53 protein-coding genes and 1 pseudogene (1 of these 54 only partly in view) are annotated in these 57,132 nt (G+C 68.2%); 23 read left to right on the top strand and 31 right to left on the bottom strand.

The features are described from left to right. Positions 1–447, top strand: partial view of a 3-hydroxy-9,10-secoandrosta-1,3,5(10)-triene-9,17-dione monooxygenase oxygenase subunit gene (gene hsaA, locus ON21_RS25010; protein WP_039801498.1) — the 3' portion only. It extends 717 nt beyond the left edge of the window; 447 of the gene's 1,164 nt are visible here — the last part of the coding sequence; the start codon falls outside the window, past its left edge; the stop codon is at positions 445–447. A gap of 19 nt (positions 448–466) precedes the next feature. On the opposite strand, the gene ON21_RS40645 is transcribed toward hsaA, so the two are convergent. The 4 genes from ON21_RS40645 to ON21_RS24990 form a co-directional block, all read right to left on the bottom strand. Then, on the bottom strand, positions 467–2,746 hold the full coding sequence (locus ON21_RS40645; RefSeq protein ID WP_039801497.1) for a LuxR C-terminal-related transcriptional regulator: 2,280 nt from the start codon (positions 2,744–2,746) through the stop codon (positions 467–469). Positions 2,747–2,887: 141 nt separating this feature from the next. Continuing rightward, positions 2,888–4,117 carry a bifunctional 3,4-dihydroxy-2-butanone-4-phosphate synthase/GTP cyclohydrolase II gene (locus ON21_RS25000; protein ID WP_039801496.1) on the bottom strand — a complete coding sequence of 410 codons (1,230 nt, stop codon included), beginning with the start codon at positions 4,115–4,117 and terminating at the stop codon, positions 2,888–2,890. Positions 4,118–4,178: 61 nt separating this feature from the next. Continuing rightward, a complete protein-coding gene (locus ON21_RS24995) occupies positions 4,179–4,754 on the bottom strand; it encodes a PadR family transcriptional regulator (RefSeq protein ID WP_039801495.1) in 576 nt (191 codons plus the stop codon). A gap of 37 nt (positions 4,755–4,791) precedes the next feature. Next, a complete protein-coding gene (locus tag ON21_RS24990) occupies positions 4,792–5,625 on the bottom strand; it encodes an IclR family transcriptional regulator (RefSeq protein WP_039801494.1) in 834 nt (277 codons plus the stop codon). Between the two features lie 224 nt (positions 5,626–5,849). On the opposite strand from ON21_RS24990, the gene ON21_RS24985 reads away from it, so the two are divergent. The 6 genes from ON21_RS24985 to ON21_RS36565 all read left to right on the top strand — a co-directional run bounded on the left by ON21_RS24985 (position 5,850) and on the right by ON21_RS36565 (position 10,244). Continuing rightward, positions 5,850–6,356 carry a flavin reductase family protein gene (locus ON21_RS24985; protein ID WP_245562716.1) on the top strand — a complete coding sequence of 169 codons (507 nt, stop codon included), beginning with the start codon at positions 5,850–5,852 and terminating at the stop codon, positions 6,354–6,356. 93 nt (positions 6,357–6,449) lie between these two features. Beyond that, on the top strand, positions 6,450–7,592 hold the full coding sequence (locus ON21_RS24980) for a 3-ketosteroid-9-alpha-monooxygenase, oxygenase component (protein ID WP_039801590.1): 1,143 nt from the start codon (positions 6,450–6,452) through the stop codon (positions 7,590–7,592). Between the two features lie 11 nt (positions 7,593–7,603). Further along, entirely contained in the window at positions 7,604–7,831 is a 228-nt protein-coding gene (locus ON21_RS24975) for a hypothetical protein (RefSeq protein WP_039801492.1), read from the top strand. Between the two features lie 131 nt (positions 7,832–7,962). After that, positions 7,963–8,970, top strand: coding sequence for a ferredoxin--NADP reductase (locus ON21_RS24970; protein WP_039801588.1), 1,008 nt, complete (start codon positions 7,963–7,965; stop codon positions 8,968–8,970). A gap of 16 nt (positions 8,971–8,986) precedes the next feature. Continuing rightward, a complete protein-coding gene (locus ON21_RS24965) occupies positions 8,987–9,874 on the top strand; it encodes a VOC family protein (RefSeq protein ID WP_039801490.1) in 888 nt (295 codons plus the stop codon). Between the two features lie 223 nt (positions 9,875–10,097). Next, the gene (locus tag ON21_RS36565; RefSeq protein WP_063821120.1) at positions 10,098–10,244 is read left to right on the top strand and encodes a DUF1059 domain-containing protein; all 147 of its coding nucleotides are present in this window, start codon (positions 10,098–10,100) and stop codon (positions 10,242–10,244) included. A 49-nt stretch (positions 10,245–10,293) separates the two neighbouring features. On the opposite strand, the gene ON21_RS24960 is transcribed toward ON21_RS36565, so the two are convergent. Beyond that, positions 10,294–10,893, bottom strand: coding sequence for a TetR/AcrR family transcriptional regulator (locus ON21_RS24960; protein ID WP_039801488.1), 600 nt, complete (start codon positions 10,891–10,893; stop codon positions 10,294–10,296). A 65-nt stretch (positions 10,894–10,958) separates the two neighbouring features. Between ON21_RS24960 and ON21_RS24955 the strand changes: the two genes are divergently transcribed. Next, complete coding sequence (locus ON21_RS24955) at positions 10,959–12,254, top strand: YhgE/Pip domain-containing protein (RefSeq protein ID WP_051021313.1); 1,296 nt, start codon at positions 10,959–10,961, stop codon at positions 12,252–12,254. Positions 12,255–12,527: 273 nt separating this feature from the next. Here the strand turns inward: ON21_RS24955 and ON21_RS24950 are convergent. After that, positions 12,528–14,756, bottom strand: a pseudogene (locus tag ON21_RS24950) (glycoside hydrolase family 3 C-terminal domain-containing protein). Positions 14,757–14,839: 83 nt separating this feature from the next. On the opposite strand from ON21_RS24950, the gene ON21_RS24945 reads away from it, so the two are divergent. Both ON21_RS24945 and ON21_RS24940 read left to right on the top strand, forming a co-directional pair. Then, positions 14,840–15,436: a TetR/AcrR family transcriptional regulator gene (locus ON21_RS24945; RefSeq protein WP_174372204.1), complete on the top strand. Its 597-nt coding sequence runs from the start codon at positions 14,840–14,842 to the stop codon at positions 15,434–15,436. A 108-nt stretch (positions 15,437–15,544) separates the two neighbouring features. Further along, positions 15,545–18,448, top strand: coding sequence for a UPF0182 family protein (locus tag ON21_RS24940; protein WP_039801483.1), 2,904 nt, complete (start codon positions 15,545–15,547; stop codon positions 18,446–18,448). 25 nt (positions 18,449–18,473) lie between these two features. Here the strand turns inward: ON21_RS24940 and ON21_RS24935 are convergent, their stop codons facing one another. From ON21_RS24935 to ON21_RS24915, 5 genes are all read right to left on the bottom strand, one after another. Then, a complete protein-coding gene (locus tag ON21_RS24935) occupies positions 18,474–19,055 on the bottom strand; it encodes a DUF2165 domain-containing protein (RefSeq protein WP_051021312.1) in 582 nt (193 codons plus the stop codon). A gap of 303 nt (positions 19,056–19,358) precedes the next feature. Next, positions 19,359–19,874, bottom strand: coding sequence for a peptide-methionine (S)-S-oxide reductase MsrA (gene msrA / locus ON21_RS24930; RefSeq protein ID WP_039801481.1), 516 nt, complete (start codon positions 19,872–19,874; stop codon positions 19,359–19,361). After that, entirely contained in the window at positions 19,871–20,326 is a 456-nt protein-coding gene (msrB, locus tag ON21_RS24925; protein WP_039801478.1) for a peptide-methionine (R)-S-oxide reductase MsrB, read from the bottom strand. Before msrB ends, msrA begins: the two co-directional genes overlap by 4 nt. Positions 20,327–20,463: 137 nt before the next feature. Beyond that, the gene (locus tag ON21_RS24920) at positions 20,464–21,624 is read right to left on the bottom strand and encodes a hypothetical protein (protein WP_039801476.1); all 1,161 of its coding nucleotides are present in this window, start codon (positions 21,622–21,624) and stop codon (positions 20,464–20,466) included. 11 nt (positions 21,625–21,635) lie between these two features. Continuing rightward, positions 21,636–22,562, bottom strand: coding sequence for a metal-dependent hydrolase (locus ON21_RS24915; protein WP_039801474.1), 927 nt, complete (start codon positions 22,560–22,562; stop codon positions 21,636–21,638). Between the two features lie 230 nt (positions 22,563–22,792). On the opposite strand from ON21_RS24915, the gene ON21_RS24910 reads away from it, so the two are divergent. Further along, positions 22,793–23,413 carry a TetR/AcrR family transcriptional regulator gene (locus ON21_RS24910; protein WP_039801472.1) on the top strand — a complete coding sequence of 207 codons (621 nt, stop codon included), beginning with the start codon at positions 22,793–22,795 and terminating at the stop codon, positions 23,411–23,413. Positions 23,414–23,480: 67 nt separating this feature from the next. Here the strand turns inward: ON21_RS24910 and ON21_RS24905 are convergent, their stop codons facing one another. Beyond that, positions 23,481–23,831, bottom strand: a complete 351-nt coding sequence (locus ON21_RS24905; protein WP_039801582.1) for a nitroreductase/quinone reductase family protein — start codon at positions 23,829–23,831, stop codon at positions 23,481–23,483. A 244-nt stretch (positions 23,832–24,075) separates the two neighbouring features. On the opposite strand from ON21_RS24905, the gene ON21_RS24900 reads away from it, so the two are divergent. The 4 genes from ON21_RS24900 (at position 24,076) to ON21_RS24885 (ending at position 29,636) form a co-directional block, all read left to right on the top strand. Next, complete coding sequence (locus ON21_RS24900; RefSeq protein WP_051021311.1) at positions 24,076–25,299, top strand: cytochrome P450 family protein; 1,224 nt, start codon at positions 24,076–24,078, stop codon at positions 25,297–25,299. 277 nt (positions 25,300–25,576) lie between these two features. Beyond that, positions 25,577–27,376 (top strand): alpha/beta fold hydrolase, encoded by a 1,800-nt coding sequence (locus ON21_RS24895; RefSeq protein WP_218004140.1) that lies wholly within the window; start codon positions 25,577–25,579, stop codon positions 27,374–27,376. Positions 27,377–27,486: 110 nt separating this feature from the next. After that, positions 27,487–28,170, top strand: coding sequence for a TetR/AcrR family transcriptional regulator (locus ON21_RS24890; RefSeq protein WP_039801467.1), 684 nt, complete (start codon positions 27,487–27,489; stop codon positions 28,168–28,170). Positions 28,171–28,340: 170 nt separating this feature from the next. Next, positions 28,341–29,636, top strand: a complete 1,296-nt coding sequence (locus tag ON21_RS24885; RefSeq protein ID WP_039801465.1) for an FAD-binding domain-containing protein — start codon at positions 28,341–28,343, stop codon at positions 29,634–29,636. 183 nt (positions 29,637–29,819) lie between these two features. On the opposite strand, the gene ON21_RS24880 is transcribed toward ON21_RS24885, so the two are convergent. The 4 genes from ON21_RS24880 to ON21_RS24865 form a co-directional block, all read right to left on the bottom strand. Further along, positions 29,820–30,710, bottom strand: coding sequence for a manganese catalase family protein (locus ON21_RS24880; protein WP_039801463.1), 891 nt, complete (start codon positions 30,708–30,710; stop codon positions 29,820–29,822). A gap of 178 nt (positions 30,711–30,888) precedes the next feature. After that, complete coding sequence (locus tag ON21_RS24875; RefSeq protein WP_039801460.1) at positions 30,889–31,959, bottom strand: NAD-dependent epimerase/dehydratase family protein; 1,071 nt, start codon at positions 31,957–31,959, stop codon at positions 30,889–30,891. Further along, the gene (locus tag ON21_RS24870) at positions 31,956–32,588 is read right to left on the bottom strand and encodes a hypothetical protein (protein ID WP_039801458.1); all 633 of its coding nucleotides are present in this window, start codon (positions 32,586–32,588) and stop codon (positions 31,956–31,958) included. The genes ON21_RS24875 and ON21_RS24870 overlap by 4 nt, the downstream gene beginning before the upstream one ends. Positions 32,589–32,651: 63 nt before the next feature. Further along, on the bottom strand, positions 32,652–34,283 hold the full coding sequence (locus ON21_RS24865) for a glycoside hydrolase family 13 protein (RefSeq protein WP_039801457.1): 1,632 nt from the start codon (positions 34,281–34,283) through the stop codon (positions 32,652–32,654). 138 nt (positions 34,284–34,421) lie between these two features. Here ON21_RS24865 and ON21_RS24860 point away from each other — a divergent pair, with 138 nt between their 5' ends. After that, positions 34,422–35,249: an SDR family oxidoreductase gene (locus ON21_RS24860; RefSeq protein ID WP_051021310.1), complete on the top strand. Its 828-nt coding sequence runs from the start codon at positions 34,422–34,424 to the stop codon at positions 35,247–35,249. A 16-nt stretch (positions 35,250–35,265) separates the two neighbouring features. On the opposite strand, the gene ON21_RS24855 is transcribed toward ON21_RS24860, so the two are convergent. From ON21_RS24855 to ON21_RS24835, 5 genes are all read right to left on the bottom strand, one after another. Further along, the gene (locus ON21_RS24855; protein ID WP_039801452.1) at positions 35,266–36,615 is read right to left on the bottom strand and encodes a family 1 glycosylhydrolase; all 1,350 of its coding nucleotides are present in this window, start codon (positions 36,613–36,615) and stop codon (positions 35,266–35,268) included. Positions 36,616–36,732: 117 nt separating this feature from the next. After that, positions 36,733–37,314: a TerD family protein gene (locus ON21_RS24850; protein WP_039801450.1), complete on the bottom strand. Its 582-nt coding sequence runs from the start codon at positions 37,312–37,314 to the stop codon at positions 36,733–36,735. Between the two features lie 121 nt (positions 37,315–37,435). Beyond that, complete coding sequence (locus tag ON21_RS24845; protein WP_039801447.1) at positions 37,436–38,359, bottom strand: phytoene/squalene synthase family protein; 924 nt, start codon at positions 38,357–38,359, stop codon at positions 37,436–37,438. 10 nt (positions 38,360–38,369) lie between these two features. Beyond that, positions 38,370–39,902 carry a phytoene desaturase family protein gene (crtI, locus tag ON21_RS24840; protein WP_039801444.1) on the bottom strand — a complete coding sequence of 511 codons (1,533 nt, stop codon included), beginning with the start codon at positions 39,900–39,902 and terminating at the stop codon, positions 38,370–38,372. A gap of 16 nt (positions 39,903–39,918) precedes the next feature. Further along, complete coding sequence (locus ON21_RS24835; RefSeq protein WP_083880863.1) at positions 39,919–41,034, bottom strand: polyprenyl synthetase family protein; 1,116 nt, start codon at positions 41,032–41,034, stop codon at positions 39,919–39,921. A gap of 272 nt (positions 41,035–41,306) precedes the next feature. Between ON21_RS24835 and ON21_RS24830 the strand changes: the two genes are divergently transcribed. Then, entirely contained in the window at positions 41,307–42,164 is an 858-nt protein-coding gene (locus ON21_RS24830) for a MerR family transcriptional regulator (protein WP_039801441.1), read from the top strand. A gap of 138 nt (positions 42,165–42,302) precedes the next feature. Here the strand turns inward: ON21_RS24830 and ON21_RS24825 are convergent, their stop codons facing one another. The 3 genes from ON21_RS24825 to ON21_RS24815 form a co-directional block, all read right to left on the bottom strand. Further along, positions 42,303–43,667 carry an NtaA/DmoA family FMN-dependent monooxygenase gene (locus ON21_RS24825; protein WP_039801439.1) on the bottom strand — a complete coding sequence of 455 codons (1,365 nt, stop codon included), beginning with the start codon at positions 43,665–43,667 and terminating at the stop codon, positions 42,303–42,305. A gap of 11 nt (positions 43,668–43,678) precedes the next feature. After that, positions 43,679–44,893 (bottom strand): LLM class flavin-dependent oxidoreductase, encoded by a 1,215-nt coding sequence (locus ON21_RS24820; protein WP_039801576.1) that lies wholly within the window; start codon positions 44,891–44,893, stop codon positions 43,679–43,681. Between the two features lie 306 nt (positions 44,894–45,199). Beyond that, entirely contained in the window at positions 45,200–45,784 is a 585-nt protein-coding gene (locus ON21_RS24815; RefSeq protein ID WP_039801437.1) for a TetR/AcrR family transcriptional regulator, read from the bottom strand. A 157-nt stretch (positions 45,785–45,941) separates the two neighbouring features. Between ON21_RS24815 and ON21_RS24810 the strand changes: the two genes are divergently transcribed. Both ON21_RS24810 and ON21_RS24805 read left to right on the top strand, forming a co-directional pair. Continuing rightward, positions 45,942–46,403, top strand: a complete 462-nt coding sequence (locus tag ON21_RS24810) for a DUF6463 family protein (RefSeq protein ID WP_051021309.1) — start codon at positions 45,942–45,944, stop codon at positions 46,401–46,403. A gap of 141 nt (positions 46,404–46,544) precedes the next feature. Further along, positions 46,545–47,576, top strand: a complete 1,032-nt coding sequence (locus ON21_RS24805) for an aldo/keto reductase (protein ID WP_039801435.1) — start codon at positions 46,545–46,547, stop codon at positions 47,574–47,576. Between the two features lie 45 nt (positions 47,577–47,621). Here the strand turns inward: ON21_RS24805 and ON21_RS24800 are convergent, their stop codons facing one another. From ON21_RS24800 to ON21_RS24780, 5 genes are all read right to left on the bottom strand, one after another. Then, complete coding sequence (locus tag ON21_RS24800; protein WP_039801573.1) at positions 47,622–48,686, bottom strand: LLM class flavin-dependent oxidoreductase; 1,065 nt, start codon at positions 48,684–48,686, stop codon at positions 47,622–47,624. A 281-nt stretch (positions 48,687–48,967) separates the two neighbouring features. Continuing rightward, positions 48,968–49,309 (bottom strand): hypothetical protein, encoded by a 342-nt coding sequence (locus ON21_RS24795; protein ID WP_157170958.1) that lies wholly within the window; start codon positions 49,307–49,309, stop codon positions 48,968–48,970. Continuing rightward, positions 49,300–49,935, bottom strand: coding sequence for an MspA family porin (locus tag ON21_RS24790; protein WP_245562715.1), 636 nt, complete (start codon positions 49,933–49,935; stop codon positions 49,300–49,302). The genes ON21_RS24795 and ON21_RS24790 overlap by 10 nt, the downstream gene beginning before the upstream one ends. Positions 49,936–50,050: 115 nt before the next feature. Continuing rightward, positions 50,051–51,994 (bottom strand): glycoside hydrolase family 15 protein, encoded by a 1,944-nt coding sequence (locus ON21_RS24785; protein ID WP_083880875.1) that lies wholly within the window; start codon positions 51,992–51,994, stop codon positions 50,051–50,053. A 170-nt stretch (positions 51,995–52,164) separates the two neighbouring features. Then, positions 52,165–52,746 carry a TetR family transcriptional regulator gene (locus tag ON21_RS24780; RefSeq protein WP_039801431.1) on the bottom strand — a complete coding sequence of 194 codons (582 nt, stop codon included), beginning with the start codon at positions 52,744–52,746 and terminating at the stop codon, positions 52,165–52,167. 93 nt (positions 52,747–52,839) lie between these two features. Here ON21_RS24780 and ON21_RS24775 point away from each other — a divergent pair, with 93 nt between their 5' ends. From ON21_RS24775 to ON21_RS38670, 3 genes are all read left to right on the top strand, one after another. Further along, positions 52,840–53,310, top strand: a complete 471-nt coding sequence (locus ON21_RS24775) for a DUF4334 domain-containing protein (protein WP_039801429.1) — start codon at positions 52,840–52,842, stop codon at positions 53,308–53,310. A 6-nt stretch (positions 53,311–53,316) separates the two neighbouring features. Further along, positions 53,317–54,405 carry an NAD(P)-dependent alcohol dehydrogenase gene (locus tag ON21_RS24770; protein WP_174372205.1) on the top strand — a complete coding sequence of 363 codons (1,089 nt, stop codon included), beginning with the start codon at positions 53,317–53,319 and terminating at the stop codon, positions 54,403–54,405. Positions 54,406–54,631: 226 nt separating this feature from the next. Beyond that, the gene (locus ON21_RS38670; protein WP_157170957.1) at positions 54,632–54,772 is read left to right on the top strand and encodes a hypothetical protein; all 141 of its coding nucleotides are present in this window, start codon (positions 54,632–54,634) and stop codon (positions 54,770–54,772) included. Positions 54,773–54,934: 162 nt separating this feature from the next. On the opposite strand, the gene ON21_RS24765 is transcribed toward ON21_RS38670, so the two are convergent. After that, on the bottom strand, positions 54,935–55,192 hold the full coding sequence (locus ON21_RS24765) for a hypothetical protein (protein WP_039801424.1): 258 nt from the start codon (positions 55,190–55,192) through the stop codon (positions 54,935–54,937). A gap of 490 nt (positions 55,193–55,682) precedes the next feature. Here ON21_RS24765 and ON21_RS24760 point away from each other — a divergent pair, with 490 nt between their 5' ends. Beyond that, positions 55,683–56,426, top strand: a complete 744-nt coding sequence (locus ON21_RS24760) for an IclR family transcriptional regulator (RefSeq protein ID WP_039801421.1) — start codon at positions 55,683–55,685, stop codon at positions 56,424–56,426. Here the strand turns inward: ON21_RS24760 and ON21_RS24755 are convergent. Continuing rightward, a partial coding sequence (locus ON21_RS24755) for a hypothetical protein (RefSeq protein WP_039801419.1) occupies positions 56,389–57,132 on the bottom strand: 744 nt, incomplete at its 5' end. The genes ON21_RS24760 and ON21_RS24755 overlap by 38 nt on opposite strands.

Here is a 57,132-nt window from a genome sequence, read left to right as displayed (position 1 = left end):
GGCGCCGCCCAAGGCGCCTACGAAGCGCACATCGAGCGCATGCGCGAGCGAGTGCGGATCTCCTACGGCGGGCAGAAGGCGGCCGAGGATCCGTTCGCGCACGTCCGGGTCGCTCGCGCCGCCTCCGAGATCGACGCCGCCGTCCTGCAGATGGAGCGCAACATCGGCGAACAGCTGCGCTATGCCGAGGCGGGGGAGGAGATCCCCCTCGAACTGCGGGTACGCAGCCGCCGCGATCAGGTGCGCGGCACCGAACGCGCCATCGAGGCCATCGATCTGCTGTTCGAGAACTCCGGCGGGCATTCGATCCGCCGACCCAATCCGATCGAACGGCACTGGCGCGACGCGCACGCCGGAAGCGTGCACGTCATCAACGACGTCGAGCGCGCGCTCGTCCTGTACGGCCGCGACGCGTTCGGCCTGCCGGTCACGGATCGGATGATCTGAGCACCGCCGCCCACGTCGATCACAGCTCGTGATCGCGGACCCACCCCGCGATCTGGGTTCGGGAAGTGAAACCGAGCTTGGTGAGAATGTGCTCGACGTGGGTTTCGGCGGTGCGCACGGAGATCACCAGATCGGCGGCGATGCGTTTGTTGCTGTGGCCCGCCGCCACCAGCCGGGCGACGTCCTTCTCCCTGCGCGTGAGGACGTCCGCCGCCTGTGACTCGACCGAGGCGGCCTGCGGCGGTCGCGCCGTGGCTGGCGTGCGTCCCAGCGCGTAGTCGATCGCCTCGCTCAGCGAGAGCGTCGCGCCGCTGTCGAATATCTCCTCGAACTTCTTCTGGCCCAGCGCTTCTCGCACGCGACCGCGCATCTTGTCACCGAGTACGCCGGTGATGGCGTGGGCGAGGCGCACCGTGCTGCGCGCCAGGATCTCCGCGGCGCCGAGCAGGCGGGCGGCTCGCTCGAAGTCGGCGCGGGCGACCGCCGACCACGCCAGCCCTTCGAATCCGGAGGCGAGCCAGACGCATCGGTCGAACAGACTGAACATCTCGATGGAGCGGGCGAGGTACCGCGTCGCGGCACGCTGATCGCCGCGCCGCCAATGATCCAGGCCCATCGACCACTGCGCCAGCCCACCGAGCAGGTGCGGTCCCCGCTCGGTGGTGATCGCCAGCAGCCGCTCGGCGAAAGCGGTCGAGCGTTCGTCGGCGAGCACCAGCGCGCACACGAAGGCGAAGGCGAGGCTGTCCATCTCCATCGCGTGATGGCCGCACTCGGCTGCCAGATGCGTCGCGGTCTCGGCCAATTCGAGCGCGCGGGCGGTATCGCCGTCGTTGAAGGCCAGCAGCGCCGAATCGAGCATCGCCTCCGCGAGGATGTCGGGGGCGTTGACCCTGCGCGCCAGGGCGACGCATTCGTCGACCAGCTGGCGCGCGGACCCGCGGTCGGACAGCAACGCCGCGAGCGAGGCCGCCGCGGAGAGCCCGCGTGCGCGCAGCTCGGTCGGTTCGCTCGCCTTCGTCAGCGCGTCGGTCAGCCAGCGGTAGCCTTCGGTGAGGAAGCGATTGTGCTCCCAGAACGGCCGCAGCACCGCCGCCATCTCGAGCGCCGATTCGGGTGCGTCGGTGAGGCCGAACTGCAGCGCCGCGCGCAGATTCGCGTGCTCGCGGTTCAATTCGCGGAACCACGCGACGTCGTCGGAACTCCAATACGCGGTGCGGCCGCGCAGCACCAGCCGCCGGTAGTGATCGCGGTGACGCGCACGCACCTCGGACTCGTCGCCGCGCTCGGCCAGCCGGTCGCGGGCGAACTGCCGGATCGGCTCCAGCATCGAGTACCGTCCGACCTCGCCGTCGTAGCGCAGGCTCAGCACCGACTTGTCGACCAGGCCGGTCAGCGCGTCGATCCCCGCCGGTCCCGTGGGGGCGGGCAGGCACACGGCTTCGGCGGCGTCGATGTCGAAGCCGCCGGAGAACACCGACAGTTGCTCCCACAAGCGCTGTTCGGCCGGGGTGCACAGGTCGTAGCTCCAGCGGATCGCGCCCTCGATGGTCTGTTGCCGTTCCGGCGCGAGCCGCGGTCCCGCGCTCAGCAGGCCCATGGTGTCGTCGAGCCGGGCGAGGATCTGTTCCGGAGTGAACACGCGCAACCGCAACGCGGCCAGTTCCAACGCGAGCGGAATGCCGTCCAGCCTGCGGCAGATCGCGGCCAGCGCGTCGCGATTGACGGGGGTGGCCGCGAAGCCGGGGTTGGCGGCGCTCGCCCGTTCGGCGAGCAGGCGCATCGCATCGCTGTCGGTGGTCGCTCCGTCCGGTAGCGGCAGGGGCGCGACGGGCATGACCTGTTCTCCCTGCACGCCGAGCACCTCCCGGCTGGTCGCCAGCACCCGGACCTCCGTGGTGGTGGCCACGATCCTGCCGACCAGCCGGGCGCAGGCGTCGATCAGGTGCTCGCAGTTGTCCAAGATCAACAGCAGCCGTTTGTCCGCGAGGAACTCGGTGAGCCGCCGCAGGGGCGCCGCCGTGTCGTCGCGCAACGCCAATGCCTCCGCGACGGTCACCGTCACCAGGTCCGGGTCGTGGACGTCGGCCAGCTCGACCAGCCATACCCCGTCCGGGAACGCGCGCGCGACCGCGACGCCGACCTGGCGGGACAGCCGGGTCTTGCCGACACCGCCGGGCCCGAGCAGGGTGAGCACCCGCGTCGTGGGCAGCAGCCGCTTCGCGGCGGCGAGTTCCTCCCGGCGCCCGACGAAGCTGGTGACCTCGGCAGGGAGGTTGCCGATGGGACGCCGCGCCATGGGTGTCAACCCTAGGTACCGCGCGCGGCGCGGAAGTGCGTTCTGGACAAATTCAACTCCGAGGAACGTGTCCGCGGGTCCGGCCGGCGCGGCAGCGAGGGCGGCGTTCCGGTGACCGCGGACGGACCGAACCGGCTCCGCTCATCGAGCGGCGACAGCGGCGTCGACGTCGCTGAGTTGATGGCGCATGCGGTCGCGCTTGGCGCGCAGGTAGCGCACGTTGTGCTCGGTCGGACTGGTCTGCAGCGGGATCCGCTGTTGCACGGCGATGCCGTATTCGGTCAAGCCCGCCTGCTTGGCCGGATTGTTGCTGAGCAACCGGACCGACCGCACACCCAGGTCGGCCAGAATCCGCGCCGCGGCGCCGTAGTGACGGGCGTCGACGGGCAGCCCGAGCCGCAGATTCGCGTCGACCGTGTCGGCGCCCCCGTCCTGGAGCGCGTAGGCGCGCAGTTTGTTCAGCAGTCCGACGCCGCGCCCCTCTTGTCCGCGCAGGTACACCACGACGCCGTGGCCCTCGGCGGCCACTGCCCGCAGGGCGGCGTCGAGCTGCTCGCCGCAGTCGCAGCGCAGCGAGCCGAACGCGTCACCGGTGAGACATTCCGAGTGCACCCGGGTCAGCACCTCCCGCTCGCCCGGCGCGCCGAACACGAGCGCGAGATGTTCGGCGTTGTTCGTCGTGTCCCGATAGCCGATGAGCCGGAACTCGCCGAAGGGGGTGGGCAGCCGGGTCTCGACGACGCGCACGACGCCCTGCTCCAGCCTGCGGCGGTGATCGATCAGGTCGGCGATGGAAATGATCGGGATTCCGTGCACCCTGGCCATGGTCAGCAGGTCGGGGAGCCGGGCCATCGACCCGTCGTCGCGCACCACCTCGGCGATGACTCCGGCCGGGCGCAGGCCCGCCATTCGCACCAAGTCGACCGCGGCCTCGGTGTGCCCCGGCCGACCCAGCACGCCACGCGGGTGCGCGCGCAGCGGGAATACATGTCCCGGGCGAGTGAAATCCCGCGGCGTGGCGCCGGGATCGGCGAGCAACCGCATGGTCCGCGCGCGGTCGGCGGCCGATATGCCGGTGCCGACGCCCGCCGCCGCGTCCACGGAGACCGTGTACGCGGTGCCCTTCGGGTCCTGGTTGACCGCTGTCATCGGCGGCAGCTCCAGCCGGTCCAGGTCGCTACCCGCCATGGGCACGCACAGCACGCCGCTGGTGTGCCGCACCAGGAATCCGATGTTCGCCGCGGTCGCCTTCTCCGCGGCGAGCACCAGATCGCCTTCGTTCTCCCGGTCCTCGTCGTCCACGACGAGCGCCATGCCGCCGCTCGCGATCGCCGCCACCGCGGCAGGCACCGAGTCCAGTTCACCGGTCATCGTCCGCCACCTCCATATGCCTAATAGAAATATGGCGAGGCCGGAAGAACCAGGTGTCGTCTCACTCAGTGAGTCGTTCGATATCCGCCAGCAGCTGCAGGGCGAAATCGCGTTCCGCCTCGTAGTGCCGCACGCACCAGCGCAGCACCAGTTCGGGATAGGCCCAGTCGGGATTCGCCTCTGCGCCTTGTGCGTCGGCCTCGGCGCGCCTGCGCATCTTCTCGGCGTATTCGATGTGCTCGGTCAGTATGCCGCGCATCCGGTCCGGCTCGGCGAGGTTGCCGAGCCATGCCCGCAGCATCACGCTGTGCTTGAGCACCGGCGCCTCCACCGGCGCGTGATTGACCCAGTTCGCCGCGGCCGCACGACCTTCCGGGGTGATGGCGTACATCCGCTTGCCGCGCACGCCGTCCTCCTGCACGACCGTGCGGGAGCTGGCATAGCCGTGCTTCTCGAGCCGTTTGAGTTCGGCGTAGATCTGGCTGAACGACGGGCTCCAATAGAAGAATTGCAGACTCCAGTCGGCCCATTTCTTCAAGTCGTAGCCGGAGAGCTCGTCGGCGTGCGAGAGCATGCCGAGCACGGCCCACGCGGTGGTCGGCAGGTCGGGCACCGCGGGTGTGACGCCATCGGTCATGGTCGGACTGTACCGCCCAGGCATATTCGGATTCGGACTATCGCCAGTGGGCCCGGCGCCCGAACAGCGTCCGTCCGGCCTCATGGGAGATCTCGAGCAGTACTCGCGCCAGCTTGTCGAAGCTCATCGCCTCGGCCCGCCCGGACAGCGACAGCGCCGCGGGGGCGGTGCCGCGGCCCCGCACCGGCGCTGCGACGCAGGCGATTCCGTCCATGGATTCCTCCCGGTCGACCGCCACGCCCTGGCGCAGCCGGATCTGCGCCAGGGCGCGATGCAGCACGTCGGGTTCGGTGATGGTGTGCGGGGTCCGCCGGGGCAGCCGGGAATGGAACGCGGCTTCGGCGATGCTCGGCTCGAGCGTGGCCAGCATGGCCTTGCCGAGTGCGGTGCAGTGCGCGGGCATGCGGCCGCCGAGGCGGGTCGGCAGCATCGCGGCCAAACGGCCGCCCGCCTTGTCCAGGTACACCACCTCGCGTCCGTCGAGCACCGCCAGGTGCCCGACCATGCCGGTGCGCTGGCACAACTCGTGCAGCAGCGGGCTGACCGCGTCGCGGATCTCGTTGTGGTCGGCGGTGAGCCCGCCCAGTTCCAGGGTCCGCATGCCGAGCCGGTACCCACCGGAGGTGTGGGCCAGCCAGCGCAGCCGGATCATCTGATCGAGGATCCGATGGACGGTCGAACGCGGCAGGCCGGTGCGTTCCACCAGGCCCAGCAGCGTCAGCGTCGGGGTGGCGGCGTCGAACGCGTCCAGGATGAGGGTCATCCGCTCGATCATCGACACCGGCACCTCGGCTTCCACCCCCTTCGCGCGGGTCCGGTGCGGGACCCGCGCGGTGCGCGGCTCGGTGTCGGGCAGCAGGGTGACGGTCATTCGAACCTCCGTCGGTCACAGTCGGTCAACGTCGACCAGGCATTACGTGCTCGATCGTTTGTGTCACCCATCACAGTGGCGAGTTCGCGGCCGGGATGAATCGGGAGAACTACGTAGCTTCTACGGATCCGCATCTCGGTGACCGGACTTCGATCTTGACGACCCTCGGGTCGGCACTGCTGTCATAGCTGTCAGGTATATGCCTGATAGAAATAGGAGGCCCGATGGAACCGGTGCTGGCGATGGACGGATCACCCCTGGACATGCGCGATTTCAAAGCCGTGCTGGGTCGCTTCTGTACCGGCGTCACGGTGATCACGGCGCGGACGGAGGACGGGCCGGTCGGCTTCACCTGTCAGTCGTTCTCGGCGCTGTCGCTGCGGCCGCCTGCGGTCTGTTTCTGCCCCGCGCGCAGCTCCACGTCGTGGCCGCGCATCAGAGCGGTCGGCAGGCTCTGCGTCAACATCTTGGCCCACGACCAGCAGGACCTCTGTCGTCGGCTCGCGCGCAGCGGCACCGACAAGTTCGCGGGGGTGGACTGGGAGGTCTCCCCGAACGGCTCGCCGCTGCTGGCCGGAACGATGGCGTGGCTGGATTGCGAGGTCGAGCGGGAAGTGGACGGCGGTGACCACACCATCGTGATCGCGCGGGTCACCGCGCTGTCGGAGCACCGCGAGACCGCGCCGCTGCTGTTCTACCGCTCCGCGTTCGGGCGGCTCGATTCGGCCTGAGTGCCTCCCGGCCAGTGGGACTGCGCATTTCCCGGCCGGCATGCCGAACCGAAATATCGAGGTGACAAACGTGCGCGAATTGTGGAGGAACCGATGACTACCGACACCGAGGTCCGAGTGATCGACGCGGGCGCTCCGCCAGCGCGGTACGCGCGCGGCTGGCACTGCCTGGGGCTCGCGCAGGACTTCCGGGACGGGAAGCCGCACACCGTCGAGATCTTCGGCACCGAACTGGTGATCTTCGCCGGTGCCGGCGGAGAACTCCACGTGTTGGACGCCTATTGCAGGCACATGGGCGGAAATCTGGGGGACGGCCGGATCAAGGGTGACTCGATCGCCTGCCCCTTCCACGACTGGCGGTGGGGCGGCAACGGCCGCTGCACGGGCATCCCCTACGGCCGCCGGGTGCCGCCCCGGGCGCGGACCCGCTCGTGGCCGACGCTGGAGCAGAACAAACAGCTGTTCGTGTGGAACGACCCCGAGGGCAATCCGCCGCCGGAAGAGGTCGCCATTCCGCGCATCGACGGAGCGTTCAGCGACGAGTGGACCGACTGGACCTGGAACACCATGACGATCGACGGCGCGAACTGCCGCGAGGTCATCGACAACGTCGTGGACATGGCGCACTTCTTCTACGTGCACTTCGGGTTCCCGACCTACTTCAAGAACGTCTTCGAAGGTCACATCGCCAGTCAGTACATGACCTCGGTGTCGCGCGAGGACATGATGGGGGAGACCGCGAAGGCGCTGGGCGGCAAGAACGTCCTGCACTCCGACGCCTCTTACTATGGCCCGTCCTACATGATCGATCACCTGCGCAGCGAAAGCGCGGGCCTGACGGTCGAGGGCATCCTCATCAATTGCCACTATCCGGTGTCGCCAACGAAGTTCGTGCTGCAGTACGGCGCGATAGTGAAGAAGCCGCACGGCGTGCCCCCGGAGCAGGCCGAGGACATCGCGGCGAAGTTCGCGGGCGGCCTGGGGCGCGGCTTCGAACAGGACGCCGCGATCTGGCAGCGCAAGACCCGCATCGACAACCCGCTGCTGTGTGAGGAGGACGGACCCGTCTACCAGCTGCGCCGTTGGTACGAGCAGTTCTACACCGATGTGGCCGATATCGACCCGAAGATGACCGACCGCTTCGAATTCGAAGTGGACACCACCCGGGCGGTCACGGCGTGGGAGGCGGAGGTCGCCGAGAATCTCGCCGAGCAGCGCGCCACCGCCGGCGCCTGAGCGGGGACTCGATGGAACGGGTCAGCTGCCGTGCGTGCGCGACGTGCGTGCTCGTCGAGAAGTTCAGTCCGCAGCACACCAGCGTGCAATGGAGCGCGAGCGCGGTGGCGGCGTGCGCCGAGTTCGCCGGGGCGGCCGGTGCGCGGGTGCGGACCTGTGTGGCGCTGCGCGACAGCATCGATGCGGCGGTCGCGGACGGGCTGATCGAGGTCAGCACTCGTGACGGGGACGTGCCGTGAGCGCACACGTGACGGCCGTGGACGACCGAAGAGGAGACGCGACAGTGGATCGGCCCCGAGCGGCCGTGGCACCGGGGACCCGGACCGAAACTTCCGGCGGCACCGAGACCCGCCCCGGTGCATTTCTCACCCTGCGCGTGGCGAAGGTGATCCGGGAGACCCACGATGCGGTATCGCTGGAGTTGAGTCCGGTCGCGGAGCAGTCGAGCCCGATCGACTATCGGCCGGGCCAGTTCCTGACCCTGCGGATTCCGAGCGAGCTGACCGGCTCGGTGAGCCGCTGCTACTCGTTGTCGAGCGCGCCGCACCAAGGGGAGCCGCTGCAGGTCACGGTCAAGCGAACGCCCGACGGCTACGCATCGAATTGGTTGTGCGACAACGCCGTTGCGGGTACAACGCTCGACGCGCTGCCGCCCGCGGGTGTGTTCACCCCGGCCTCGCTGGACGACGACGTGCTGTTGTTCGCGGCGGGCAGCGGGATCACCCCGGTGCTGTCGATCCTGAAATCGGTGCTGGCGGCCGGATCAGGGCACTGCGCGCTGATCTACGCCAACCGCGACGAGCGGTCGGTGATCTTCGCGGCCGAACTGGCGGAACTGTCCACCCGGTATCCCGGCCGCCTGGTCGTGGTGCATCGGCTGGAGAGCGTGCAAGGGCTGCCGTCCCGCGCGCAGCTCGCCGCGCTGGCCGGACCGTGGCGCGAGCGCGAGGCGTTCGTGTGCGGCCCCGGCCCGTTCATGGACGCTGTCTCCGCGGCGCTGATCGAGCTGGGCGCCGACCGTAAGCGCGTGCACGTCGAGAAATTCGTGTCGCTCGGCGGCAATCCGTTCGAGGCGGGCGCACCCGACGTGATCGACTCCGGCGACCGCGCCGAGGTCGAGGTGGAACTCGACGGCGAGACGCGCGCGCTTCCGTGGCCACGCCGGCAGGTCCTGCTCGACGTTCTGCTGGCCAACGGGCTGGAAGCGCCCTATTCCTGCCGCGAGGGCGCGTGCAGCGCCTGCACCTGCCGGGTCGTGTCCGGGCAGGTGGAGATGCGGCACAACGAAGTTCTCGACGAGGCCGATCTGGCCGAGGGATACGTGCTGGCCTGCCAGGCGATCCCGGTCACCGACACGGTGCAAGTCACCTATTCCTGAGGAGTACGACGAATCCATGGCTGACATCGCCTCGCTCGGTTACGTCCGAGTCGCCATCGCCGACGTAGCGGCTTGGCGCGCCTTCGCCTTCGACGTGATGGGCTTCGCCCGGGCCACCGGGCCGAACCCGGACAGCCTGTATCTGCGGATGGACGAGCACGCCTACCGTTTGGAACTCGTTCCGGCGGAACAGGACCGAGTGCTGGCCGTCGGCTGGGAGGTGCGCGACTATCGCGCGTTGGCCCGGGTGCGGCGCGCGCTGGAGCAGGCGGGCGTGGCGGTCACACCGCTGACCCAGGAGCAGGTCGACGCACTGCGCGTGGAAGAAGCGTTCGGCTTCACCGACCCCGCCGGGTTCACCGTCGAGGTCTTCCACGGCCCGGTGCTCGACCACAGCCCAGTAGTCACCGGGCATGGCAACCGCTTCGTCACCGAGGGATTGGGCCTGGGCCACGTCGTGCTACCGGTCCCCGACCTCGAGGAGGCGAACCGTTTCTACTGCGAGGTGCTCGGTTTCCTGCCGCGCGGCTCGTTCCGGGTGCCCACTCCACCCGGCGTGGGACCGGTTCGCGTGCGATTCCTCGGTGTCAACCAGCGCCACCACAGCCTCGCCCTGATCCCCGGCACCCGTCCCGACGGGCCGGGCCTGGTGCACATCATGGTCGAGGTCGACGCCCTCGACGACGTCGGCCGGGCGCTCGACCGCGTCATGCGGGCGGGTCACCCGTTGTCGTCGACCCTCGGCAGGCACACCAACGACAAGATGATCTCCTTCTATGTCCGCACTCCCGGTGGCTGGGATCTCGAATACGGCACCGAAGGTGTGCTGGTCGACGAGTCCACCTACAGCGCGGAGGAGATCACCGCCGACAGCTACTGGGGCCACGAATGGTCACGTGGCTGACCAGGTAGCCCGGCACGTGGTCGGCGCCTCGTCGAGCTGCGCGCCGGTCGGATCGCATGCCCGCTCATGCCGATGACCGCCGGTGCGCCCGACCCCGGCCGGAATGCGACGGATCTCGAGTGCGTTGCGGCACAAGGGAAGGCGCCGACCGGCTGACAATACGGCTCGGCCGGGCTCGATCGCCCGCGTGCGCCTACACTGTCGGATCGAGGAAAGGACGCTGATGAAGCGAAGGCTGAACTGCCCCTGCGGAGAATCGATCGTCGGAACGGACGAAGACGATCTCGTGGCGAAGACGCAAGCCCACCTGGCCGAGAACCACCCGGGCCACGAGTACTCACGCGACGAGATCCTGTTCATCGCGTACTGACGGACGGCCTCGGGTGGTCCACCACTCGCGCCGGGACAACCGCGGCCGGTCACGGTCTGGGGCGTAAGCCCTCGATCATGTGCGTGGTCGTCTCGTCCACCAGTTCGTCGGCGGTCTCGGCGGCGATCACGCCCGAGCCGACGAAGGTGGCCAGCCCCTGTAGCGCGGCGACCGCGGACAGCGCGATGCGCCGCGGATCGCCGTCGATCACTTCCCCCCGCTTCTGCGCTTCGGCGATGAGCGCGACCGGCGTCGCGAACGCCGCGTCCACGGCGCGGGACATCGCATCGCCCGCGGCGGGGCTGTGCCTGCGCGCGAACATCAACGCGACGAGCGCCGAATTCTCGGTCGCGAAATGCAGATAGGTCCGGGCAAGGGCCCGGATGTGCCCATCGGCCGAACTCGCGGCCGCCGTCTGCTCCAAGGCGGTGGCGAGACGCTGGAATCCCGACACCGCGATGGCGTCCAGCAGTGCTTGCTTGTCTTTGAAATGCCGGGTCGGAGCGGCGTGACTGACTCCGACATCGCGGGCCAGCCTACGTAGCGACAAGCCGTCGACGCCCGACTCGCGCAGCGTCGCCTCGGCACGCTGCAGCAGCTCCGCGCGCAGGTCGCCGTGGTGGTAGGACCGGCTTCGAGTGATCGGCATGGTGTATGCAGGATAACAAAATGTAGTCATTGCCTACTTTGTAGGCGGTGACTACATTGACTCGCATGACGGTTCGGACTTTCACCGCCCCGATCGCAGTGCTGACGGTCTTCGCGGCGCTGCTCGCCACCATGTACCTCGGTTACGCCAGCAATACCGAGAAGAACCTGCACGATTTCCCGATCGCCCTGGTCAACCAGGACGTCGGCGACACGATCGGCGACAAGCCCGCGAATATCGGCGCCCAGGTCACCGACGCGCTGGTCGCCGGTATCCCGGCGGACAAGATCGACTTGCGGGTCGTGGGCATCGCCGAGGCGCGCAAACAGTTGCAGCATGGCGAGGTCTACGGCGCCATCGTCATCCCGTCCGACTTCACCAAGCGGCTGGCGATTCTGGGCGCGGGCGCCGTGGTCCCCGGAGCGATCGAGCGCCCGGTGATCACGATCAACACCAACCCGCGGATCGGCCCGTACACCACCGGCATCATGCAGCGCATCGCCGCCCGCGCGCTGGATCAGGTGGACGAGACCGTCGGCAAGAACCTGACCGACCAGGTGAACTCCGCCCTCGCCGCGGGGCCGGGCGCACCGGCCGAGCTCAGTGGCGCCTCCCGCCTGATGCTCGCCGACCCGGTGCAGATCGTCACCGCACCGTATCGGCCCATGGACGACGGGGCCGGACAAGGCCTCGTCGCCTTCTTCTACACCTTGATCCTGCTGCTGGCGGGGTTCACCGGCGCGATGATCATCCACACTCTCGTCGACTCGGTGCTCGGTTTCACGCCTACCGAATACGGCCCGTGGTTCGTCCACCCGCCCGCGACCGGGATTTCCCGGTTCCACACCCTGTTGGTGAAGTGGGCGGTCATCGTCACCGCCGCGCCGCTGCTGTCCGGCATATTCCTCGGTGTGGCCGCGGCATTGGGCGTCCCGCTGGCCGGCCCGCTGCTGCTGTGGCTGTACGGCGCGCTCGCCATCGTCGCCGTCGGCGTCACCGCGCTGGCCGTCCTGGCCACCTTCGGCACCGCCGGACTGCTGGTCAACCTGATCCTTTTCGTCGTCCTCGGCCTGCCGTCGTCGGCCGCCACGGTGCCGCTGGAAGCCACGCCCGCCTACATCGCGAAGCTGGCCGCGTTCGAGCCGATGCATCAGATCTACTTGGCCGTACGCGCGATCCTGTTCTTCGATGCCCGCGCCGAAGCCGGCTTCGGGCAGGGCTTGTGGATGACGGTGCTCGGCCTCGGCATCGGCCTGGTGCTCGGAGCGACCGCGACCTACGCCTACGACCGTCGCGGCCTGCACCGGGCGACGGCTGCGGCCGGGAACGCATCTGTCGCGGGCGTGCCCGCTCTGGGTTGATGCGGGGCGCGGCGGTATGGCGCTCGGCGCGCGACCCGATCCGGCCACCGTGGCGGATCTCGAAGCCGTCTACGCGAACGCAGTCCTCAACGCCGGTATCGGCTTCGCCGCGACGATGCCGGGGTGGGCTCGGTCGAGCAGTTCGTACTCCGGATTCTGGATCGGTGAGCCACGGGCTCGAAACACGGCCCTGCTCTGCGCGCTCGCACGGACGCTTCCGCGCACCGTGGTCGTCAGTCGTCCAGCGGATGCACCGGACGCGCTGCGGCCGGATCAGTCGTCGCCGGGACCCAGCAGCGCGTTCAGCTTCTCCGGGTCGACGCCGAAAGCGGTGAGCCGGTTCAGCGGGATGGAGGCGATCATCCGCATCATGTCCACGCCGAGCGCCGTCGCGTCGCCCATGCTCTCGGACATGCCGCCGAACACCTCGGCCAGCGCGGCCGCCGCCGTCGGATCGGCCAGCGCCTCGCCGAGAGTCGATTCCGCCGTGATCGGAATGCGCAGGTGGTCTCCGGCGAGGTCGACCTGCCCGCTGACGCGCAGATCCCGGCTCGACGCACCCGCCCACACCTGGTAGGTACCGCCCTCCACGATCCAGCGATCGACGCGCGTCTCCCAGTAGGCCAGGTCGTCGCGCCGAAGTAGAAGCGAAACTTCCTCGCTCGCGCCGGGTTCCAGCTGGGCGGTGACCGCGACCCCCTTCAGCTCACGGACGGGCCGCGAGACAGCGGAGCCGGGCAGCGCCGTGTACACCTGCACGACCTCCCGGCCGGCACGGGAACCGGTGTTGGTGACGACGAGGCGCACGGTGATGCCCGCCGCCTCTGCCGCGAGCGCCAGACCGGAGTATTCGAACGTGGTGTAGGACAACCCGTGTCCGAACGGGTAGGTGACGTCCATATCCCGGCTGTCGTACCAGCGGTAGCCCACGTACAGACCCTCGCCGTAGCGCACGTGCGAATTCTCGCCGGGGAAGTTCGCATAGGCCGGGGTGTCCTGCAGCCGGACCGGCACAGTCTCCGCCAGCCGCCCGGACGGATTCACCACACCGAACAGCACGTCGGCGAGGGCGCCGCCTCCGGCTTGGCCGAGCAGTCCACCGTCCAGGATCGCCGGCGCGAGGGCGGCCACCTGGGCCAGCCGCACCACCCCGCCGTGGGCCAGCACCACCACCGTGTCCGGTTGCGCCCGCACCACCGCCTTCAGCAGTTCCAGCTGGTCGGCGGGCAGCTCGAGGTGCTCGCGGTCGAATCCCTCGGATTCCTGCGCGGCGGCCAAGCCCAGGAACACCACGGCCACGTCCGCGTTCCCTGCCGCGGCGACGGCTTCCGCACGCAACGCGTCGCCGTCGGCGTCCGCATCGGTCGTGCTGAAGCCTCGGCTGTAGGAGACAGAGGCGCCCGCGAACGCTCGGATCTGCTCGAGCGGCACACCGATCCGGGTCGGATTGACGTGGGAACTACCCCCGCCCTGGTATCGCGGTTCCGCCGCGAATTCACCGATCACCGCGAGCGAGCGGTCCGGCGCGAGCGGCAGCAGGCCGCGGTCGTTGCGCAACAGGACGACGCATCGTGCGGCCACCTCGCGGGCCAGGCGATGATGCTCGTCGGCGGTGTGCACCGAATGGCCGAGCTCGCGTCCGGCCACGACCTTCGCCGCCAGCGTCGCCACATTCCGCGCGGCGCGGTCGACGTCCGCCGGGTCGAGTGTGCCCGCGGCCATGGCCGCCATCACCTGCGCGTCGGAGATGCCGCTTCCGCCCGGCATCTCCAGATCCAGCCCGGCTGTCACGGAGGCGGGCCGGTCGGCCACCGCGCCCCAGTCGGAGACCACCGCACCGTCGAATCCCCATTCGCCGCGTAGCACGTCGGTGAGCAGCCAGCGATTCTGCGCGGCATGCACACCGTTGATCCGGTTGTAGGAGCACATCACCGTCCACGGCCGAGCGGTGCGCACGATATGGGCGAAGGCGCGCAGGTAGATCTCGCGCAGCGGGCGAGGGTCGACATCGGAACTCGACCGCATCCGGTCGTGCTCGGCATTGTTGGCGGCGAAATGCTTGAGGGAGGCGCCTACGCCGGTGCTCTGCAAACCCGTCACTCATGCCGCGCCGAGCCACCCGGTGAGCAGCGGATCTTCCGAGTAGTACTCGAAATTGCGACCGCCGCGCGGATCCCGCTTGATGTTGACACCGGGACCGAGCAGCACGTCCACGCCCAGCGCGCGGGCCTCCCGGCCCAGCGCTTCGCCCACCCGGCGCACCAGCTCGGTGTCCCAGCTCTGCGCCAGCCCGACCGCGGGCGGGAAGCAGGTGGCGGGCAGGCTCTCGGCCGGCCCGAGGTGATCGGTCGCCCCCGCCTGCCTGCGTACGCCGTGCGGGCCGTCGGTCATGGTCACCGACGCGACGGGACCGATCGCCTTGGTGGTCCAGAAGTCGGCGCCGCTGCCGAGGGCGGCGCGCTGCTCCGGTGCCAGATCGGTGAGGTCGGGCTTGCTCGTCATCGAGGCTCCTCGGGTCGAGACCGTTACCGAAAACAGTATGCCATTCGGTTTTCGTGCCAGGGCCGGTCCAGTACAGTCACGTCGTGGTTCGGCGCGGCGCGTATTCGAAGGGGATCGCCAAACGGGAGGAAATCCTCGCGGCGGCGCTGGAGATCGTGGCGCGCGTGGGGTACAGCCGGACCACCGTGCGGGAACTCGCCGAGGCCGTCGGCTTGAGCCAGACCGGTCTGCTGCACTACTTCGGCAGCAAAGAGCAGCTCTTCGCCGCTATCCTCGCGCGTCGCGACGAGGCCGATCGCGATACCTTCACCACTCCGGCCGTACCGCCAGACCTGCCCGCCGCATTGCTCCGCCTGATCCGGCACAACGCGGAAGTTCCCGGATTGGTCGAGCTCTACGCGCGCTTCTCCGCCGAGGCCACGCGCGGCGAGCATCCCGCCCACGAATACTTCCGCGACCGCTACCGCACCGTCCGGGATGCCCTCACCCGAGCTGTCGACGACCTTCGCGAGTCCGGCCGCCTACCCGCCGACCTCGATCCCGACCGCTTCGCCGTCATCGCCATGGCCCTCCTCGACGGCCTGCAGACGCAGTGGCTGTACGATCCGACCGTGGACATGGCCGATCACGTGGCGTACCTGTGGGCGCTGATCGAGCGCTCCGGGACGCCCGAGCGCTGACCCTGGTGCGGTCGGCCTCGACGCACCGACCGCCCCGGTAGTATCGAGCTTGGTAGTCCGCCCCGGCCGTCCATCGTCGAGTCGGGCGGCAGCCACGGGGAGTGCAAGATGAGCGCACGCGAGGGCCTCCGCCCGCGACGGTTGCATCGCAGCACCCGGGTGCTGGTGATCGCCGCCACGGTGTTCGTCGTGTCGCTGTTGGTGGTGCCTCGGCTGATCCGAGGCTATGTCAGCTGGCTGTGGTTCGGCGAAGTCGGCTTCCGTGGTGTCTGGCTGACCGTGCTGTTCACCCGGCTCTCGCTGTTCATCGCGGTCGCGCTGGTCATCGGTGGCGTCCTTTTCGCGGTGCTATGGCTCGCGTTCAGGTTCCGCCCGCTCTTCGTTCCCGAGTCCGAAGAGGAGAACAGTCTTCGGCCGTATCGGGCGGCGGTGCTCCGGCATCCGGTGCGGTTCGGTCTCGGCATCGCGACCACGCTGGGGCTCGTCTGCGGCCTTGCCGCGGAGTCGAACTGGATGACCGTCCAGCTGTTCGTCCACGGCGGGTCCTTCGGCGTGTCCGACCCGCAATTCGGGCACGATGTCGGGTTCTTCGTCTTCGACCTGCCTTTCTATCGATTCGTACTCAACTGGCTGTTCATCGCCGTGGTCCTCGCCTTTGTCGCGAGCCTCGCCGCGCACTACCTGCTCGGTGGCCTGCGGCTGTCCAGAAAGACGGGCGGCCTGACGCACGCGGCCCGCGTGCAGCTCGCGATACTGGCCGGCTCGTTCATCCTCTTGAAGGCTGCCGCCTATTGGCTCGACCGGTACTCACTGCTGTCCAGCCGCAGCAAGGAACCCACTTTCGCGGGACCTGGCTACACCGACATCAACGCGGTGCTTCCCGCCCGCCTCATTCTCTTCGCGATCGCCGTGATCTGCGCCGTGGCGGTCTTCGCCGCCATCGTCGTGCGGGATCTGCGAATCCCGGCGATGGCCGCGGCGCTTCTGCTGCTGTCGTCGATCCTCGTCGGAGCCGTCTGGCCATTGGCCGTCGAGCAGTTCTCCGTCCGCCCGAACGCCGCCGACATGGAGCGCGTCTACATCCAACGCAACATCGCGGCCACCCGGCAGGCGTACGGGATCGGCAGCGACCGGGTCGAGTACCAGCCCTATCCCGGCGTCGGCACCAGGTCGCCGCCCGAGGTCCCCGCGGACATCACCACGATCGGTGACGTCCGTCTGCTGGACCCGAGCGTGCTCTCCCGGACGTTCACCCAGCAACAACAACTGAAGAATTTCTACAGCTTCCCACCGCATCTGGACCTGGATCGCTATCGGGTCGGTGGGCAATTGCGCGACTACGTGGTCGCGGCGCGCGAGCTGACCCCGACCGCGCTGAGCGGCAACCAGCGCCACTGGGTCAATCGGCACACCGTCTACACGCACGGCAACGGGTTCGTCGCCGCACCGGCCAACCGGGTGAACGCTGCGGTCCGCGAGGCCGCGGGCGATGCCGCGAGCAGCAACAGCGGATATCCGATCTACGCGGTCGGTGACATCGCGTCCCAAGCCTCCGGCCACCAAGTGATCCGAGTGGATCAGCCGCGCGTCTACTTCGGCGAAGTGATCGCCCACGCGAGCCCGGACTACGCCATCGTGGGCGGCGGCACCGAGCCCCGCGAGTACGACACCGACACCACCACCTACACCTACGCGGGCGCGGGCGGCGTCCCGATCGCCAACTGGGTCAACCGCCTCGCCTTCGCGGTGACCTACACCGAGCGCAATATCGTCTTCTCGAAGGCGATCGGTCCCGGTTCGAAGATCATCTTCAACCGCGATCCCCGCCATCGTGTCGAACTCGTCGCACCGTGGTTGACCACCGACAACGACCCCTACCCGGCCGTCGTGAACGGCCGGATAGTCTGGATCGTCGACGCGTACACCTCGATCGACGGCTACCCCTACGCAAAGCGCAGTTCGCTCGAAGCCCTCGAGCCGGGCGACGAAACCCAGCGGGAGTCGCCGCGAGAGATCTCCTACGTGCGCAACTCCATCAAGGCGACCGTCGACGCATACGACGGCACGGTCACCCTCTACCAGGTCGACCGGCAGGATCCGGTGCTGGCGGCCTGGATGAAGGTCTTCCCCGGCACGGTCCGACCGGAGGAGTCGATCAGCCCGGAGCTACGGGCGCACTTCCGGTATCCCGAAGACCTGTTCACGATCCAGCGCGAGATGCTCGCCAAATACCACGTCGACGAACCGCGCGAATTCTTCACCACCAACGCGTTCTGGTCGGTGCCCAGCGACCCCACCGTGGAGTCCAATCCGCATCAGCCCCCGTTCTACGTCCTGGTCGGCGACCAGGCCAGCGCGGAACCGTCGTTCCGGTTGGCCAGCGCGATGGTCGGCTACAACCGGGAATTCCTCTCCGCCTACGTCTCCGCTCGCTCCGACCCGGAGGGCTACGGCAAGATCACCGTCTCGCAGTTGCCCACCGACACCCTCACTCAGGGTCCGCAACAGATCCAGAACTCGATGATCTCCGACACCAGAGTCGCCTCCGAGCGAACCCTGCTCGAGCGCTCGAACCGGATTCAGTACGGCAATCTGCTCACCCTGCCGATCGCCGACGGCGGCGTGCTCTACGCCGAGCCGCTGTTCACCGAACGGATCTCGACGGCACAGAACGCGTCGACGTTCCCGCAATTGGCGCGAGTGCTGGTCAGTTACCGCGATCCCGGCACCGGCGGTGTCCTCGTCGGCTACGCGCCGACCCTCGCGGAGGCGCTGGAGCAAGTGTTCGGTCCGGCCACCGGCAGACTCGCCACGCCGCCCGGCGGCGGACCCGGTGCTCCACTGCCGCCGGGTCAACAGCCCGCCGCGCCACCGGTCGCGCCACCGCAGGCGCAGCCCCCGCCGGTGGATCAGGCGAAGATCGCCGAACTCAACGCGCAGATCGACCAGATCCGGGCCGCACTGGAACGTCTGCAGAAACAGTTGGGCGAACTCGAACGCAACGGTCGCTGACGTTCGCGTCGTCGGCCCCCGGCTACTAGTCGGATCCCGTTGCTGCCGAGTCATTTTCGAGGACCAAGCTGCGTTGCGAGTCCGGCAGGTGAACCAGAATCAGGCCGACGCCCGCGATGAGGAAGTTCTGCAACGCGGCCGACGAGGCGTTCACGTCGTCATTGGCCCACATGCGGAACCATTCGCCGCCGACGGTCAGGAACCCGCCCAAGAACAGCAGCACCGCCATGGTCCAGCCCAGGCTCGACAGTTTCACGGCAGCGTCCAGACCGGCTCGCAGCCTGCGCGGCCTTCCGGTCAGCACCCGGCCCCATACGGCTCCTGCCGCGAGCAGCACGAAGGCGATCAGGAATTCCCAGATCACCACGAGGATGTAGGCGACGAGCGCGACATTGCCATTGGTGATCGCGCGCCAGTCCGTGCCCGGATTGTGGATCGTCGCTTTCATAGACAGCACCGCGGCCACGCCGTTGCGATTGGTGTCGGTGTCGACGCAATTGGTGAACGCGACGAACAGATAGTAGAAGCCGGTGATGGTGGCCAGCGTCGCCACCGCCATCCGGCGACTGCCCACCACATCGAGAACCTTTGTGCCGCTGCGCGTCATGTGCCTACCTCGGGTCGACCGGCCGGGAGCTCCAAGCGTCGACGATCATATCGGTGCCCGATCACGCATTCTCCCCACGGCGGGGAGCCCGGCACGGCGGGGGATGAGTCGAAATGTTCTCTACCGCACGAGGTTTCCGTCCGGTCTCGCCCACAGTGTGCGCGCGAGGCTTCCGGCTGGACGCCCGGCGGCAGCGGGCGGAGGACGTCGTGAAACGCGACGACTGCGCCACCCCGGGTGTGGTGGCGCAGTCGTCAACTGTGCGCTCCGAAGGCTCGGCGGAAGTGCCGAACCCACCGGCTTCTACTGAGCGGTGGCCTGCCGTTTCGGCAGCTTCCATCCCGGCCGGGGGAAGTGGCAGGTGTAACCGTCCGGGTAACGCAGCAGGTAGTCCTGATGCTCCGGCTCGGCCTCCCAGAACTCACTCGCCGGGGTCACCTCGGTGACCACCTTGCCGGGCCACAGACCGGAGGCGTCCACGTCGGCGATGGTGTCCAGGGCGACGCGCCTCTGGTCGTCATCGAGATAGAAGATCGCCGAGCGATAGCTGCTTCCGATGTCGTTGCCCTGGCGGTCCTTCGTCGTCGGATCGTGGATCTGGAAGAAGAACTCCAGCAGTTCCCGGTAGTCCGTCCGGGCCGGGTCGTAGACGATCTCGATCGCCTCCGCATGGCCCGGGTGATTGCGGTAGGTGGGATGGTCGTTGCGTCCACCGGTGTAGCCGACGCGTGTCGACACCACCCCGGGCTGCTTGCGGATCAAGTCCTGCATGCCCCAGAAGCATCCACCGGCCAGAATCGCCTTGCGCGTGTCGGTCACGCCTCCTCCTTCGCGAAGAGAGTCTTGTACTGCCCATAGCCTTCCGCCTCGAGGTCGTCGAGGTGGATGAACCGCAGCGCAGTCGAATTGATGCAGTACCGCAAGCCGCCCGCGGCGCGGGGACCGTCGGTGAACACATGCCCGAGATGGCTGTCGCCATGCGCCGAACGCACCTCCGTGCGGACCATCAGATGACTGAAGTCACGCTTCTGCACCACGTTCCCGGCTTCGATCGGCTTGGTGAAACTCGGCCATCCCGTTCCACTGTCGAACTTGTCGACCGAGGCGAACAACGGCTCACCGGACACCACATCCACATAGATGCCCGGCTCGTGGTTGTCCCAGTACTCGCCCGTGAACGCCCGCTCGGTGCCGTTCTCCTGAGTGACGTGGTACTGCTCAGGCGACAGCGCGGCGACCGCCGCGGGATTCCGGTTGTACTCCCGTGCCACATGACCTCCTCATATCGGCCCCTGGTACAACCCGGGCACCGGCAAGGAAAGTCCCGAGCGAGCCGGGCGTCACACTCCGGTTCCGCCGACCGTGCCCACGGCGGCCGCCCGTCGTCACCGACTGCGTCCGGCTCCCGCTATGCCGTGGAACTCGCGGTGGCTTCCGCCGTGGGAGGAGCAACGCTCGGGGCGGTCCTTCGCCGGGGGACCGTGAACACGGCGGCCAGGCACAGAATCGCGACAACGAAGCACGCGAGGGTGTACCACAGATTTCCGATCGGGTCTCCTTCGCTGGTCACACCGTCGACGGCGGCGAAGAAATCGGGCAGAGCGGTCGCCCAGAGGAATGCCATCACGCCCAGATACACGACGCCGTAAACGCGGACGAAGTCGTTCGTGTAGAGCGCCGTACCCGAGTCGTCGCGCCGCAACCGGAGCCACTGGCGGGTCAGGATCAGCACCGCGGCGACGGAGACGACGACCAGTTCCGCCGCGTAGAGCACGCCGCGCACCGTGGTGCTACCCATGCCGAAAACCGTCGCGGGGATGGGCAGCACGGCGGTGCCCAGCGACGCGAGTACGCCGATGACGATGGTGCGCCCGGCCAACTGCCATCCGGAGAAGATCCGCCCCTGGCCGACGTGGCGACCGACGAACAATTGGACGCAGAACGCCAGCGACATCGGCCACAGAGCGGCGAAGACGACCACGCTCGGAAGCGGTACCGAATCGAACATCGGTTGATTGATCGGGTTGTCCACCGACCATTCCCACCACCGCAGCTGCGGGCCGAGGTGATCGAAGATCTCATAGAAGGCGTGGTGGACGAAGCCGACGCACACCGATCCGGCGAGTACCCCGTACTGCCGGAACACCCCGAGCATCCGCACCAGTTCGAACGCGAGCGTGGCCATGAACGGATAGATCGCGATGATGTAGAGCGGTAGCCTGCCCCAGAGGAATTCCACGGAGAACAGGTTGTGCGCGAACATCGTGTCGACGTGTGCGTCGATACCGAACGCCGCCGGGAAGTACAGCGGCGGCTCGATGATGAACAGGTACGCGGTCGCACCGAACCAGAGCACCAAGTTGGTGGGATCGCCGTGGCGGCGCAACCGCACGATCGCGTAGATCAGGGCGAGTACCGCACCGAGGACGATCGTGAATTCGAGGACGGGCAGCGTCCAGTTCTCCAACCCGAAAGGGTTCCGCACCTCGACCGGTCCGCCCGCCTCCTCGCAGGAGAAGCCGAGTGCGGTCGCGAGCCGGTCGAAGGTGGGTGCGCAATGATCAGCCATCGGTCCGGCTCCTAGCGTGCGACCGTGTCGGCGGTGTACCAGTGCGAGACGTCGTAGCCGGCCTCATAGCGTTCGAACCACACATCGGCCAGTGCGGGTAGTTTCTCGTGGTCCGGGTTGTGCTTCGGCAGCTGACTGCGGATGATGCCCACCAGCGCGACGAGTTGCTCGCGCAGCGGCAGGTGGTCGAACGCGCGCGGCATCGGGCCGTTGTCCTCGGCCTCCAGAAACGGCAACCACTTGCGCAGTTTCTGCCTTCGCCGGTAATTCGCGAACATCGACAGGGCGTCGACCTTCCGCTCCTCCAGCGGGACATGCACGTTGAAGCCCGCGCAGGCCAACCGGATCACCTTCAGCACGTGACGGAAGATCGACGGCGCCATGCGCATCCGATACACATCGCTTCCGACGACGGAATCGAAGATGATCAGCGCGGAACTGCGATGCTCGACCTCTTCGACGAAGTGCCAGATGAACAACGACGCCACCCGGTCGTCGCCCGGCCGGAACAAGGTCGAGTCGTTGTCGAGCATCAGTTTGAACACCGGGGTGAACGTCGCCTCGAGATCGGCGGTGTAGGCGAGCCGGTATTCGACGGGCGTGTTCACGGTGAGGCGGTCGAATTCCGCGATCACTTCGTTGAGCGTCTCCTGCAGCCCCGGATAACGGCGGATCAGCGCGTTGGCGTGCTGCCGGTGCGCGGTGGAGTGCTGCCCCTCCTGGCGCACGAACGCGTCGGCTTCCTCGGCGACCTCGGGATCGGTGATCAGGGGCATGGCCTCGCGAATCATGTTGACGATCATTTTCTCGAAGCCGATCGCCAGGAAGGACACCGCGTTGGCCATGGAGGAGAAGGCCGGATTCTCCTCGTTCCACAGGAAGGGCACGTCGTAGTCCGCGAATGCGAAGCGCATCTTCCGGACTTGCAGATCGGTCACTGGGCTATACCTCGACTTTCGCCAAACGAACCGGCCCGGCGGCGCCTCCTGTCGCGCCGAGCCGCGTGCCAGTGATCATACACATGACGATTGATTTGTATGATCAGATCGGCGCTCGAACCGAGACCCCGTCGACCTTGTGATACGGTCGAGCCCTTGATCCGGATAGCCGACGGGCTTTCCATTCAGGGGGTTCGCAAGCGACGGGCTTCGAGTCGAGGAAGCGGGCAGTGGCAGGAAGGCGCGGGTGGGGCGGGAGTCCGCCGAAGGACGACGAGGAAGCCTCGCGTCGCATCGTCGCCGCCGCCGTCGAACTGATCGGTAAGACGGGTTCGGAGATCAGCATCGCCGACGTCGCGGAGTCGCTCGGCGTGATCCGGCAGACGGTCTACCGGTACTTTCCCAGCGCGGACGCACTGATGACCGCGGCGGCGATCGCATCGGTCGACGGGTTCCTGGATCGGCTGACCCAGCACGTCAGCGGGATCGGGGACGCCGTGGAAGCGATGACCGAGGGAGTGGTGTACACCCTCGCCGAGGTCCGGCGCACACCTCATCTCGGCATCTTGCTGTCGAGCACGTACTCGAACGTCCATCCGGAGAGCCTGACCTCCGAAGAGGCGCAGGCCTTCGGCATGACGATGATCAAGCGCTTCGACGTCGATTGGGCGCACTACGGGTATGACGACGAGTCTCTGCACGAGCTGGTCGAATACGTCCTGCGCACGATGCAGTCGTTCTTCATCTCCCCAGGTAATCCGCCGCGCGGCGACGACGATCTGCGGCGGTATCTACGGCGGTGGATGGGCGCGGCGATCATCGCCCAGATGAAGCCGTCCGCGAGCGTCTAGCCTTCGCACCGGACCGCGCTGTCGCACTTGTGCTCCCGCGCCGCCGGTGCGAACGAGGCGTGGCGGATCAGCTCGCGTCGTCGAGCCGTACTTTGACGAAGACGCGGCCGCGTTCGTCGCGTTGCGCTACCGCATGCCCGCGCCGGTCGGCGCCGTTCAAGTGCAAGGTGATCGGGCCGCCGTCACCGAGGAAGTTGCGCCACCAACTCTTCCGATCCGGTAAGGCGACGCCGATGACCAGTTCTTCGCCTTTGCGCCAGTAGTTGACCGGTGTGCTGAACGTCCGCCCGGACCGGCGCCCCACATAGGTGATCACCACGAACCCTCTGCCCAGCAGGCGCCCGAGCACCGGCGCGCTCAGGAGGGCGGCCACCCCGGCGTTCACCGCTCGCACGCCGCGCCCCAGCACCGTCTTCAGTTCCACGACTTTCCTCCTGGCCGCCCACGGACATCTCCGAACACTGCCACCCTAACCGTTGCCGGGACCACGAGTCCGCCGGCGGTGGGCCGGTGCCGTCGCCGGACTTTCGTTTTGCGCCGCCCGATTTGGGGTTGGAGGCAGGAAATCGCCGATCGGCCGGTGCCCCGGGCGGACTCGCTTCGATACTCGTGCAGGACCGTCAGCACGACGGCCGGAGGGCGCTCGCGCAGAAGGGAAACCGATGACAACCAGCCTGCCCGCATTCCCCGCGGCGAACGAGGATCTGCTGGACACCTGCATCCGGCTCAGGGAGATCGCGCCGGTGGTCGAGGTGGAGTTCCCCGGCGGTGTGCCCGCCTACCTTGCCCTCACGCACGAGGCGGTGCGTGAGATCCTCGCCGGGGACAACAAGACCTTCGCCCGGGATCCGAAGCACTGGCCCGCCCTGTACGACGGTTCGATTCCGGAGGACTGGCCGTTGCGTGCCATCGTGCAGGGTGATCACCTGTCCACCAAGGACGGCGATGACCACCGGCGGTTGCGCGGCCTGATCAGCAAGGCATTCACCCCGGGCCGGGTGCAGGCGCTCGAGCCGCGCGTCCAGGCGATCATCGATCGATTGCTGGACGACGTGGTGGCCGCCGGTGACGGCGTCGACCTGGTGCCCACCTTCACCGAAGCGCTGCCGATGGCGGTGATCTGCGAACTGTTCGGGGTGCCGGAACCGGACCGGGACCGGCTGCGACGCTGGACGGCAACGCTTCTGGCGCACACCACCCCGCCGGAGGAGGCGTTCGCGACGCAGAACTCGCTGATGACCTACCTGTACGAACTGGCCGACCGGAAACAGCAGGAGCCCGGCGACGATCTCACCACCGGTCTGGTGCAAGCCCGCGACCGGGACGACAAGCTCACGGCCGACGAACTGGTCGCCGTACTGTGGATCATGCTGGTGGCAGGCCACGAGACCACGGTGCATATGCTCGGCTACGCCATTCTGGCGCTGTCGCGACACCCCGATCAGCTCGCGCTCGCGAAGGCGGAAGACCGCTGGGGTGATGTGGTCGAAGAGACTGTGCGCTACCGCCATTCGGTGATGATGACCAGCTGGCGATTCACGCTGACCGACGTGATCGTGGCCGGAGTCGCCATACCCAAGGGCAAGGCGGTCGGTGTCGTGTACCAAGCCTGCGGGATCGACCCGGCCGAGTACGGCGAGACCGCGAACGAGTTCGACATCACGCGGGAGCAGCGCGGTGGGCATCTCGGATTCGGTCACGGCCCGCGGTACTGCATCGGCGCGGGCCTGGCCCGTCTGGAGGGCCGCCTCGCGCTCGCGTCGCTCTACCGTCGGCTGCCGAACCTCGAACTCGCCATCGACCCCGCGGACATCCCGTATTCGCCGTCGTTCTTCACCATCGGCCCGCTGTCCATTCCGGTGAAACTGGGCGCCGAGAAGCAGTGAACTCCACCCGACGCGGCAACCGGCCTCGGAGGCCGGTTGCCGCGTCGGGCATCGCCGGTCAGCTGGCACACGATGCACGTTCGCCTGGCTCGCGAGTACGCGCCGACGTTCGCGGTGCCTGCGGCGGGTAGTCGAATCTTGCAGCGTTTGCGCTGGTCAACGGCCCATTGCGAACCGGAAACGCCTCGCCGGATCGAAGGACATCGGATGACCTGTCGTGTCACGCTGCTGCGGTCCGCAGTTCCGCAGCAACTGACAGGAAGGATCGATGACGCCGATGTCGCATGGAGATCCGGTCGTCGCGACCACGTCCGAACAACTCGCTCGGATCGCAGTTCGGGGGCCCTGGGACGCTCAGGGGCAGGTGCGCCCGGAAGCAGTTCAGTTCGCGTCGAACTTGGTCAGCGCCGTGCAGAAGCGCAGCGGCAAGGGGTTGGTGCCCGATGACGTGGCCGACCTGGTGCGCCGGGCGCTGGAGGTCGCCGTGCCGACGTTTCCGCGCATCGAAGGGGCGGGCGGAATCGGTCTGTCGGCGCACATGCTGCGGCAGACCACCTCCCGGCCGTGCCCGCTGGTGGTCTTCCCCGCTGGGTGGACACCCGTCGGGTGGCCGTTGTTCGAATACGCGTATCTCACGCTTGCGTGGAAGGGCTACCACGTGCTGGCCTACACGCCACGCGGAATCGGCTGGTCCGCCATACCGGGAACGGAACTGCCGTGGTTCGGCACGTCCGAAGGCACGGTCGATGTCGCCGGTCCATTGGATCGCGCCGACGGCAAGAAGGTGCTCGACTACGCGATAGACGCGCTCGATCCCAGCGGCATCGCCTTCATGGGTGAGTCCTACGGCTCCGGCATCAGCCAGCTCGTGGCCGCGCACGACGAGCGGGTCGACGTCGTCGTCGCCTTGAGTACCTGGGGCAACCTCGCCACCAGCTTGTACGACAACGGCACCCGCCATCTGAAGGCCGTCGAGGCACTGGTCGGCCTGACCGGCGGCGAGCAGGCGGACAAGTTCGACGACGTGGCGCTGGAGATCCTGGCGAAGTTCGCCGAGGGCGTGGACATGGACGCGGTCGTGGAGTGGGGCACCGAACGCGCGCCGGAACACTATGTCGGTCGCGAAATCCCCACCTTCTTCTCCAACACCTGGCACGAGGGCCTTTTCCCGGTCAACCAGGTGCTGGAGACCTTCGAGAAGCTTCCGCGCCCCAAACGGTTGAACATGTGGATCGGCGATCACGCGGCGCCGGAAGGCCCCGGCCTGATCGCTCCGCCCATGCTCGGTGCGGGACCGAACGAGCCGCTGCGCGAGGCGTACGCCTGGCTCGATCACTACCTGAAAGACGAGGACAACGGCGTCGACGCGTGGCCGGAGATCAGCAACCAGGTCATGTTCACCTACGTGACCACGCCGGGGTCGGGCAACGGCCAGAACGTGATCGTCGACCCGGCGCGGCGCGAGGAGAAGGCATCGTGGTCGGACGTCACCACCGACACGGAAGTACTGGCCTTGACCGATGAGCGCGAGGGCGGCGACGGTGCGCTGACCCCCGATCCGACGTCCGGTTGGCAACGTAGTTTCACGGTGGGCGAGGAGCCCGAGGTCGTCGCCATGGACAAGCTCATGACGACGGGCCAGGAGGAATGGTCCGGCAACCCCAAGATCTACCGGACCGGCGATATCGACCGCGGCCGTGCCCTCGTCTGGTCGACGGGGCCGCTGCTCGCGGCGCGCGGCGGCGTCGCCCGCCAGATCCGCGGCATCCCCCGGGTGCGAGTGACCGTCGACAGCAGCGAGGACTCCGCGACGGTGATCGCCTATCTGCTCGATGTCGACGAGAACGGCTCGGCGAGAATCATCACGCACGAACCGAAGACCATCGAGTCGGGCCTGCCCGCGACCGTTTCCTGGGAGTTGCAGGCGGCCGCCTACGACCTGCCGGACGGCCATCGGTTGATGCTGGTCTTCGACGGCATGGACCCGCTGTATTCCAGCGCCAACAAGGCCGGTTCCACGATCACCATCAGTGCGGCGGACGGCGCTGCTTCCTGCCTGGAGTTGCCGCTCGGCTGACCGCTGCGCGTGGCCCGGCGACATGCCCGGGCCACGCCGTGGTCGTCAGCGGATCCGTCGGACGCAGCCACACCCATACCGGAAATCGCGCGGCTCGGTAGTCTGCAGAGGTGTCCGCCGCACCCGCCGACGCCGACGCACCGATCGTTCCGGTGCGAGATGGAGTGTTCTTCACACTTCCCGCCGCGTTGCCGCGGGGTAGGCACAATCTGGGGCGGGAGCAGGTGATGGCGGCGCAGCGGGAACGGCTGCTGATCGCCGTGACCGAACTGCTGGCCGCCCGCGGATACGCCGGATTCGGTCCCACCGATATCGCCAAGCGGGCCGGAGTCTCCCTGGCGGCCTTCTACGACGCGTTCGCCAACAAGGACGACTGCGTGTTCGCGGGCTACGACCGCTTCATCCAAGTGCTGCTGACCCAGCTGACGCGCGCGGACATAAAGGGCCGAGACCGCAGATCCATCGTCGCCGACGCCCTCGGCCAGTATCTCGGCTCGCTGCAGAACGACGTGGTCGTGGCCCGCGCCTACCAGGTGGAGATCGACGGACTCGGGCCTGCCGCCCGGCGGCGCAGACGCAAGTCGATCCGGCTGTTCGCCGAGTACATCCGCGGTCTGGTGCGGAGTGCGACCGGGGATCGGCAGCCACTGTTGTCGGTCACCGCTTACATGGGTGTCGTCTACGCCGTGCGCCAGCTCACCGCCGATGCGCTCGACGAGTCGCGCGAGCCGGATCTGACCGCGCTCAGCGCCGACCTGGAGCCCTGGCTCACCGATCTGTTCCGCGAACACTGATCCGGCACGCGCGGACGCGGGTGTCGAACTTGACATGACAGCCGCGGTCCCGCAGCATTGGCGTAAAGCTCGTTACTCCGATACCGCCCGCATCGGCGTGGCACGCCGCCGAATGTCCGATACCGCCGTCGTCGACCCTCGCGACGGACGCCTGTCGTCGAGAACCTCGAATGGCCGTAACAATCGCACTTTTCACCCGTGACCTGCGGGTACACGACAATCCGGTCCTGTCGGCCGCCGTCCGCGAGGGCGCGGCGATGATTCCGCTGTACGTCGTCGACGACCGTCTCGTCGGCAGCGCCCGCCCGGCCGGGAACAAACTCCGCTTCCTCTCCGCCGCGCTGGCCGAACTCGATGCCGAACTGCGCTGCGCCGGAGGGCAACTGGTGGTTCGGCACGGTGACTACGTCGACGCGGTGGATCGAGTGGCCGCACAGGTGCACGCCGACAGCGTCCACATCGCCGAGGACACCGCCTGGTACAGCCGATGCCGACTACGGGCACTGCGGGAACGGCTGGAGCGGCGCAGCTGCCTGCTGCACATTCATCCCGCCACCCTCACCGCCGTGGATCCCGCCGACTGCGGCCCGCACCGGCCGGACGACGAGGTTCCGGACTTCGCGACCTACTTTCGCCGGTGGTTGTCGGCGCCGAAGCGGCGACCGCTGGACCAGCCGACGGAATTGGTCGTCCCCCGCATCGACAGCGATCCGGTGCCGAGATTCGACGAACTCGGCGAGGCGGCCATTTCACCGCAGCTGGCGGTCGGAGGCGAGATCACCGGCCGTGCGCTGTGGCGGGGCTGCCTCGCCGATCCGCGACCACCACGCGGCCGGTTCAGCGGTGACCTCACGGGGGAGGGTTGCTGCCGCCTGTCGCCATACCTGCATTTCGGTTGCCTGTCCGCCGCCGAAATGGTGTATCACACCGACATGGCGACGACGGACGGACGCGCTTTCGTCCGTCAGCTCGCTCGGCGCGACTTCCATCTCCAGTTCCTCGTCGCCCGGGCCGACATCGCGCGGTCGGCAGAGGGCCACGGCGAGCGGCAGGCGCACGATCCGGTCGTGGTCGGTGCCTGGCGCGACGGCCGCACCGGGTACCCGATCGTCGACGCGGGTATGCGGCAGTTGGCCGCGCAAGGATGGATGCCGGAGCGCGCCCGGATGATCGCCGCCAGTTTCCTCACCGCGACGCTGCATGTGGACTGGCGGGTCGGCGCCGAACATTTCCGCCGGTGGCTGCTCGACGACGCGGCGAGCGACCGCTTCACCTGGCAGCAGGCGGGGCGTCTGGACCCGCGCGCGGTCGGCACCGCCGAACGCTACGACCCCGAGGGGAACTACGTGCGGCGCTGGATCCCGGAACTGGCTTCCCTGCCCGGGGCGGAGATCCATCGCCCGTGGCGCCACATGGTGCCGACCTCGATATACCCCGCTCCCATCGCGGGCAGCGTGAGCACCTGACGGAAACGGCCGAGCCGCAGCCGCGCGGCATCGCGAGGTCGGATCGCGCCGAAGGCCTGATCGGCAAGCCGCGGCAAGGACGGCAGGGCGATATGCGCGCGGCGCGCGGCAGGAGGTGCCGTGCGCCGCGTCGCCCGAAGCCTGAACCGCCGTACTCCGTCCCGGTCGCAGGCGCTGGAGAGATCAGTCCGGTATGTGCGACTCGTGGGTGAACGGTTTGGTGCCGTGGACCGCGGGCTCGCCTTGGGGATTGGTCTTCGCGCCGTGGTTCACGCGGTCGTCGGAATCGAGCCACTCGCTGACCGGATTGTCGATGTAGCGCCATTCCGTGCCCGATGGCCACGGTCCCTGTCCTTCGTTCCAGGGGCCGCGGGCGCTCGCGGCGCCGTTGGACATGTTGAAGGCCACATTCTGGAACCGATCGTCGCCGGGCAGTGCTCCGGGCGGGAAGTTGACCGGCAATTCGTTCAGCGCCGCCGTGAACTGCTGGAAGTGCGCGATCTCGCGGGTCATCAAGAACGAAAGTGTGTCCTGCACACCGGGATCGTCGGTGAACTGCTTGAGATACTCGTAGACGATCTTGGCGCGCGACTCCGCGGCGAGATTGCTGCGCAGATCGACCGAAGGTTCGCCATTGGCGTCGACGTACGAGCCCGACCACGGCACGCCCGCGGAGTCCTTCACGACGGGGCCGCCGCCGCTGAGCGCGAAGTACAGCGGGTTCACCGCGACCTGATGGATCACCTGGTCACGTCCGCCGGGTGTCGCCACCATCGGCATCCAGTCGCACCGCTCGTTGGCCTGCTTCAAATCGTCGTTGAGCCCGTCGAGCAACATGGTGATCATCGCGCCGACGATCTCCAGATGGCTGAGTTCCTCGGTGGCGATGTCCATGAACAGGTCGTAGGTTTTCGGATGCTTGCCACGCAGCATGAACGCCTGATTGAAATATTGCATGGCGGCCTTCAATTCGCCGTTGGCGCCGCCGAATTGCTCTTGCAGCAGGGTCGCGAAACGTGGATCGGGACGGTCCACGCGAACTTCGAACTGGAGATCCTTGTTGTGGGTGAACATCGCTCTCCTTACCAATATGGTCGGCTGTTCGAGATGGCTTTCACTGCCTAACCCAGCGCACGACGAGCAAGAGATGCGTTGCTTGTTCGCTGGCGACGATACGGGTTCGAATTGCCGGTTGTTCGCAGCGACACGAGCCGCGACAGCGGGGGACGATCCGGTCCTCGAGTGCCCGCACTCAACGCCTATGGCTGCCGCCGGCACGCTGACTTTGGTGAGACGGACGTCCGATCCGTAATTTCCGGGCGGGGGCGAGCGGCGGGCTGTAACCGGTCCGGCCTACGCGCATGGCCGACACCAACTCCGCGCAGATTTCGTGCATGCCGAAACACGGCATCCAGCCGAGTTCCCGACGGGCCTTGGACGAGTCGATCAGGCAGGCGCGGTCGGCAAGAGTCAGCCAGGCCGGATGCAGCGGTAGCAGTCCGGTGCGCCATCCGGTCCAGGCGACGGCTCGGAGCACTCGCCGGTGCGTCGGCAGACGGAAGCCGCCGAACATCGCCGCGAGTGCGTCGGCTCGCACGGACGGTTCGGCGGCGAGGTTGAACGCGCCTGCCGCACGCTGGTGCACGATCCGCCGGATCGCCGCCGCGACGTCCGCGCTGTGCACCAATTGCAGCCGGAAGTCGCGCCACAGGGGCACCGGTACCAGGCGTCCCCCCAACAGACACCGGGGCAACCACGGTGGCAGGATCCAGTCCGCCAGTTCCGCGGCGGCGTCGGCTTGCGCTATGCCGCACGGACGGATGCGCGCTGTGCGGACCTCTGGGTGGCGCGCCGCGAAGCGGTCCAGTTGTAACTCCAACTCCGCCTTGGCCATGCTGTACGAGCTGCCGGGCACCCCGGACAGCTGCCACCCTTCCGATACCCGCCGCCATCGCTCGGCCGGGGTGTAGGCGGCGCACGACGAAGCGGCGACGAGATGGGGAACCGCCGCCTGCGCCGCGGCGCTCAGCACGTTGTCGGTGCCGACCAGGTTGGTCCTGCGCATCGGCGGGTCGTCGCGGTGCGGATGGATCGCCCATGCCAGATGCACGAGAACGTCCGCGCCTGTGCAGGCGGCCCGCAGTATCTCGGCCGAGCCGTCGGCCCCGATATCGCAGGGCACCCACCGGACGTCCGCATAGGGTTCCCGCGCACGGTCGGGTGTGCGACGGGCGATGCCGACGATTTCGCAGTCGTCTGCGCGCAGTGCCCGCAACAACGCCGTCCCGACGTTGCCGCTGGCTCCGGTGACGATCACCTTCATGCGCCGCGCCGCTCGACGTCGGCCCGGCCCGAGAAGGCGGGCGGAATGAGCAGGCCGGAGTCCCACGCTCGGTCGATCAGGTCGGCGACGTCGATGCGCCGCAGCTCCAGCACTTCCCGGCTCGTGAGCAGCTCACGCAGGTACGCCACGATGTGGTCGGCGACCACGCCGCGGATATCGCCGATGCGATGGATCAACTCGGCCGCCCTGTTCAGCGGGAGAACTTCCACGTCGACGTGTTCGGTCCCCACCTCCTCGGTGTGGACGAGCAGAGTGCACGAGTCCTGCGGCACCAGGGCGAAACGCATGCGAACCGCGACGGCGCCCGCGAAACGGGCGACGACACCGATCATGCTGATCCGCAGCCGAAGCATGACCGGCACCTCCACGCCGACATCCCAGCCGTCGGCCTCGCACGGGCCGGCACGCACGATTCCCGGACGACCTTCCACGGCCGCGACCGCGAGCCTCGCCGGTCCCACTCTGATCGGCCCCGCCTCGATGCGGTCGCCGACGACGAGTGTCACCACCGAGGCGATGCGCTCGGGTTTGGCGGCGGCGCGCAGGACGGCTCGCGTGAACTGTTCGGCCGTCGGCGCCGCTGCGTCGTTGTCGCGTAAGTCCGGCATGGGCCACCTCCTTTTCACGGCGCGAGTACCCCCGCACCGGGAAAGAATGTGGGTCCGGGCTGGTCAAGCGCCCTGGTGAGGCACGACCTCCAGCCAGACCGCGCTGTCGGAAGGCAGGGTGCCGTCCGCCAGGGGCTCGCTGGACAGCAACACCCGCTCGTGGCCGGGCAGCGTGGTCGGCCCGTTCGACAGGTTCAGAATGCACACCAGGCCGGGAGAGCGTCGGAGTGCCAGAACGCCCGGCGCACTGGGCAGCCAGGACCAGGCGCCATCCCCGAGGGCCGGATGGTCCCGGCGCAGACGCAGCGCCCGGTGGTAGAGATCGAGCATCGAGTCCGGTTCGCGCTTCTGCAATTCGGCGGTCAGCGACACCCAGCGCTGGGGCTGCGGCAGCCAGGGCGACGTGTCGGCCGGGCCGAATCCGAACGGTGGCCGGAACCCGCTCCACGGCAGTGGGACACGGCACCCGTCGCGGCCGCGCGCGGTGTGGCCGGAGCGCTCCCAGGTGGGGTCCTGTAGCACCGCGACGGGGAGATCTTCCACTTCCTCCAGCCCGAGTTCCTCGCCTTGATAGAGGTAAGCGCTGCCCGGCAACGCGAGCATCAGCAGCAACGCCGCCCTGGCGCGGCGACGACCGAGCCCGACATCGACGGGACCGTGCGGTTCGTGCTGCGAACCGCCGCCACGCGTGGAGGCCCGCCCGTAGCGGGTCACGTGTCTGGTGATGTCGTGGTTGGACAACACCCAGGTGGGTGGCGCGCCCACCGCCGCCAACGCTGCGGTCGTGCAGTCCACCACGGCACGCAGCGCGTCGGCGTGCCAGGAACACCGCAGAAAGTCGAAGTTGAACGCCGTGTGCAGTTCGTCCGGACGCACGTAGCATGCGAGGCGCTCGGGTTTGGCCACCCAGGCTTCGGCGACGAAGACGCGATCCGGCCCGTAGGAGTCCGCGATCTTGCGCCAGGCGCGATAGATCTCGTGTACCTCCGGCCGGTCCCAGTGCGGATGGTCGGTCCGATCCGGCGGCTCCATCATGTCCTCGTGATCGGCTTCGATATCCGGCAGACCGGAGTGTTTGACCAAGCCGTGCGCCACGTCGATGCGGAAGCCGTCCACGCCTCGATCCAGCCAGAAACGCAGGATCGACTCGAACTCGGCGCGGACGTCCGGGTGCTCCCAGTCCAGGTCCGGCTGGTGGGCGTCGAACAGGTGCAGATACCACTGCCCGTCCGCCACTTGGGTCCATGCCCGGCCACCGAACACACTCCGCCAATTGTTCGGCGGACCGCCGGAGGCAGCGCCGTACCGGAAGATGTAACGAGCTCGCTCCGGCGAACCCGGCCCGGCCGCGAGCGCCTGCTCGAACCAGGGATGCCGATCCGAGGTGTGGTTGGGCACCAGGTCGACGATGATGCGCATACCCTGCGCGTGCACCTCGGCGATCAGCTCTTCGGCCTCCGCGAGCGTGCCGAACCGGGAATCGATGCCGCGGTAGTCGGCGACGTCGTACCCCCCGTCCGCCATCGGCGACGGGTACCAGGGCGTTATCCAGATCGCCTCGACTCCGAGGTCGCGGAGATAGGGCAGCCGAGACCGGATACCGGCGATGTCGCCGAGGCCGTCGCCGTTGCCGTCGCAGAAACTTCGGATGTAGATCTCGTAGATCACCGCATCGCGCCACCAGGGAGCAGTCATCGTCGCGCCCTCCTCTCGGCTTGCTCCAGGGCGGATACCCGGAACCCGAAGCCGCGTAACATCGCGCGGCGTCGACGGCGATCGTCCTCGCGGGCGCGGGTGGGGTGTCGTCTGTGGCCGCCCGGGTAGTCGCGGGATATGGCTACTACCGCTCCACTTCCGGAAGAACGAGCAGGAACTCCGCGGCGAGCCGTGGTGACCGGGGGAGACTCCGGAATCGGCGCCTCCATCGCCGTCGCACTCGCCGCGGGCGGGAGCGATGTCGGTCTGACCTTCCACAGTGACCAGCGCGGTGCGCAGGACACCGCGGCGCAGGTGCGCGAACACGGCCGGACCGCCGCCGTGCGCCGTCTCGACCTGGCGAATCCGGCGGACGCCGGATCGGTGATCGATGAACTCGCCGACGAACTCGGTGGCATCGATGTGCTGGTGAACTGCGCCGGTACCGGGTCGGCTCAGAAGGCGATGGACATGGACTTCGACACCTGGCGGCACGTGCTGTCGGTGGACCTGGACGGCGCGTTCCTCTGCTCGCAGCGCGCCGCCGGGCACATGATCGCGGCGGGTAACGGCGGCCGGATCATCAACATCACCAGCGTGCACGAACACGTTCCCCGGGTGGGCGCGGCACCGTACTGCGCGGCCAAGGCGGGGCTCGGCGCGCTGACTAAAGTACTGGCGCTGGAACTCGCCGAACGCGACATCACCGTCAACTCTGTTGCACCGGGCGAGATCTCGACACCCATGACCGGCCAGGAAGACGTCGATCCCCGTGAGCAGTCGCGTCCCGGCGTGCCGCTCGGGCGGACCGGGCACGCCGAGGAGGTCGCTGCCGTGGTGGCGTTTCTCGCCGCACCGGAGGCGAGCTATGTCACCGGCGCGTCCTATGTGGTGGACGGTGGCATGCTCCTGATGGGCCCGCAGGCCAGCAGCCTGTTGACCGACGAGAAATGGCGCACGCCTTGACCGCGGCTACGCCCGCCTACTGCTCCGCCACCGGAGACAGGCAACTGGCCGGAGGATCGACGAACACGCAGATGGCCGGGCCGCGGGTGGGACGGTAACCGTCGGGCACTCCGCCCGCGCCGATGATCTGGGTGTAGGCGCCGACGGCGTCGGTGGGGCGGCGGGTGAGCGACGGGTCGGTGCGCACGTCCACGGTGTAGAGGCCGAATCGGGGGGTGTAGCTGCCCCATTCGTAGTTGTCGGTGAGGCTCCAGTAGTTGTAGCCCATCACGTTCATGCCGTCGGCCTTGGCGCGCTGGATCCAATAGACGGTGTCGCGAAGATGATCGCCGCGGCCGTAGCCGTCGGCGCGTGGACGGCCGTCCTCGGTCGGCATCCCGTTCTCGACGATGTACAGCGGCTTGCCCGGCAACCGGCGCGAATAGTACTGCAGGGCATAGTAGATACCCTCAGTGCGCAACGGCAGCTCCCAGATGTGCGGTCCGGGCAGTGCGGGCATCGCCGAACCGCTGGCCCGTAGCACGGAGTCGACCAGCGACTGCGCCGGGTCGAAGGCGAAGTAGTAGTCGACACCCACGTAGTCGAGCCGGTCGGCGATGCGGTCCACCAACTGGCCGTTGACCTGTGCCTCCGAACCGGCGACGTAACCCACGTTGCTGGTCACCTGCGCACCCGGCTGCTTCTGGTGGATGTAGTCGTAGATGGCGTTGTGCGCCTGCGCGACCCCTTCGAGCATTTCTCCGGAGTCCGCGGCGCCCCGGCGGACCTCGTGCACGATGTAGGCGACGGGCTCGTTCACGGTGACCCACAACGGGTTGCGTGCGGCGTAGCGGTCGACGACGGCGCGCATGTTGGCCAGCCAGTCGTCGACCATGCGCGGATTGCGCCAACCCCCTCGGTCGGCGGCCCAGCCGGGGTACACCCAGTGGTCGAGCGTGATCATCGGTCGCATGCCGGCGCGCTCGATGCTCGAGATCACCGCGTCGTAGAAACGGAACGCGCCCTCGTCCCACACTCCCGGCGCGGGTTGCAGTCGGGCCCACTCGATTCCGATCCGGAACACGCGCGCCCCGAGGTCCGCCGCGAGCTGGATGTCGGAGGCATAGCGGCCGTAGAAGTCGACGGAATCGCCGAGGCCGTCGTAACCAGGGGTCGTGCTGACGTATCGGGTCCAATTGCTGTCCGGCGCATGGCCTTCGGACTGGAAGCCGGAGGTCGATACGCCCCAGAGGAAGTCCCCGCCCAGCGCCGGTAGGCCGGCGACCGGCTGGATCGGCGGAGTCGCCGCGGATTGCGTGGCGAGCAGCAGCGTGGATGCCGCGACGGCGAGCGCGGCCAGGACGTACCGACGGAACCGAGATCGCATTGGCCCAGAGTAGCCGCGCGCTGTCCAGTGATCGCCGGAATCCGCGTATCACCGCGATTCGAAGGCGGGGCCAGTTGTGGCCGGCTCAACTGCCGCGTCGCGCGGCACATGCGGGCGCTACTGCATGGCGAAGCGCAACAGTGCTTGCATATCGCCCTGCTTGATCTTGCCTTGGCGATTGAGGACTTCCAACTGCCACTGCGGGCCGTTGCGGAAGGCGCGAGCGACCGCGTTGGCGTTGTCGGTGCCGAGCAGCGAAGGCCAGATGTCGGCGACCTGCTGGCTGTTGCCGCCGGTGGCGTCATAGATCTTGAAGGAGATGTTGTTCGCCTTGTCGAAGGAACTGCCCTTCTTGAAGGCGGCCGCGACGAAGATGATGGCGTCGATCGCGGTGGGCACGTCGGCGAAGGTGACGTGGATGGTCTCGTCGTCACCGGACGCGGCGCCGGTCTGCTCGTCGCCGGTGTGCGCGACCGCGCCGTTGCCCAACGGGTCGAGCGAATCGAGTCCCGCGAAGCGCACCGGGTCGTTGCCCTGCATGAGGACGGCGATCAGATCGAGGTCCACACCGCGTTTGCGGCGTGCCCAGCCGAGTGCGCCGCCGCTCGTTCCGGACGACGGATCCCAGCTCACTCCCACACTCAATTTCGTGATACCCGCGAGGTCAGCGGCACCGTCTTCTTTTCTGAGCGTAATCACGACATCAGGATACTGATGTCGAGCTACTGCGCCCCGGATGACGAATCCACCTCCGGGACAAGGAGCTCCGCGGTGGGCGGGGAGTCCGTCGCGGAACTCGGCCCTGCGGGCGCCGCGACGATCACCGATCGGGTCGGCGCGCCCACCACGCCTTGACCAGTCCGGCCGCCGCGACCTGCGCTCGCCGCCGGTTCGGCACGGTGGCGCGGTGATCGAACACGGCGAAGTCGCTGTCCTCGATGCGGTCGAGGATCTCCGAGTACAGCGTCGTCGCCGTCGTGACGCACGAGCGCGAACGGCGGTGCAGCAGGGCGATCCCGGCGTTCGCGAAGCGGTAGACCTCGCGGGTGTGCGCGTGCTGCGCCGCCAGGGCTGCGCGCACCCGGGGATCGGTACGCCGACGGGTCAGGCACCAGCGCAGGAGTTCGCGATCGACGTCGAACGCGGCCAGCTCGTCGGCAGGGAGATACACCCGGTCGCGCAGCAGATCTTCGCCGACGTCCCGCAGGAAGTTGGTCAGCTGGAATGCCTTGCCGAGCGCGGCGGCATACGGCGCGGCCTCCTCGGCACAGTCGGTCCCCAGGATCGGCAGCAACTGCAATCCGATCACTTCGGCCGACCCGTAGACGTAGATGTCGAGGGCGGTGCGATCGGAATAGTCGGTCACGGTCAGATCCATTCGCATCGATGCGAGGAAAGCGTCGAACAGCGCAGCTGGAATGCGATAGCGATCGGCGGTGTCCACAACCGCGGGGAGAACGGCGTCGGCGTCGGCGTCGCGGCGGCGGAAATGGCCTGCGAGTTCGTCCAGTTGCCCGGCACGTTCGGCGAGATCGCGACGCGGATCGAACTCGTCGAGGATGTCGTCGGCTCGGCGGGCGAATCCGTACAGGGCGTGTACCGCGGGGCGCTGATCCGGTGCGAGCAATCGGGTCGCCAGGAAGAAGGTCTTCCCATGGCGGGCGTTGAGCCTGCGACAGTACCGGTAGGACCGGAGCACTCGCTGGTCGCCGAGCCGGGTGGGGTCGAGGTGGGTGCGGGTCATTCGATTCCGATCATGGTCGTCGATCGATGGGGCTGAGGGCGAGCGTGGATCCGCTGCGGCGAGGCCGCGGGGACCGGTGGCCGGTGATGCGGTCCGCGGCCAGCCGGCCGGAGATCAGCACCGGCGGGATCCCCACTCCCGGCACGGTCGAGCCTCCGGCCAGGACGACGTTGTCGACGCCGCGAATCATATTGGCCGGTCGGAATGGGCCGGTTTGGGTGAACGTGTGCGCCAATGCGAAAGGGCTCCCGGCGAGCATGCCGCGACGCGCCCAGTCGGCGGGCGTGTCCACGCGTAGGATCTCGGCATCGCCGAACCGCGAACCGAGGCGATCCTGAGCGACCTCGAGCATCTGCTCGGCATAACTTGCGCCCGACCGTTCCCAATCGATCCGGCCCCGTTGCAAATTCGGCACCGGTGCGAGCACATACAGCAGATCCCGTCCCGCCGGAGCCGAAGACGGATCGGTAGCCGTGGGACGGGTCACCAGCAGCGACGGATCGCGCATCACCCGACCGCGGACGATGATGTCGCGGAACGACTCCTCCCAGGCGGCTCCGAACAGCAGGCTGTGGTGGGCCTGCGCGGCCGTGGGCGCGCATCCGAGATGGACGATCATCGCCGACGGGGCCGAGGTCAGCGGCACCGGACGCCGTGGCGCCCGCGTGATCAGGCGATATGCCTCGTGTAGTTCCGTAGTCAATACCACGGCGTCGCAAGGGATCCGGTCGCCGTCCTCGGTGCGCACTGCGGTGATCCGCGAGCCCGCGTACTCCAGGGCGGTCACCGCGGTGTCGTAGCGGAATCGGACACCGGCCACGGTCGCCGCGTCGGCCAGGGCCTGCGGGAGCGCGCGCATGCCGCCGCGTGGAAAGTAGACCCCGCCGACGGTGTCCATGTACGCGATCACCGCGTAGGCGGCCAGCGCCCGGCTCGGCGCGACACCCGCGTAGAGCGATTGGAAGGTGAAGACACGGCGCAGATCTGGGTTGCGAAGGTAACGTGCGACGGCGCGATCCCATCGCCCGAAACCGCCCAGGGCGATCAGCCGGCCGAGAGCGGGCGTCACCATGGACAGCGGTGAGTCGAAATTCGCGGCGATGAACCGGTCCATCTCCGCTCGGTACAAACGCGTCAGCCAACGTCTCAGGCCGCGATAGCCGTCGGCTTGGCCGGGACCGGCGAACCGGTGGATCTCCGCTTCCATCCGCTCGGCGTCGGTGTGCACGTCGAGCGTCCGGCCGCCGGCGAAATGCGCCCGATACGCCGGTTCCACGGGCACCAGCTGCACGTGGTCGGCGCTGCGCGCTCCGCCGGCCGCGAAGACGCTCTCGACGATGTCCGGCATCGTCAGCACCGTCGGGCCGGTGTCGAGGCGATAGCCCGCCGGATCGGCGTGCCCGGCTCGTCCGCCCGGCACCGCTTCCCGTTCCACGACGATCACTTCGCGGGAGCGGCCCGCCAGATGCAGAGCCGCGGACAACCCGGCGAGCCCGGCCCCGACGACCACCACCCGGTCGGTCGCGCCTTCGACGGTACGCATCGGGAAAACCTCCTGATCAGGCGATGCGTTCGGTGCATGCGGCGGCCATGTGCTCCAGAGCGGCCCGCATCGGTGCGGTGAAACCGCCCGTGTCCAGGGCATTTTCGGCGCGGGTGACCAAGTCGGCGATCATCGTCTCGATCCGCTCCGGTGCCCCGGACTCGACGATCAGCGTCCTGGCGCGGTCGATCTCCGCAGGGCCGAGCTGGGCGCGATGCAGGAGCCAGGACAGTTCGGACCGTGCCGATGGGGTCGCCATCTCGCGCGCCAGCACCACCACGCTGGTCGCCGTGCGTTCCCCGAGATCGCCGTCCGCGGGTTTGCCGGTCACGGCCTGTGATCCGAAGATGCCCAGTACGTCGTCACGCAACTGGAATGCCTCGCCGATCGCGGCTCCGTACCGGCCCAGCGCGTCCAGGACGGTCGCATCGCAGCCCGCCATCGCGGCGCCCATCTCCAACGGGCATCGCACCGTGTAGTTGCCGGACTTGACCCGCGCGATCGCCAGGACCGAGGCCAGCGCGGGCTCGGTGCGCGCGTCGTTGAGCAGGTCCGCGAACTGGCCGGTCGCGAGTTCCACCCGCATCTTGTCGTAGCGCGGCCACGCGGGCGCGAGTGCGGACTCGGCCAGCCCGCTCTCGCGGAGCATCTGCTCGGCCCACACCAGGCACAGGTCTCCGAGCAGGATCGCGGCGGACTCGCCGTACCGGAACGAGGAACCGGGCGCGCCGATGCCGCGGTGCGCCCTGGCGAACCGGACATGTGCGGCCGGGGCGCCGCGGCGCGTCGCGGACCGGTCCATGACATCGTCCTGGAGCAGCGCGAACGCGTGCAACAACTCCAGACCGGCCGCCCCGCGCAGCGCCGCCGGATCGTCCGGTGCGCCGCACAGCCAGCCGAGGTACATGAACGTGGACCGCAAGCATTTCCCGCCGGTGGCGTACTGCCGCAGGACGTCGTGTGCGCCGAGGCGGTGCAGCGGCGCGGGGCATGCCCGCAGGAGGAAATCTTCCAACTCGCCGAGAACTGCCCACCGCACCGCGTCCCGCCACAGCGCGAAGGGGCCGGTCCCGAGGGCCGGGATGCCACCGACCGGTTCGGTCACTGTCCGTTCGGACCACACGATGCTCATTGCCGATCTCCTTCCACGCCTCTGGCAACTACTCGCACGTCTAACCTGCTCTTCAAACGATGCATTATCGAGGCGATAAACGCCCTACCACGTCTGGAAGTCGGTGCCGACGCCGGTCGCCGGTGCCACCGATCGCGGGAAAGTGAGTCGGTCCACGACGTCCTCCTTGATGCTCGGGCTTGCAAGGCTTCACGCTACGCCAGTTTTGATGCAAAATCGATGCATCATTCGAATTCTTCCGAAAGGAGCGGAAGACATGCGGCGGCCCGACGATGGTTGACGATCAGTCCGCCCGGTACGCGGTGGGCGCGGTGGCCAAGCGGCTGGGCGTTCCGGTCGCCACCCTGCGCAGCTGGAACCAGCGCTATGCGATCGGCCCGCCGAGTCGCCTGCCGGGCGCTCACCGCCGCTATTCCGACTCCGACATCGCGATCTTGCGACGGATGATCGAGCTCGTCGGAGCAGGCGCCACACCGGCCGGTGCGGCAGATCAGGCGCGTGCCGAAGCCGCGCGAGCATCAGACGGTCGCAGCGCTGTCCTGATCGCTGCCGAACGGTTGGAACCCGATGTCGCGCTCACCCTGATCGTGGCTCGGCTGGCGCGCGATGGTGTGGTCACGACGTGGAACGAACTGTGCCGTCCGGCATTCGCGACGATCGTGGCAGGCCAGGACGGCGGCCGCGGCCTGATCGAAGTGGAACACCTGTTGTCCTGGGCGGTGATCGCGGGATTGCATCGCATGTTCCCGCCGGTCCGGCGTCCGGGTTCGCAACCGCCGATTCTCCTGGCGTGCACGGCCGGGGAAAATCACGTGCTGCCCCTGGAAGTGTTGCGGGCGGCGCTGGCCGAGCGAGGCATCGTGGCGCTGCTGCTGGGCGCGGCGGTACCCGACTCGGCTTTGGTCCAAGCCGTGGCACACCACGATCGTCGGTGTGTGCTCGTGCTCTGGTCGCAGCTGCCCGCGACCGCCACTCCGGAAACGATTCGTGCTGTGCGAGAGGTGGCGGTGCGGGTGCTGGTCGCCGGACCGGGCTGGCCCACGGTCGGGCTGCCGCCCGGGGCGATCTATATCGCCACCCTCGAAGACGCCCTGGAAGCCCTACGCGAGGCCGGGTCGGACGGGGCGTGATCCGGTCCATCCCGACCCGCTGGACGAGTGCCACGCTGGGCGTCGGCACTGCCACGCTCGGCATCGGTGGCGTCCGATGCCGAACGTGGGTGGTTCAGCGCTGCGGTCGACCGGCATGTGCGGGCAACGGTGGCGGACTCAGGCGGTCGGAACCGTCTTCGTCGAGCGCACGTTCGGCAGGCCGAGATTGTCGCGCAGGGTGGTGCCGGTGTACTCGGTGCGCAGCGCACCGCGGTCCTGCAACAGCGGCACCACCTTGTCGACGAATTCGTCCAGGCCCCACGGCACCAGGTGCGAACCGAGGATGAAACCGTCGGAGCCGTCGTTCTGCACGAAAGCGTCGATCTGCTCCGCGACCTGTGCGGGGGTTCCGACCAGTGGACCGCGCTCGAACTGATCGATCACCACCTCGCGCAGCGAGAGTTTCTTCGTCTCCCCGACCTGGCGCAGACGTCGGGCGGTGGCGAAGCGGTCCTGGTGGACGAAGGCGCGGCCCTGGATGATCGGCGCGGCGTCGGGGTCCGGGTCGATGTCGGGCACCGGCCCTTCCGGATCGTAGCCGGACAGGTCGCGGTTCCAGATCTGCTCCAGCAGAATCAGCGCGGTCTGTCCGGTGACCTGCTCGTTGCGGATGGCATGGTATTTCTCGATCGCCTCGGCCTCGGTGTCCCCGAGGACGAAACTCGCCGACGGCAGGATCTTGATGTCGTCGGCCGCCCGCCCCGCCGCTACGGCGCGCGACTTGATGTCGCGGTAGAAGTCCGCGGCCTCCGGCAACTTGCCGTACGGGGAGAAGATGGCATCGGCATTGGCGGCTGCGAAGGCGCGTCCTTGCGGTGACACCCCGGCTTGCAGGATCACCGGCCTGCCCTGCGGGCTGCGCGGCACGGTGAAACGACCGGAGATGTCGAACTGGCTGCCCTGGAAGGCGAATGCCCCGGCATCAGGCCGGGCGAGGAACCGTCCGGTGTCCTTGTCCGCGACGATGTCGGCCGCGTCCCACGAATCCCACAGCGCGCGAACCGCGTTCAATGTCTCCTCGGCTCGCGTATAGCGGTCGGCGGGATCGAGGAATCCGCCGCGCCGGAAGTTCTGCCCGGTGAAGGCATCGAACGAGGTCACGACATTCCAGGCGGCGCGTCCGCCGGAGAGATGGTCCAGGCTGGCGAACTGCCGGGCCAGTTCGTAGGGCTCGTTGAAGGTGGTGTTGATCGTGCCGGCGAGCCCGAGATGCTCGGTGACCGCGGCGATCGAGGCCAGCACGGTAAAGGTGTCGGGGCGGCCGATGATGTCCTGATCGAAGATCCGGCCCGCGCGTTCGCGCAGGATGAGCCCTTCGGCGAGGAAGAAGAAATCGAACTTGCCGCGTTCGGCGGTGCGGGCGGTGTGTTCGAAGCTGCTGAAATCGATCTGGCTGCCCGCCTCGGGATGCCACCAGGCGGTGTGATGGTTGACGCCGCCGAGGTAGGCGCCCAGGATGACCTGCTTACGGTGAGTGCTCACTTCGACCTCGCTCAGGCAGTCGCGTAACGGTTGGGGACATCGGTCGGCAGACCGAGCAGCGCGCGCAGCGAGCCGTCCGGGTAGCCGGTGCGGAACACGCCGCGGCGTTGCAGCGCGGGGACGAGCCGGTCGGCCACTGCCGCCAGATCATCGACCGCCACGCCGGGCCGCAACCGGAACCCGTCGACCCCCTGTTCGCTCCAGTCGGTGAGCAGGTCGGCGAGCTCGTCGGCGCTTCCCGCGAAAACGGCGGCGTCGGAATCGAATTCGGCACGCGCGAGTTCGCTCAGCTTGGACAGTCGCCGCGGACCGGGCTCCTCGTCGGTATCGAGGAAAACGGTGATGTCGGCATAGACCCGCAGCGGCTCACCGGCGCGTCCGGCTCGTGCCGCGGCGGACGCGACTTGTTCCAGGATCGGGCCGGGGCCTTCGTCGCGGGTGGGCGTGACGAAGACGAGGTCGGCACTGCGGGCGGCGAATTCGTAGATCAGCGGGCCGTGCGCAAGAGCCGCCACCACCGGCTGCCCTTGCGGCGGACGCGGCGTGATCGATGGGCCGCGGACGCTGAAGAAGCGGCCCTCGAAGTCGATGTAGTGCAGTTTGTCGCGATCGATGAACCGGCGGGTGGCCACATCGCGGATCTCCGCGTCGTCCTCCCAGCTGTCCCACAGCCGCCGCACCACCTCGACGGCGTCGGCGGCCTCGTCGAAGAGATCACGCACACGGTCGGGGTAGACGCCGGACGCGACAGCTTCGGCGAATTCGGCGGGAGTCAGGTCGTGCACCGCACGTCGCCCGAAGTGGGCGGCCTCTTCGGCGGTACCGGACACTCGCGCTTGCCAACCCGCGCGGCCACGCGAGGTGTAGTCCAGCGTCGCGATCGACTTGGAGACGTGGAAGGGTTCGGTGTGCGTGGTCGTCACGGTCGGAATGAGACCGATACGCCGGGTGACGGGGGCGATCCGTGCGGCGATCAGATGCGCGTCGATCCTGGCCCTGACCTGATCGACGGCGTCGTCGGACGGCGCGTGCCGCCCACCGGGGACCCGCAGACTGTCCTCGATGCTCACGAAATCGAGCAGTGCCCGCTCCGCGGTCCGGATCAGGTCGGTCCAGTAGCCGGGCTCGAACAGTTCGGCGGGACGGGAGTTCGGCTCCCGCCACGCGGCCGGATGCCAGCCCGCCCCGTCGAGCGCGACGCCGATATGCAGTGGGTTCGGTGCCATCGTCTCCCGTTTCTCTCCATGCGCGAATGTCGTGCGGTGCAACGCGCGAAATCGCCCCGCGATGGACCGAACGGGGGCTGCGAGCACGGCCGAAGACCGTCCGTGTCACCGGGCTCGACGGACCGGGAAGGAATAACACGTGGCCACGGCGCAGAACCCGCGCACACGGCCGCCATCGCACGCGAACTGTCAACGATTGAGATCAGCTCGATCGATGGGAAATACGGCGGTGCGACCGGCGTGCTCCGGCTCGAAATCGAACCGAGCTGTCACGCGAAGGCCCGGTCTGCCGAACGTGCGGTGCGTTCAGTGCGGCGGACGCAGAAGGTATTCTCCGGCGAGTTCGACGGCTTCGCGGGTGGTGTAGCCGGGGTGGTCGGCGACGATGAAGTGACGGCCGATCGCGAGGGCGAAGGTCAGGGTGCTGCGTGCCTCGACCTCGTCCGGATCGGTGATGAAGGCCCCGAACATCCTGCGCAGGAACGTCATCCGCTCGTTGTCGATGCGCCGCAGGCGCGTCGCCACGGATTCGTCGTGGCGGGCCCAAGCGCGCACCGCGAGATCGATGCGGTGCAGGTCCTCGGTGAAGGTCAGTCGTCCGGCGCGCCGGATCCGGTCGGCGGCGTCGCCGCCTTCGGCTTCGGCCTGGCCGAGGACCGCTGTCGTGCAGCGGCGTTCCCACTCGTCCAGCATTTCCGTGAGCAGCGCGGGACGTCCGTCGAAGTAGCCGTAGAACCCGCCCTTCGTCACGCCGAGCTGGGCGGCGAGCGTCTCCACGCGGACGGCATCGGGTCCACCGTGGGCGAGTGCTTCCAGGCCCGCCTCGATCCAGCGGTCGCGGGTGGTGCGGGGCACGGCAGGAATTTGGCCACCTCCATTGATCGGGCTGATGCTATACGTTACCGTATATAGTAACTATACGGCACCGTATAAAAGCGAATGTCGCGCGGCGGCACGGGAAATCGAGCTCGCGATTGTCGACCCAGCGTGAGCGGGCCCGGCGGAACCCCGACTACGCCGGAACTTCGTCGGAACAGGAAAGGTCACGATGAACGACAGAAAGCGATTGCTCCGCTGGTCCGGTGCGATCCTGCTCGTGCTGGGCACTGGGCACCTGATCCTGCTGGCACTTTCCTCGTGGGAGGACATCACCGGCTGGGCCGAACGCGGTCTATGGGCGGCCGTCCCGCTCACGCTCGGAGATGAGGACGTCGTGCAGACGGCGGAGTCCTTGCAGAACAAGCTGACGTTCTGGGCCGGTCCGGGCAGCTTCGCCGTGCCGTTGATTCTGTTGGGTCTGCTGATCTGGCACCTCGCCGGCCGCGGGGTGGCCGTGCCCGCTGTGATCGGCTGGGGCCTCGCGGCATGGTGCTTGCTGGGTGGTGTCCTGCTCGTGCCGTCGCCATTCTTCGTCGGAATCGTTTCCGGGGTACTTGTCATCGTGGCGGCACGGAAGGACGACCGGCCCCCGGCGAGCGCGACAGCTTCGAGCGCGGAGATCCGAGGCTGATCGGGCCGGCGGGAGGCGCGGCACGCCGAGGCAGGCACGGCACGACAGGTTTCGATCAGCGTGAGCCGACCGGTCGCACCGGAGGGGATGGAAGTGGTCCACTCTCGGTGATCACGCATCGAAAGGAAGAGATACGCACCGATGAGTTATGGCCCCATCGATACGACCTACGCTGCCGCCGCGGACCGGTACGAAAAAGTCCCGTACCGTCGCACCGGCAACTCCGGCCTCGACCTTCCCGCCTTCTCGTTCGGCTTGTGGCAGAAGTTCGGCACCGATTACCCGTTCGCGACGCAACGCGAGATCATCCTGCACGCTTTCGATCTCGGCATCACGCACTTCGACAACGCCGACCGCTACGGCCCCCCGCATCGCGCCGCCCAGAAGAACTTCGGCGCGGTGCTCGCCAAGGACCTCGCACCCTACCGCGACGAACTCATCCTCTCGACCAAGGCGGGCAACCCCATCGGCCCGAGCCCGTATCTCAGGGGCGGTTCGCGCAAGTCGATCCTCACCTCGCTCGAGCACAGCCTGCGCGACCTCGGCACCGACCACGTCGACATCTTCTACCATCACAGCCCCGATCCGAGCACGCCGTTGGAGGAGTCGGTCGGCGCGCTGGTCAGCGCGGTGCAACAAGGCAAGGCGCTGTACGTCGGCCTGTCGAATTACGCGCCCGACCGCACGCACGAGGCCGCCGAGCTGCTCCGGCAGGCGGGCGTCCCGCTGTTGATCCACCAGGCGCGTTATTCGATCTACGACCGTCGCCCCGAGCGCAACGGCCTGCTGGACACCGCCCGCCGAGACGGTTTCGGCGCGATCGTCTACTCGCCTTTGGCCCAAGGCCTGTTGACCGACAAGTATCTGGAGACGATTCCCGAGGGGGCGCGGGCACAGAACAGTAGCTTCCTGTCGCCGGACGTCATCGACGAGACCTACCGGCAGCGCACCGCCGCGCTCGCCAAGATCGCCGCGGCTCGCGGCCAGTCGCTCGCGCAGCTGGCGCTGCAATGGGTGCTGCGGCGCCCCGAGGTCACCTCGGCGCTGATCGGCGCGAGTTCCACCGCGCAGCTGGATCACAACATCGCGGCGCTGAACTTCCCAGCGCTCACCGACGACGAACTCGCCCTCATCGACGAGCACGGCGTGCACGGGACCGGCCTGCAACTCTGACCCGGCCGGGCGGGATCGGGAGGGGCAGCGCGGGCGCTGCCCTTCTCAATCCCGCAGCAGCGGAAGCAGCTGGTTGCCTTGGCGCTCGATCTCGGGCAGATACGGGGTGTCGGAGAGGACGAAGTGCGTGATGCCGAGATCCTGGTACCTGCGTAGCGACTTGGCGACGTCTTCGGGAGAGCCGACGAGCCAGGTGGTCCCGGCGCCGCCACCGCCGAACTTGCCCGGTGTGGTGTACAGGTTGTCGTCGAGCACCTCACCCTGCGCGGCCAGGTCCAGCAGTCGTTGCTGTCCCACGGCCGTTCGGCGGTGCGGGTTCGGTACGGGCGCGTGGTGATCGTTCGACATCTGCGCGACCTTCGCCTCCGCCTCCGCCCACGCCTGCTCGGTGGTGTCACGGACGAAAGTGGTGACCCGCAGGCCGAACTCGAGCGGCGCATGCTCGCGGCCGAGTTCCTCGCTCAGCGACCGCAGGCGTTCGATCCGTTCCCGGACACCCGACAGGGGCTCGCCCCAGAAGAGCTGGACATCGGCCTCGGTCGCCGCTACCCGCTCCGCGGCCTCCGACGCACCACCGAAGTACAGTTTCGGGTGGCGGCGCTCGCCGCGCGGAACGATCCTCGGCGCCACGGTGGAATTGCTGACCTGGTAGTACTCGCCCTGATACGTGACGTTCTCCTCGGTCCACAGCCTGCGCACGAGTTGAAGGAACTCTTTGGTGCGAGCGTAACGCTCGGCCTGATCGCTTTCGGTCTCGCCGTAGGCCGCGAGATCGTCCTTTCCCGAGACGATGTTCACGCGCACCCGGCCGCCGGAGAGGTGGTCGAGGGTCGCCGCGGCGGAAGCGAAGTTCGCCGGACGCCAGTAGCCCGGCTTGATCGCGACGAGCGGCTCGAAGGTCGTCGTCTTGGCGGCCAGAGCCGTCGCGACGGTGAGCGTGTCGGGGCGACCCCACCCGGTGCCGATCAATGCGCCGCGCCACCCGTGCTCCTCCAGCGCCTTCGCCTGGGCGCTGAGGGTGTCGAGGCTGTTGTGGTCGGCCGCGATGGTGTCACCGCGGTGTCCCGGCGTGACTTGATTCGGGATGTACCAGAGGAATTCGAGGCTCATCGGCGGTGATTCCTGTTCGTGGGCGCGATCGACGGGCGAATCACCCGGCCGGCGGGTCGGCCGGCTTTCGGACATCGAAATTATCGACCTCGCCCGGCGCCGGAAGCCGTTCGACGGCCGCGTCATTCCCCCTGCGGTACCGCGTCTGAGCTGCGACGATGGGTCGGGATGAGACATAAATTCACAGAGATTCCAGAGGCGGCCACCGCGCCTGCTCGCGCCGGATTCCGGCGCCGGTCGCCGTACTCGGTGAAGCGACGGCGACCGACCCCATCCATCGGCTACCTGGTCGGCACGATCGGAGTGCCTGTGCCCGTCCCCGGCGCGGGCGGAACCAGGGCACCGGCGGGCGTGTTGGTATTGGGCGCCGACTTCCCGGGCGGGGGCGCCAGCACTTGCAACGGCAGCGATGGCGGTGGCGCCGCGGGCCCGCCCCGCGGCCCGGGTGCGGGCTTGTCGTCGCCGCAAGCCGTTGCGGAGGAGGGTGTTTCGCCGCAGTTCGGTGCTGGGCCGACCGGCACGATCGGCTGGGCGGAGGCGGTGGCGGCGGCGATGAGCAGCGCAACCGAGACACCGATCGGCGCCATCCAGCGTCGCGGCGCCCGCGTAGCGATCACAGCCATATCGGGTCACCGTAGACCGCGACCGAATTGTCCGCCGTCGCCGTCGATATCGACACGATCGCGAACGAGCGCAGGCTCACCGCGCCCGCGCACGCATCGATCTTGATCTGGATCTGATCGACGGAGATCGAGCCGTGCGGTCCGGCCAGCGGTTTCGTCCCCAGCGTGATGCTGTTGATCGTCCCCGGCTTGATGGTCGTCGACATGCTCGGCAGGGCCAGCGCGCTGCCCCCGACCGAAACGCCGGGCGTGGGCGCGACGGTCACCGCCACGTTCGGGCCGATGGCCGCGGACAGGCCCATGGTCAGGCCGTTGGATACGTCTATTTGGCAGCCGATCTGGTATCCCAACTGTAGCGTCCCGGAGTTCACCGCCTCCCGGCCCTCGCCGCCGATGTCGGCCGCCGCCGACAAGCTGACGAACCCTTCCCTGGTGAACGGTGTTTCGGCGAGATTGGGTACGCGTTGCACGTCTTCGGTGGTTTTGCTGATCCATAACTCCCAGCCGTCCTCCGTGCTGACGACGCGAGATTTGTCTGCCACTGGATCAGCGGTCGCGGGGGTGGCGGTCATGCCGAACGCCGCGGTCGCGGCGATGCCGAGCATCGCCATCGTCGAGCCCTTCAATGAAATCCTTAGTCCTGTTAACAGTCGAACGCGATAGTACCGACGTGGCCCGCGCGGCGGCACGAAAGGCCGTCCGCCGCTGGGCCGCAGCGGATTTCATCGATCCGGCTCCGGCTCAGCGGTGGATGTATCCCCGGGTGAGCGGTGCGTCGTCCAGTCGCGGTGCGATCGATTCACCACCGAGTGCCTGCCGCAGGAGCGCTTGCTCGTCCTGGACGACGTGCATGACGGCATTGATCAGGGCGAGGTGGGTGAAGGCCTGCGGATAGTTGCCCCAGTGGCGACCGGTGCGGGGATCGATCTCCTCGGCGTAGAGGCCGAGGGGGCTGGCGTAGCCGAGGAGTTTCTCGCACAACTGCTTGGCCTTCTTCTTCTCGCCGATCTCCGAGAGCGCCGAGACCAGCCAGAACGAGCAGATCGTGAAAGCGCCTTCCTCTCCGGCGCATCCGTCGTCGGTCTCGTCGACGCGGTACCGCAGGACGAGGCCGTCCTCGGTGAGTTCCTCGGCGATGGCCAGCACGGTGTTGCGCACCCGGTCGTCGTCGGGTGGCAGGAACCGAACCAGCGGGATGAGCAGCGTCGAAGCGTCCAGCGACGTGCTGCCGTAGTACTGGGTGAACACCCGGCGGGAGTCGACCGCATGGGCGCAGATGTCGGCGTGGATCTCGTCGGCGGCCTGTTGCCACCGATGCGCGCGGGCGAAGTCCTGCTGGATGCGGGCCAGCCGGGCGCCGCGGTCGGCGGCGACCCAGCACATGACCTTGCTCGAGGTGAAATGCCGGGGCTGCCCGCGAACCTCCCAGATGCCGTGATCGGGTTCGCGCCAGTAGGTGAGGGCGCTTTTCACCGCGCGACCGAGCAGCGGCCAGGCCCGCGCGTCGATTTGATCTTGATGGCGGCCGTAGAGATAGACCGCGTCCAGCGCCGCGCCCCACACGTCGTGCTGGCGTTGCCGGTATGCCTCGTTGCCGATGCGCACCGGGCTCGCGTTGTCGTAGCCGCGCAGGTGGGTGAGGGTCTGTTCGGCGAGATCGGTCTCGCCGCCGATGCCGTAGACGATCTGCATGTCCCTGGCTTCCTCGGTCAGCTCGAGGATGTAGGAGAAGAAGTCGTTGGCCTCCCAGGTGAAGCCCAGCGTGTACAGGCCCCACAAGGCGAAGGCGGAGTCGCGGATCCACGAATACCGATAGTCCCAATTGCGCTCTCCACCAGGGGTTTCCGGCAGCGACGTGGTAGCGGCGGCGGCGACGGCGCCGGTGGGGGCGAAGGTCAATCCCTTGAGGGTGAGCGCGCTGCGGGTGAGTTCCGCGGTCCACGGATGGTCCGGGAATCGTCCGCCCGCCAGCCAGTGCCGCCAGTGGTGAATCGTCCGCAGCAACCGCTCTTCGGCCTCCGCGACGTCGACGGGGGCGTCGCGACTGCCCCAGGCGAGCGCGCAGAAGCGGGTGTCACCCTTCTTCAGCAGGGTGCGGGCGACCGCGTGCGTGCCCTCCAAACCCAGGCGCATGTCGGTGCTCAGCGTCAGTTGCAGTTCGGTGTCGTCGGCGCCGGCCTGGGCGAGATGGTAACTGCCGAGGTAGTTCCACTGCGCGCGACGCCTGCCGTAATCGAAGGCCGGTTGGCAATCGAGCCCGAACTGGATTTGCCCGGTCTCGCAGTGCACCGTCCGCAGCAGGATGTGTTCGGCATCGTAGTCCGTTGGTGTCCGCCGGTGGGCGCTGCGGCCGGGTTTCTGGTGCCGCCACGGCCCGACCAGCAGCACATCGCGCACCGTCGCCCAACCTTCGCCGCTGCGCCAGCTCGTCTCCATGACCATCGTGCCCGGGATGTAGCGGCGATCGGTGGGCACCACGAAGTCCGCGGGGGCGAACCGGAACGAGCCCGCGGAGCGATCGAGTATCGCGGCGAAGACACTGGGAGAATCCATGCGTGGCAAACACATCCACTCGATGGCTCCGCTGGGGGCGATCAGGGCGGTGACCTCGCAATCGGAGATGAACCCGTAGTCGTCGATGCGTGGGAACGCCGTGAGCCGCGGTGTGCCTTCGATCTTGTCCATGCGCTTCTCCGTCGTCGTCTCGGGATTTACCGTCCGGCGGTCCTCCACCTGCGAGTACCTACTGCACCGCCTTTCGTCGGGCGAACACTCTGCGCGGTATCGAGGCGTGCGTGACGCAACGCTCCCACCAGCCCATCACCTGGTGGGCCGGATCGGCAAGCCCTTGCGAATCAGCGACGGCCCTCGGCCGGGGGCGCGTCCGGACCGACCAGCCGTCGGGCGGCCAGGACGGTGGCGGCGCGGCGTTCGGCGATGTTGTGCCGGGTGGTGCGGGTGGCGTGCATGGCCGCGGTGCGGGCGAGATCGGTCAGCATCACGATCAGCGTGATGGGCGCGAACGCCGCGGTGATCAATCCCTGCTCCTGGCCGCGGCGGATCTCGGTGAGTTTCCCCGCGATGATCCGGCGGATGGCGTCTTCGGCGGCGGGGATGTGGGTCTGCTCGATCTCGGCCCACGCCTGCAGCCGGGCGTTGTCGGGGTGCGCGATGTAGTGGTCGAAGAGCCGGCCGACGTAACCGGGCAGGTCCGCGGCGTCGAGGGCGGTCTCGTCGGTGGTCTGGGTGACCCATTCCTCCGTCACCGCGGCGTACAGCTCCTCTTTGCCCGCGAAGTAGGCGTAGAGCCGGTCTTTGCTCGCCTTGGCCGCATCGGCGATGCGATTGATGCGCGCTCCCGCGATGCCGTACCGGGCGAACTCCGCTTTGGCCGCGACGAGGATCCGCTCGCGGGTGGCCTGACCTGCTGCGCGCATGGCCGCATCCTATCTTGCCGAACCATTTGGTTCGGATATACAGTTGCCGAACCAAATGGTTCTGGAAAACCGCACCGGGGAACGAGGTTGGTTATGGGCTCTGTGGGAACTGGCTGGCGGGAACTCGTCGCGCGGGAGACCGGGGTGACCGCGGCGGAATTGGACGCGCTGTGGGCCGGCCTGCCGGTGGCGCGCGCCGAGGACATCCTGGGGGAGTGGAAGGGAGCGGCGTTTCCCACCGGGCATCCGCTACGTAAGGCGCTGTCGGCGAGCCGCTGGTACGGCAAGACCTTCCACAGCGTGCTGGACGCGAAGCCGTTGATCTGCCGCGCCGAGGACGGATCGCTGTTCTCCGATGTGGAGCTCGGCGGCGGTGGGGAAGCGACGCTGTGGGACATCGAGTTCCGCGGCGAGGTGACCGCAACCATGGTCTACGACAAGCGTCCGGTGTTCGACCATTTCAAATGGCTCGACGAGAACACGCTGATGGGCATCATGAACGGCAGACCCGAGCTGGTGCTGGCCGACGGTGAGTACTTCTACTTCCTGCTCGAGCGGGTCTGACCGATGGTGACCACCACCGCGGTGCTGTCGCGCGACCCGGCCGCGCCGTTCACCGTCGAATCCGTCGAGATCGATGCGCCCCGGGACGACGAGATCCTGATCCGGGTCCAGGCCACCGGCATCTGCCACACCGACCTGGTGACCCGGGCGGCGGGGGCCGCCGACCGTCCCTTGCTGCTCGGCCACGAGGGCGCCGGAGTGGTGGAGGCCGTCGGCGCGGCGGTGACCGGCGTGCGTCCGGGCGACCGTGTCGTGTTGACCTTCCGGCACTGCCGGATGTGCCGCAACTGCCGGGCTGGACGCCCGGCGTACTGCGTGCGCGCGGTGGAACTCAACCAGTTCGGTGCGCGGGCGGACCGGTCGCGCCGGGTCACCGTCGCGGGAACCGCGGTGCGGGACGGGTTCTTCGGCCAGTCCAGCTTCGCCGCGTACGCCTTGAGCACCGCCGACAACACGGTGGTCGTCGACACCGCGATCGATCCGGCTGTTCTTGCGCCACTGGGCTGCGGGTTCCTCACCGGCGCTGGCGCGGTGCTGAATGTGCTGCGGCCCGGCCGGGATGCCCGCGTCGCGGTCTACGGCGCAGGCGCGGTCGGCATGGCGGGCGTACTGGCGGCGGTGGCCTGCGAGGTCGCCGAACTGGTCGTCGTGGAGCCGGCACCGGCTCGGCGGGCGCTGGCGCGGGAACTCGGCGCGACCGCGGCCCTGGATCCGGCGACCGACGACATCGTGCCCACGATCCGGAAGCTGACCGACGGCGGCGCGACCCACGCACTCGACACGACCGGATCGGCGGGCGTACTCGCCGCCGCGGCCGCCGCGGCGGCGATCGGCGGCACGGTGGTCGCGGTCGGATTGGGCGCCGGGGTACCGGAGATCGACCTGCGGGACATCGTGCTCGGCGGCAAGGTGATCCGCGGTTGCCTCGAAGGCGACGCGGTGCCCGCGACCTTCATCCCGCAACTGCTGGACCTGCACGCCGCCGGACGGTTCCCGATCGACCGTCTCGTCACCACGTACCCGCACGCCGACATCAATGTCGCGCTCGCCGACCACCGGGCGGGCACGGTCGTCAAACCGGTCCTCACCTGGTGAGTGCGCTTCGCCACAGTTCCGGCGGCCGGTACCGAAAGATCGGTTTGTTCGTGGGCGGGGGTGGTACCCCGTGCACGTATCGGCCCGACAGCGCGGTCGTGCCGGTACCCGACAGGGGCATCCCGCTGTTCGACCACCGGCCCGTTCGACATTGTCACGAAAACGCTTGCGCCGCGCGAGAACGAGTTGCCCCTTCCGAGGTTGGACGGCGCGAAGGAATTGCATCGTGATCGAGGACGCGAACGTGCCCGGCATCGACGACGAAGATCGAGACCCCATCATCTGGCCGGAGTCCCGTTTGAGCGCATGGTGGGCGGATGTCATGGGGCACCGATTCCCCCGAACCCAGATCACGGCATCGAGCTGATTCCGCGTCGGCCGGTTCCGGCGTCCTCCCGCTCGCGGCTGCGCTGCTCAGCCGCGATATCGGCGGTGCCATCGAGGCAACATCGCGACGGGACGGCGCCGATGGCAGGCGTTGATCCGAGGCGGCGGGCAGCGCACCCGGCAGGGCGGCCGCCCGTGTGCGCTACACGCTGTCCGGCTGCGGCGCTCGGCGCAGTGCCAGGAGTTTGTCGACGATCTCGATCGCCGTCAGCGGAGCCGATGCGGTGGCCGCGGCGGCGCTGCGGATCTGGGCGGCGAGACGCGCGGGGCAGCCGGGCCCCGGTCTGGCGGTGGTGGCGCAAGCGATACAGCCCTCGACGGCATCGGCGAGATGAGCCTCGACATTGCGGACGTCGAGTGCGGCGATCAAATCGAGCCCGCTCGAGAAGGTGATCGGCATGTCGTTGGGTTCCTCCGGCTCAATGTCCGATCGGGTGACGCGTCGCGACGGGCATTCCGGCCTGCTCCATGCCGCGCGGCGCGGCCGGGACGTCGGACGGCGCGCGGGCAGGCGCCGGTCGATGCCGGACCGTCGCAAGCGAGGCTTGGGGACGGGCTCGACGCGATGACTGGGGGTATCCGTTTACGGCCGACGCCGTTGTCGGCCTGCCGACGTCGTTGTCGGGTCGGATGTCCGGTGACGGCATTGTCGTTCGGACGAGGAGCAGCACGTGTTTATATAGGCTGCGCATCGGTAATGTAACAGATGGATATACCTCCTGGGAACCCGTCAGCGAACTTTGATTCGCCCACTTTTTGCCCTGCCCATGCCTGCTTTCGTGCGCGCCCGGTGCGGAGCGGGCTGCGGTTCAGCGACGAATACGCAACGGTATGGTGTGCAGACTTGGTCCGACGGGTGGGCCGCCTGGGTTCGTTGGAGGCGTTCGACTATGCAATCGGTACTCGGTAAGGCGCGGTTGGTGCTCGAGGCCTTCGACGCCGAGTCGGTGGCGTTGTCGCTCACCGAACTGTCCCGCCGCAGCGGAGTCGCCAAGGCGACGACGCATCGGCTGGCGCAGGCCCTGGTGGAGTGGGGTGTCCTCGAACGCGTCGGGACGAAGTACCGCCTCGGCCTGCGCCTGTTCGAGCTCGGACAGCTGGTGCCGACGCAGCGGGTTCTCCGCGACGCCGCCCTGCCGTACCTGCAGGAATTGCATGCCGCCACGGCCGCGACGGTGCACTTCGCGATCCGGGACGGGCTCGATGTGCTCTACATAGAAAAGCTCTCCGGTCATGGTGCGGTCGAGATACCGTCCCGCGTAGCGGGACGGCTGCCGCTGTACGCGACCGCGACGGGCAAGGCGATTCTGGCGTTTTCCGGCGGGGACGTGCTCGCCCAGGTGATCGAGAACGGCCTGTGCGCGTTCACGCGACGAACGGTGGCATCGGCGGCACATCTGGCCCGCCAGCTCGACACCGTCCGGCAGAACATGATGGCGGTGGAAGCCGAGGAGATGTCTCTCGGCGTGGTGAGCGCGGCGGTACCCGTGTTCGGCCCGCACTCGGTTCTGATCGGTGCGGTCGGGATGTCCACGACCACCGCACGGATGAACCTGGACCGGATGTCCGGCCCGCTGAAATCCGCCGGCCTCGGGATCAACCGGACACTCGGCTCTCTCGCGCGCTCGGCATAGCGCTCGCGGCGGACGCACGCCGTCGGCTCACCGCCACCAAGGCGACGAACCCGAGCGCCGCCGACGCGGTCATCGCGATCGCCACCGCGAGGCTGGTGTTGCCCAGCAGCCCGACGGCCGGTGCGACCACCGCCGCCGCCCCGAACTGCGCGAAGCCGACCATCGCCGCGGCCGTGCCCGCCAGCGCGCCGTGCCGGGACAGCGCCAGGGCCGGCGCGTTCGGCATCACGAAACCGGTCGCGCACAGCAAGGTGAGAACCGGCAGCGCGAAGCCGGTGAATCCGCCGGTCGCGGTGGCCGCCAGGGCGATGAAGCCCACGCCGACGGCCGTGCTGACCAGGAGCGAGACCAGACTGATGCGCAGCGGGGACCACCGCTCCAGCAGAGCGACGTTCAGTTGGGACGCGCCGATCAACACCACCGCCCCCGCGGCGAAGGCGAATCCGTACGACTTCGGGTCCAGCTTGAACTGGCCCTGCATCACGAATGACGAACCGGCGATGTATGCCCACAGGACCGCCCGGCCCAAGCCGGACACCAGCACGAGAACGACGAACTGCGGATCGCGGGCCAGTGTGAGATACCCGTGGCGAACCTGGGAGATCCCTCCGCCGGTGCGCGCGGAGGGCGGCAGGGTCTCCGGCATGGCGCACCCGCCCAGCAGCATCATCGCCACGCCGAGCCCGGCCAGCACGAGAAATACCCC

The organism is Nocardia araoensis NBRC 100135, assembly GCF_000308435.1.
In the GTDB taxonomy this organism is placed as follows: Bacteria; Actinomycetota; Actinomycetes; order Mycobacteriales; family Mycobacteriaceae; genus Nocardia; species Nocardia araoensis.
Note: the sequence above shows the minus strand (reverse complement) of the source record. Positions and strands in the feature narration are given on the sequence as shown.

Coding starts and splice junctions, on each gene's coding strand:
- ON21_RS24765 (WP_039801424.1), bottom strand. CDS start 55,192: ATGCCGATCACCTTCTCGAGCGGGCTCGATTTGATCGCCGCACTCGAC.
- ON21_RS24880 (WP_039801463.1), bottom strand. CDS start 30,710: ATGTTCACCCACAACAAGGATCTCCAGTTCGAAGTTCGCGTGGACCGT.
- ON21_RS24820 (WP_039801576.1), bottom strand. CDS start 44,893: ATGGCACCGAACCCACTGCATATCGGCGTCGCGCTCGACGGGGCGGGC.
- ON21_RS24870 (WP_039801458.1), bottom strand. CDS start 32,588: ATGCCGGACTTACGCGACAACGACGCAGCGGCGCCGACGGCCGAACAG.
- ON21_RS40645 (WP_039801497.1), bottom strand. CDS start 2,746: ATGGCGCGGCGTCCCATCGGCAACCTCCCTGCCGAGGTCACCAGCTTC.
- ON21_RS24865 (WP_039801457.1), bottom strand. CDS start 34,283: ATGACTGCTCCCTGGTGGCGCGATGCGGTGATCTACGAGATCTACATC.
- ON21_RS24775 (WP_039801429.1), top strand. CDS start 52,840: ATGGGCTCTGTGGGAACTGGCTGGCGGGAACTCGTCGCGCGGGAGACC.
- ON21_RS24895 (WP_218004140.1), top strand. CDS start 25,577: ATGTCGCATGGAGATCCGGTCGTCGCGACCACGTCCGAACAACTCGCT.
- ON21_RS24785 (WP_083880875.1), bottom strand. CDS start 51,994: ATGGACAAGATCGAAGGCACACCGCGGCTCACGGCGTTCCCACGCATC.
- ON21_RS24990 (WP_039801494.1), bottom strand. CDS start 5,625: ATGACCGTCACCCTGCTGCCCGACACCGAGCCGCGCACCGCGCGGGTC.
- ON21_RS24810 (WP_051021309.1), top strand. CDS start 45,942: ATGAACGACAGAAAGCGATTGCTCCGCTGGTCCGGTGCGATCCTGCTC.
- ON21_RS24795 (WP_157170958.1), bottom strand. CDS start 49,309: ATGGCTGTGATCGCTACGCGGGCGCCGCGACGCTGGATGGCGCCGATC.
- ON21_RS24830 (WP_039801441.1), top strand. CDS start 41,307: ATGGTTGACGATCAGTCCGCCCGGTACGCGGTGGGCGCGGTGGCCAAG.
- ON21_RS24980 (WP_039801590.1), top strand. CDS start 6,450: ATGACTACCGACACCGAGGTCCGAGTGATCGACGCGGGCGCTCCGCCA.
- ON21_RS24780 (WP_039801431.1), bottom strand. CDS start 52,746: ATGCGCGCAGCAGGTCAGGCCACCCGCGAGCGGATCCTCGTCGCGGCC.
- ON21_RS24860 (WP_051021310.1), top strand. CDS start 34,422: ATGGCTACTACCGCTCCACTTCCGGAAGAACGAGCAGGAACTCCGCGG.
- ON21_RS24935 (WP_051021312.1), bottom strand. CDS start 19,055: ATGACGCGCAGCGGCACAAAGGTTCTCGATGTGGTGGGCAGTCGCCGG.
- ON21_RS24995 (WP_039801495.1), bottom strand. CDS start 4,754: ATGACCGATGGCGTCACACCCGCGGTGCCCGACCTGCCGACCACCGCG.
- ON21_RS24940 (WP_039801483.1), top strand. CDS start 15,545: ATGAGCGCACGCGAGGGCCTCCGCCCGCGACGGTTGCATCGCAGCACC.
- ON21_RS24920 (WP_039801476.1), bottom strand. CDS start 21,624: ATGGCTGATCATTGCGCACCCACCTTCGACCGGCTCGCGACCGCACTC.
- ON21_RS24875 (WP_039801460.1), bottom strand. CDS start 31,959: ATGAAGGTGATCGTCACCGGAGCCAGCGGCAACGTCGGGACGGCGTTG.
- ON21_RS24900 (WP_051021311.1), top strand. CDS start 24,076: ATGACAACCAGCCTGCCCGCATTCCCCGCGGCGAACGAGGATCTGCTG.
- ON21_RS24885 (WP_039801465.1), top strand. CDS start 28,341: ATGGCCGTAACAATCGCACTTTTCACCCGTGACCTGCGGGTACACGAC.
- ON21_RS25000 (WP_039801496.1), bottom strand. CDS start 4,117: ATGACCGGTGAACTGGACTCGGTGCCTGCCGCGGTGGCGGCGATCGCG.
- ON21_RS24855 (WP_039801452.1), bottom strand. CDS start 36,615: ATGCGATCTCGGTTCCGTCGGTACGTCCTGGCCGCGCTCGCCGTCGCG.
- ON21_RS24760 (WP_039801421.1), top strand. CDS start 55,683: ATGCAATCGGTACTCGGTAAGGCGCGGTTGGTGCTCGAGGCCTTCGAC.
- ON21_RS24955 (WP_051021313.1), top strand. CDS start 10,959: ATGACGGTTCGGACTTTCACCGCCCCGATCGCAGTGCTGACGGTCTTC.
- ON21_RS24975 (WP_039801492.1), top strand. CDS start 7,604: ATGGAACGGGTCAGCTGCCGTGCGTGCGCGACGTGCGTGCTCGTCGAG.
- ON21_RS36565 (WP_063821120.1), top strand. CDS start 10,098: ATGAAGCGAAGGCTGAACTGCCCCTGCGGAGAATCGATCGTCGGAACG.
- crtI (WP_039801444.1), bottom strand. CDS start 39,902: ATGCGTACCGTCGAAGGCGCGACCGACCGGGTGGTGGTCGTCGGGGCC.
- ON21_RS24965 (WP_039801490.1), top strand. CDS start 8,987: ATGGCTGACATCGCCTCGCTCGGTTACGTCCGAGTCGCCATCGCCGAC.
- ON21_RS24845 (WP_039801447.1), bottom strand. CDS start 38,359: ATGACCCGCACCCACCTCGACCCCACCCGGCTCGGCGACCAGCGAGTG.
- ON21_RS24805 (WP_039801435.1), top strand. CDS start 46,545: ATGAGTTATGGCCCCATCGATACGACCTACGCTGCCGCCGCGGACCGG.
- ON21_RS24835 (WP_083880863.1), bottom strand. CDS start 41,034: ATGAGCATCGTGTGGTCCGAACGGACAGTGACCGAACCGGTCGGTGGC.
- ON21_RS24985 (WP_245562716.1), top strand. CDS start 5,850: ATGGAACCGGTGCTGGCGATGGACGGATCACCCCTGGACATGCGCGAT.
- ON21_RS24800 (WP_039801573.1), bottom strand. CDS start 48,686: ATGAGCCTCGAATTCCTCTGGTACATCCCGAATCAAGTCACGCCGGGA.
- ON21_RS24960 (WP_039801488.1), bottom strand. CDS start 10,893: ATGCCGATCACTCGAAGCCGGTCCTACCACCACGGCGACCTGCGCGCG.